This window comes from Roseateles sp. GW823-FHT07B05, from assembly GCF_058794515.1.
Genome location: NZ_JBXAGX010000010.1, coordinates 1 through 56385 on the forward strand (window position 1 = coordinate 1; position 56385 = coordinate 56385).

The following is a 56385-nucleotide window of genomic DNA, read 5'->3' on the forward strand; positions in this document are numbered from 1 at the left end:
GGCGGCGGTCCGCGCCTTGCCCCGCATCCGGCAAAGACCTCGCCGCGGCCCGCAGGGGTTTTGCAGACCCTCCCTAGGGCCCACCCACCCGAAGGAGGTAGCCCGCGACGCCACGCGCCGGCATGGTGGCAAGTTAACCTCGCGGGCCATGCCCGACGCCAACGCCCGCGACATCCTCGTCCTCGCTGCCCACCCCGACCTGGGCCGCTCCCACGCCACCCGCGCCCTGCTGGACGCGCTGCGCGCGTCACCTGCCGCAGACCGCGTGGAGCTGCGCGACCTCTACCGCCTCTACCCCGACTTCCACATCCACGTCGAGGCCGAACAGCGCGCGCTGCAAGCCGCCCGCCTCGTCGTCATGCTGCATCCCATCTACTGGTACAGCATGCCGGCGCTGCAGAAGCTGTGGTGGGACGAGGTGCCACGCCTGGGCTGGGCCTACGGCCCGGGCGGTACGGCGCTGCACGGCAAGGACTGCTGGCTGGTAGCCTCCACCGGCGGCGGCGCCGAGGCCTACGCGCCGGGTGGGCACAACCACCACCCCATCGGCGATTTCCTGCTGCCCTACCAGCAGTCGGCCCGGACCTGCGGCATGAACTGGCTGCACCCGCAGATCCTGCATGCCGCGCACCGGGCGAGCGACGTCGACATCCAGGCCCATGCCGAGCTGTTCGTGAAGCGGCTGCGGCACTTCCCGGACTGGTGCGACGCCGCCGTAGAACGCGGCGTCGGCGACGAGGAGACCGTGGCACTGGATGAACGCCCCGCGCTGTTCTCGACGCTGGGAGGTACCCAATGAGCCATGGCGCCTGGCTGCAGCTGCCTCTTGTCTTCCTCGCGGCCGCTGTGCTGGCCGTGCCGCTGGCCCGCTATCTGCGGCTGGGGTCCATCCTCGGCTACCTCGTCGCCGGGTTGCTCATCGGCCCGGCCGTGCTGGGTCTCATCCCCGAGTCCAGCGCCATCCCTGAGGTGGCCGAACTGGGCGTGGTGCTGATGCTGTTCCTCGTCGGCCTGGAGCTGGAGCCCAAGCGGCTGTGGGCGATGCGCCGGCCCATCTTCGGCTGGGGCAGCGTGCAGCTGCTCGGCTGCGCCGCGGCGCTGACGGCCGTGGGCCTGGCGCTGGGCACGCCGTGGCGGCTGGCGGTCGTTGTCAGCCTGGGCCTGGCGATGTCGTCCACCGCCGTCGCGCTGGCCGTGCTGGCCGAGCGCAACCTGGGGCGCACGACGGCGGGCGAGAGCATCCTGTCCGTCGCGCTGCTGCAGGACATCGCCGCCATCCCGGTGCTGGCACTGGTGCCCGTGCTGGCGCTCAGCGGCGCGCACGACGATGGCGACGGCAAGACCTGGCTGGCCGCAGCCAAGGCCATCGGCGCCATCGTCGTCATCGTGTTCGGCGGCCGCCTGCTGCTGCGCCCGGCGCTGCGCTGGATCGCCCACAGCAAGACGCCCGAGATCTTCACCGCCGCGGCGCTGCTGCTGGTGCTGGGCACCGCGGCGCTGATGCAGCTGGTGGGCCTGTCGATGGCGCTGGGCGCCTTCCTGGCCGGCGTGCTGCTGGCCGAGAGCGAGTACCGCCGCGAGCTGGAGACCGACCTGGAACCCTTCAAGGGCCTGCTGCTGGGCCTGTTCTTCATCGCCGTCGGCATGGGGCTGGATCTGAAGGCCGTCGCTGCCCAGCCGGGCTTCGTGGCCGCCCTGGTGCTGGCCCTGCTGGGCTGCAAGATCGTCGTGCTGGCACTGATGGCCAAGGCGATGAAGATCCCACTCGTCGAACGACCGGCCTTCGTCATCCTGCTGGCCCAGGGTGGCGAGTTCGGCTTCGTCGTGTTCCAGCTCGCGCAGAGCGAAGGGATGATCAATGCGGCGCAGAACTCGGCGCTGGTGGCAGCCGTGGCGCTGTCGCTGGCGCTGACGCCGCTGCTGCTGACGGGCGGGGACCGGCTGATGTCGCAGAAGCTCGCGCGGCGCGGCCTGAAGAAGCGCGCCGAGGCCGCACCGCCGCCGCCCTCGCCCATCATCATTGCAGGCAGCGGCCGCTACGGCCAGGTGGTGGCCCGCATGCTGCGCGCCAACGACATCGAAGCCACGGTGCTGGACCACGACTCCGAGGCCATCGAAAGCCTGCGCCGGTTCGGTTGGACCGTCTACTACGGCGACGCGACGCGGCTGGACATGCTCAAGACAGCCGGCGCAGCCACCGCCCGCATCCTCGTCATCGCCATTGACGACATCGCGCAGAGCGTAGAGATCGCCGAGCTGGCGCGCGAGCACTTCCCGCAGCTCACCGTCGTGGCCCGCGCACGCAACGTACAACACTACTACCAGCTGCACGAGGCCGGCGTGCGCCACATCGAGCGCGAGACCTTCGACGCCGCTCTGATGAGCGCCCGCAGCGTGCTGGAGCTGACCGGCATGGAACCGCACGCCGCGCGCCGCCAGGCCATGCGTTTCCGCCGCCACAACATCGAGGTGCTGAACCAGATGGTGCCGCTGCAGGGCGACGAGAACGCGCTGATCGCCGCCGCCAAGCTGGGCCGGCAGCAGTTCGAGCAGCAGATGGCTGCCGAGCGCGAGGCCGAGGAAGCCCACCGCCGCGCCCAGCGGGGTGGCTGGGATCGGCAGGACAGCTGAGGCCGCTGCCGCATGGCCGACCTGACCACTCTGCTGCAGGCTGCACGCGATGGCGACGCCACGGCGGCCGAGGCCGTCTGGCCGCTGATCTACCCCGAGCTTCGGCGCATCGCCCGTGCCCGGCTGCGCGGCCCGGGGGCGCCCAGCCTGGCCACCGAGGAGCTGCTGCACGAGGGTTTTTTGCGCCTCGCCCAGTCGCCAGCCGCACCGCTGGTGGACCGGCGCCACTTCTACGCGCTGGCCGCCAAGGCGATGCGCCACATCGTCATCGACCACCTGCGCCGCCGCCACGCCCAGGCGCGCGGCGGCGACTGGCAGGCGCTGAGCTGGGACACGGCGCTGGTGGATGCTGCCACGCCCGAGGCCGATGCCGAGCGGCTGCTGGCGCTGGACACCGCGCTGGACGCGCTGGCCGCGCTGGAGCCGCAGCTGGCCCACCTCGTGGAGCTGCGCTTCTACGGCGGTTACACCGAGGCCGAGACAGGCGAGGCGCTGGGCCTGGCCGAGCGGACAGTGCGCCGCCATTGGGCCAAGGCACGTGCCTTCCTGCTGGTGCAGCTGAATGGCAGCGCCGATTGACCCGGCCCTGTGGCCACGGCTGTCGGCTGCGTTCGACGCCGCGCTGGATATCGCGGCCGAACAGCGAGACGCCTGGCTGGCCGCCCAGCCTGAAGACATCGCCACGCCGCTGCGCGCGCTGCTGCGGGCCCATGACGGCGCGGCGGAGCTGCCGGCCATCGTGGCGCCCTCCCTGGCGCAGCCCGGCCAGCGCATCGGCCCCTACCGCCTCATCGAGCGCATCGGCGCGGGCGGCATGGCCGAAGTCTGGGGTGCGGCCCAGGTCATCGGGCCCATGGCCGGCCGGCATGTCGCGCTGAAGCTGCCCCACCCGGGCCAGCGGCTGGGCGAGCGGCTGCGCGACGAGCAGGCGCTGCTGCTGGGCATGGAGCACCCGCACATCGCGCGGCTGTACGACGCCGGCGAGGACGGCGGCCAGCCCTGGCTGGCGCTAGAGTGGATCAACGGCCGGCCCATCCACGAGGCGCTGGCAGGGCGGCCGCTGCGCGAGCGGCTGATCGCCTTCCTGCAGGTGCTGGACGCCGTGCGCCACGCCCACGCGCGACTGGTGCTGCATGCTGACCTCAAGCCCGCCAACATCCTGGTCGGCGACGACGGCCGCGTGAAGCTGCTGGACTTCGGCATCGCCCGCCTGCTGCACAGTGCCGGGCCGCGCGCGTTCACGCCCGGCGCCGCAGCGCCGGAGCAGCAGCGCGGCGAGGCGCTGACCGTGGCCACCGACGTCTGGGGCCTGGGCGGCGTGCTGGCCGCACTGGTGCCCGAGCGCCACCGGGCGCTGCATGCCGTCATCGCCCGCGCCCAGGCCGCCGACCCGGCCGACCGCCATGCCGACGTCGAGGCCCTCGCCGCCGACATCCACGGCGTGCTGGACCACCGCCCCGTCAGCGCGCTGCCGCGCTCACCCGGCTACCGGCTGGCCTGCTTCGTGCGCCGCCAGCGCTGGCCGCTGCTGGGTGCAGCGGCGCTTCTGCTGGGCACTGCTGCCGCGGTCTGGCAGGCCGACAGCGCACGCCGCGAGGCCCGCCGCGCGGAGGCCGCCAACAGCTATCTGCTGGACCTGTTCAAGACGCTGGATCGTCGCGCACCCGACGCCGTCCAGCCAGAAGCCGCACTGCGCCGCCTGCTGGACGAGCGAGCCCGCCGCATCGACGCACTGCTGCCCACCGACCCCGACACCGCCGACGAGCTGCTGCGCATCACCGCCACGCTGCACGACTACCTCGGCGACGCCCGCCGCAGCCGCGCGCTGGGCGAGCGCCGCTACAGCCTGCTGAAGAGCCGCCTGGGGCTGCGCGACGAGCGCACACAGGCCGCCGGCCTCAGCCTCGCATGGCCGCTGCTGGCTGCCAAGGACATACCTGCGGCGAGCGCACTGCTGGCCGACCTGGACGGTGCGCTGCCAGCGCGTGGGCTGCTGCGCGCCGAATGGTGGCTGGCCCGCCATGACCTGCGCGCGCTGCAGGGCGCCACGCCCGCCGAACGCGAACCGCTGCTGCGCCAGGCGCTGGCGCGCTACGCGGCCGATGCGCCGCGAGACAGCGGCCATGCCGCCACGTGGCTCGCGCTCAGCGAACTGCAGGCCGCGGGCGGTCGGCGCGACGACGCGCTGGCGTCGGTGGACCGCGCGCTGGCGCTGGTCGTCAACGCGCAGCCCTACATCGCCAGCGACCACGCCCGCCAACTGCTGCACCGCGCCAGCCTCGTTGACGCGCCCGCCGACGAGGCACAGGCACTGCAGCTGCTGCGCGGCAGCACCGGGCTGCGCGCGGCCTTCCTGCGGCAGCCGCTGCGGGCGCTGATCGCCCGGCGCTGCGCGGTGGATGCCACGGCCGCGCAGGCGCTGGCCAGCGAGGCCGGACTGCCCGGCTGTGCGGCGCCGCGCTAGCTGATCAGACCTTGGACCGCGCCGCGGTCGGCAGCTCGCCGGTCCAGCGCTTGAAGGCTCGCCGGAACGAGCGCGCGTCGGCATAGCCCACCGCCTGGGCCACCTCGGCGATGGTCAGGTCGGTGTTGGCCAGCAGGTCGCGGGCGCGGGCCAGGCGGGTGTTGTCGCGCAGTTCGCGGAAGCTGGTTTCGCGCTGCGCCAGCCGCCGCCGCAGCGTGCGATCGCTGACGTTGATCTGCCCGGCCATCTCACCCTGGCGCGGCGTCTCGTGCAGGCCGTGGCGCAGGCGGCTGGCCACCGACTCCAGCAGATCGTCCTGGCCGATGGGGATGGTCAGCAGCTGGTTGAGCTGCTGGCGCACCAGGTCGCTGGTGATGCGGTCGTAGCCGGGCAGCCGCACCTGCAGCCACCGGGTCTCGATGGTCAGCCGGTGCTCGTCGGCCTGGAAGCGCACCGGGCAGCGGAAGAAGCGCTCGTGCAGGCGCCGGTGCCCCTCGTCGACATAGGCTAGGTCCACCTGCACCGGCCGGAAGCTCGGGCCCACCATGGCGCGCACCACGGCCACCGCGCCGGCGAAGGTCTCCTCGACGAGGAAGGCCTCGGTTTCCAGGTCGAACACCTGCGGCGTCACCATCAGGTGGGCACGCGGGCCGTCGAAGACGAGCCGGTGCTCCAGCATCGTGCCGGCCTCCGTCTGCCGCTCCAGCCCGTAGTGCACCGCCTCGCCCAGCGTCTCGCAGGTGAGCATGGCCAGGCCGGCCAGGCCCCAGGAGATCGGGGTCTCGCGCGCGCCCACCGCCAGGCCCAGCGAGGGCTCATCCAGCATGCGCTGGGCGCGCAGGATGAGCGCGCGGGTCTGCTGGTGCGACACCAGCGTGTCCGGCTGGGTCAGGCCGTGGGCGCTCAGCCCCAGGCCCCGGCACAGGCGCTCGGCAGGCAGACCGCGGTCCTCGGCAAGCGCCAGCAGCGCGCGCGCGACGCTGGGCACCAGGTTGGCCTGGTGCCGGCGGTCAGGGGTGGCAGTGGGATCGTTCATGGGAGCGGTGTCGATGCGTGGCCAGTCCAGCCCCAGCGGTATTCCTCAGCGCCGGCAGTGATCCAGGACAGCACCACGGCGGGAGAGCCGGAGAGATGGGCGTCGCCAGTACATCACGGGTCATCCGCCTGTCACGCATTGCGAGCCGCAGGGCGTCCAGAAATGTACCCAAAGTGGCCGAATCTGTTCCCTCCTGAGGGAACCTCGGTCCCTAGAGTGCCGCTCCATCGCAACCCCGGCCGTCGCCCGGACCCGCCATGCCCACAAATCGCCCAACCTCCTTTGCCTGTCGTCCCGCCACCATCGCCCTCACCGTCGCCGTGCTCGGCACCGCCGTGTTGCTGGCGGCCTGCAGCCCTGCCGAGCCGCCGGCTACGGCTGCATCGCCCCGCCCCGTGCTGGTCGCCCACGTACAACAGGCGCCACTCGGGGGCCTGCCCTTCGCCGGTGAGGTGCGTGCCCGCGAGCGGGCCGAACTGGCCTTCGCGGTGCCCGGCGTGGTGCGCGAAGTGCTGGTGGACGTGGGCGCCACCGTGCGCCGCGGCGAACTGCTGGCACGCATCGACGCCGCCCCCCAACAGGCCCAGCTCGCCAGCATCGAAGCCGACGGCCGCCGCCTGCAGGCCCTGCTGGACGAAGCCCGCCGCCGCGAGCAGCGCCTGCAGGCCGCACGCGACAGCGGCGCGGCCACCGAGGCCGAATGGACGGCCGTGCAGGCTGAGGTCAAGGCCGCGCAGGAAGCACTCGCCGCCGCCCAGGCCCAGCGCACGGCCGCCGCATGGAACCAGGGCCAGACCGAGCTGCGCTCGCCCTTCGATGGCCGTGTCTCGCTGCGCCAGCTCGAAGTGGGCCAGGCGGTGGGCGCCGGCACGGTGGTGGTCGGGCTGGAGGGCCGCGGCCGCGAGCTCTGGCTGACCGTGCCGGGCTCGCTGCCGCTGTCGACCGGCCAGACGCTGGCCCTGCAGGGACCGTCCGGCAGCGCCGAGTCCCGCGTGCTGCAGTTGTCGTCACGGCTGGAAGCCGGTGGCAGCCGCCGCGTGCTGGTGAGCGCGCCCGAGACCTGGCCCACCGGTGAGGCGGTGTCGGTGCAGCTGTGGCCCCGCGACCCGGCGGCCCTGACCCTGCTGGTGCCGCTCCGCGCGGTGCAGATGGACGCGACCCGCCCCAGCCAAGGGCAGGTGCTGCGACTGCCGGCCAACAGCACCATGCCGGAGCGGGTCGCCGTGACGCTGGGCGCGCTGCAGGGCGATCAAGTCGAAGTGCGCAGCGGCCTGAAGGCGGGGGACCAGGTCGTGCTCGCCGGTGCCCAGTCGCTGGTGGCTGGCCAGGCGGTCAGGCCCGTGAGCCGTCTGCGCTGAAGGAGGCCCCATGAGCATCACCGTCTACGCCCTGAAGCGACCGCGCTTCGCCTTTCTCGCCGCCCTCTTGCTGGTGCTGTCCGGCCTGTGGCTGGTGCTGGACTTCCCGTCCACCGAAGAGCCCCAGATCACCATCCGCACCGCCACCGTTCTCACGCTGGTGCCGGGCGCCTCGGTCGAGCGCATGGAGCAACTCGTCGCCCGCCCGGCCGAAGAGGCCATCCAGACCCTGCCCGAGGTCAAGTGCGTCAAGACGACCGTGCGCCCCGGCTTCGCTTTCAGCTATGTGGAACTGGAGCCCACGGTCAGCCCGCAAGCCCTGCCTGCCGTGTGGCAACGCCTGCGCAACCGGCTGGCCGAGGTGCAACCGCGCCTGCCGCAAGGCGCCGTCGGCCCGCTGGTCGATGACGAGTTCGGCCGCGTGGCCGTGCTCACCGTGGGCCTGACCGGCACCGGCTACACGCCCGGCGAGCTGCGCGAGCAAGCCCGCCTGATGCGCGACCGCCTCTACCACGTGCCGGGGGTGGAGCGCGTGACCCTGCACGGCCTGCGTGACGAGCAGGTGCAGGTCAGCCTCGACCTGCCGGCGCTGGCCGCGCAAGGCCTGGCCCCCAGCGCCGTGGCCGACGCCCTGACCCGCCGCAACATCGTGGCGCCGGCCGGCTTCGTGCAGGCCGGCGGTGCCCAGCTCTCGCTGCAGGTCAGTGGTGATGCGGCCAGCCTCAAGGCCCTGGCGCAGACGCCCGTGGCCCTGCCCAAGGGCGGCTGGATGCCCCTGGGCCAACTCGCCCGCGTCGAACGTCTGCCGCTGGACCCGGCCAGCACGGGCGCCTTCGTCGACGGCCAGTCGGCCGCGGTGCTCGCGGTCTCGATGGATGCCGGGCTCAACGTCATCAGCTTCGCCGACCGGCTGCGCGACGAGATCACAAAGCTGGAAAGCCAGCTGCCGGCCGGCATGGCCCTGGTGCCCATCACCGACCAGGCCCAGGTCGTCGGCAAGCAGCTCAAGCAGGTGGGCCAGGTGTTCCTGGAGACCACCGTCATCGTGATGGGCATCGTGGTGCTGTTCCTGGGCCTGCGCACCGGCCTCATCGTCGGCGCCATCGTGCCCACCACGGTGCTCGGCAGTCTGGTGGTGATGAAGCTGCTGTCCATCGACCTGCACATCATCTCCATCGGCGCCATCATCATTGCGCTGGGCCTGTTCGTGGACAACGCCATCGTCGTGGCCGAGGACATGGAGCGCCGCCTGGCGCTGGGCGAACCGCGCGAGCAGGCAGCCGCCGAGGCCGGCCGCACGATGTTCGTGCCGCTGCTGGTGTCGTCGCTGGCCATCATCCTGACCTTCCTGCCGCTGGTGCTCAGCCAGACCGAGACCGGCGAGTACCTGCGCAGCATGGGCATCGTCATGGCGATTGCGCTGCTGCTGTCGCTGCTGCTGGCGGTCACCGTCACGCCGCTGCTGTGCCAGCGCTTTGCCCACCACCATGCCGAACTGAGCCGCACAGCCCGCGCCGTCGAGGCGCTGACCGGCTGGTACCGCGGCAAGGTGCGCTGGGTGCTGGGCCACAAGACGGTCTACATCGGCAGCATGGTGGCCTTGCTGGCGGCGGCCGGCTGGCTGTTCGGCCATGTGCCGTCGGAGCTGATGCCGGCCTCCGAGCGCCGCCAGCTGCAGATGGGCATCGAGCTCGCGCCCGACAGCAGCGGCAACACCACGCTGGCCACCGCCGGCCGCATCTCGGCCGCGCTGGCCGACAAGCAGCGCTTCCCCGAGATCCAGAGCCAGGCGGTCTATGTGGGCGACGGCGGCCCGCGCTTCATCCTGGCGCTCAACCCGCCCACGCCGGCGGCGCACCGCGCCTATGCCGTGCTCAGCCTGGCCCCTGGCGTCAGCCATGACGAGGCGCTCACCAAGCTGCGCACCGAGCTGCCGCGCCTGTTCCCGGAGGTGCGCTTCGAGCCCAAGCGCTTCTCGATGGGCTCGGCCGAGTCGGGCCTGGCGGTGTTCCGCCTGTCCAGCGCCGATGGCCAGTCGCACCACACCGCGGCGGCCAAGCTCACCGAGGCGCTGCGCCAGCTGCCCGACATCGTCGAGCTGAGCAGCGACGCCGAGCGAGCCATCCCGCAGCTGCTCGTGCAGGTGGACCCGTTCAAGGCTGCCGCGGCCGGGCTGTCCAGCGCCGACATCGCGGCCCAGCTGGACCTGCTGCTGGCGGGTCAGGCCGTCACCCAGTTCCGCGAGGGCGACACCCTGCTTCCGGTGGTGGTGCGCGGCGGTGCCGAGGCCCACGACCGCGTGGAGCGGCTGCGCGCCGCGACGCTGCAGCGCGCCGACGGCCGCGGCACGGTGCCCCTCGGCCAGGTGGCCGATGTGCAGCTCGCAGCCCAGCCCTCGGTGCTGCAGCGCTTCAACCAGGAGCGCACGGTCACCATCACCGCCAAGCACGCCCGCTGGACAGCCCAGACCCTGGCCGACGCCGTCGCCACCGAGACCTCGGCGCTGCAGCAAGGCGGCAAGGTGCGCATCGCGCTGGGCGGCGAGATCGAAGAGAACGCCAGCGCCAATGGCGCGATCTCGGCGCTGCTGCCGGCCTGCGTGGTGGCGATGCTCCTGCTGTTCGTGTGGCAGTTCGAGAGCCTGCGCAAGAGCCTCATCGTGCTGGCCAGCATTCCCTTCGTCAGCATCGGCGCGGCCATCGCGCTCAAGCTCACCGGCACCACGCTGACCTTCGTCGGCACGCTGGGCCTGCTGGCCCTGGCCGGCATCATCGTGAACAACGCGGTGCTGCTGCTGGACGCCATCGACGAGGCCAGGGCCAGCGGCATGCCGGCCCTGGACGCCATCGAAGACGCGGCGGCCAAGCGCCTGCGTCCCATCGTCATGACCAAGATGGTCTGCATCCTGGGCCTGGTGCCGCTGTACCTGTTCGGCGGTGCGGTCTGGACCAGCCTGGCCGTCGTGATGATGGGTGGCCTGGCCCTGGGCACGCTGATCACGCTGGGCCTCATCCCCGCCCTCTATGCCGTCGCCTACCGCGTGCCCGCGCCCGGCCGCACCAACCTCCCCACGACGGCCTGAACCCGGACACCCCTCATGAACGCAAGCCTTCACCGCCGCGTCTTCACGCTCTCCGCCCTCGCGCTGGCCCTCGCACTCAGCGGTTGCGCCGCCGTCACCCCCGGCACTCAACTGCCCACGCTGCAGGCCCGCCATGACGGTGCGCTGCCCGCCGCCGCGGGGCGCGCCCTCAGCCCCGACGCCGCCGGCCGCCCCTGGTGGCGCGACCTGCGCGACCCGGCGCTGGACGCCCTGGTCGCCCAGGCCGAGGCCCGCAACCTGGACCTGCAGGCCGCGCTGGCCACCGTGCGCGAAGCCCGCGCCCGCGCCGGCGCCGTGCAGGCCGAGGCCCGACCGCAGGGCAGCCTGGGTGTGCAAGCCCAGGCCACCCGGCCCGCGCTGACCGAAGTCGATCCCTATCGCCAGGGCGGGCCCCGCCCGCCGGAACAGCGCCTGGTCACGCTGGGCCAGGTGCTGAGCTGGGAGATCGACCTGTTCGGCCGCGCCGGCACTGCACAAGCTGCGGCCGAGCGTGACGCGGACGCCGCAGCCGCCGATGCCCGCGGCGCGCAGGCCCTGGTGCAGGCCGAGGTGGTGAGCCGCTACGTGGCGCTGCGCCACGCCCAGCAGGCCCGACAGCTCGCGGCCGAACAGCAGGCGGTGGCCGAACGGCGCCTGGCTCAACTGCAGGCCCGCGCCCGCGCCGGCCTGGCCGACCCGCGCGAGGCCGATGCCGCCTCCGCCGAACTGGCCCAGCTGCGGGCGGCACAGGCAGGTTGGGCTGCACAGGCCTCGGTGGATTGGGCCGCGCTGGCGGTGCTGGTGGGCGAGTCTCCCGCCAGGCCGGGCGCCGCGCTGCAGGCCTTGCAGGCCAGCGCCCCGCTGCCTGCCGTGCCGGACGACGCCACGCTGACCCTGCCCGCCGACCTGCTGGCCCGTCGGCCGGACGTGGCCCGCGCCGATGCCCTGCTGCGCGCCGGCCTCGGCCAGCAGGTGCTGGCCGAACGTGCCCACCTGCCGCGCCTGTCACTGGCCGCCACGCTCGGCCTGCAGCAGACCGCCGGCAACCTCGGCCGGGCCAACGCCCTGCGCTACGCCGCCGGGCCGATGCTGCAGTGGGACTGGCTGGACAGCGGCCGCCGCGCAGCCCAGACCGCCGCCGTGCAGGCCGGCAACGAACGCGCCTGGGCCCAGTTCGAGAAGACGGTACTGACCGCACTCGCCGAAGGCGAGACCGCCCTGCGCGGCTGGCAGGCGCAGTGGCAGACCTGGCAGCAGGCCCAGGCAGCGCTGCAGGCGGCGGACCAGGCGCTGCGCTACACCCAGCGGCGCGAAGCCGTCGGCCTGGAGCCTTCCACCACCGCCCTGGCCTCGCGCCGGCAACAGCTCACAGCCGCCCAGCAGCAGCTCGACCAGCAGGCCCGCACGCTGGGCGCCTATGCGCAGGTGCAGCTGGCGCTGGCAGCCTGGCAGCCGCCAGCGCCGTGATGCAGACATCACGCGCCCGACGACCGCAGAGGGCTTGTGTTGCCTGGCGTCACGTCGCCGCAGGGCCGAGCGTTGATGATGGCGGCAGGAACCGAGCGAAATGAGGACGTGATGGGGTCGTGGAAGAGCTGGGGCGCGAGTTGCGGGGGTGCGCTGGCGCTGGTGCTGTTGACGGGTTGTTCCAGCTACCGGCCGTGGGTCAATCCGCCGCTGCCGAGCGCCGCCCCCGGAGAGACCGAATTGCGGCCACTCACGCCGCCTGCGAGCCAGCCGGTGATGATGGCCGTCACGCTGTCCGGCGGCGGCGCTCGCGCAGCGGCCTTCGGCCTGGGCGTGCTGCGTGAACTGAAAGCCACCACGTTCACGCTGGACGGCCAGCCGACCACGCTGCTGGACCAGACAGCCATGATCAGCGGCGTGTCAGGCGGCAGCATCCTGGCCGCGCATTTCGCGGCCTTCGGTGACAAGACGCTCGACCGGTTCGAGCCCGACTTCCTGCTCGTGCCTTTCGAAAGCCGCCTCATTCGGGAAGCCCTGTGGCCCGAACGGCTCTACAAGCTCACGTCCCCCTGGTACGGGCGCAGCCAGATCCTCGCCCAACGTTTCGAGGAGCTGTTCGAGGGCCGCACCTTCGCCGACGTGCGCAGGCGCCCCGGCGCGCCCGAGCTGATGATCACCGCCACCGACCTCACCAGCGGCTCCGCCTTCGACTTCACGGCGGAGCAGTTCAGGCGCATCTGCTCCGATCTGGACGCCACACCGCTGAGCTTTGCCGTGGCCGCTTCATCGGCCGTGCCGCTGCTGCTGTCGCCGGTCACCGTGCACAACTACGCCGATGCCTGCACACACCCCGCGCCGACGACGCATCCGGTGGCCAACCCCGACGGGCAGGACTACCGCAGCCGCATGCTCCAGCGCAGCGCCGAGGCGTACCGCAACGCCAAGGACAAGCCTTTCATCCATCTCGTGGACGGCGGCGTGACCGACAACCTCGGCGTGCGGCTGATGCTGGACCGCATGGTGGCGCTGGGTTCGATGAGCGCAAACTTCGTCGACGCGAAGCCGGGCACCATCCGGCGGCTGGTGTTGGTGACGGTCAATTCCGAGCGTGGCCTGAACGAGCGCGTGGACAACAGCGACCGGGTGCCGACGACCGGCCAGGTACTGGAAACGCTGATCTTCGGCGCCGGCTCACGCGAGACCGAGGTGACACTGGCCCTGCTGAACGATGACACCCGGCGCTGGCGGGCCGAGATCGAACGCGCGCGCGGCCAGCCGGGCAGCCCGTTCGCGGCCGATGCGGAGATCCACGTGATCAGCGTCAGCCTGCACGACGTGCCGGACGACAAGATGCGCCACTCGCTGCTGCGCGTGCCCACCGCCTTCACCATCGAAGCCCGGGACGTGGTGGACCTGCAGGAGGCCGGCGCGCAGGCGCTGCGCGCGGCGCCCGCCTACCGCGCCCTGCAGGCGTCGCTGCAGCGGCTGGGCCCGGCGGCGGCGTCGACGCCGACCACCCCCTAACTTGAGATGGCCGGTTTCGCCGGCCGATTGCGTGTGTCCAGATGCGCTGCTGTTGGCGCTGATCCAGGACCCACCCATGCCTGCCCGACTTGCCCTGCTGCTTGCCAGCGCCCTCGCCGCGGCGTCCGCCACGGCCCAGACCGGTGCGGTGACCGGCCTTTTCAACACCGGGGTCGACGCCACCGGCGCACCGCTGGCCGGCTACGCGGCGGACCCGCACTACGCCATCGTCGGCAACACCGTGTTCTCGACCGCCTACGCCTCGCGCCTGGGGGACGGCTCTCCCATCGACACCAGCGCCTGGGTGCCGGACACGGCCGTCAGCAGCTGGATCAACCCGGTCATCGGCACCGGCTTCGTCGACCAGCCTGGCATCACCGACGCACTGCGCTACGAGACCCACTTCCAGGTGCAGGCCGGCTTCGAAGCCCAGATCCAGCTGCAAGGTCGCTGGGCGGCGGACGACGGCGGCCTGCGCATCTGGCTGAACGGCGTGCCCGTGGCGGCCGTGCCGGTGGCCCAGGCCGACACCTGGCACAGCTTCAGCATCGCCAGCGGCTTCGTGGCGGGCGACAACGTACTGGCCTTCGACACCCTCAGCACCCAGAGCCCCACCGGGCTGCGCGTGGAGGTGGCCGCCGTGCCCGAGCCCGGCAGCGTGGCGCTGATGCTGGGCGGCGGCCTGCTGCTGACGCTGCGCCTGCGGAGGCGCGCATGAGAGCCGCCGCCAGCGCGTTCTGCGCCGCCCTGCTGCTGGCCGTCGGCTTGCCCGCCCGGGCGATCGACAGCCAGCTCAACGCGAACTTGCTCGTCAACACGACCGCGTTCTATCCCGTGTCCGGCGTCGATAGCGACGCCCCCAACCTGGATCTGCGGGACGACCCGCGCCTGCGCCAGCTGCAGACGCTGGACACCAGCGCCGCCTTCGGAGGCGGCACCGCCAGCGCCCATTTCGCGGGCCGCATGGGCCTGCTGCGTGCGTCCGTCGAGTCCAGCTTCCCGTACTGCTGCGATGCGACCGGCCACCGCGTGGTGCAGGGCTATTCCAACGCCACCGTGCAGGGTCGCTTCTACGACAGCATCGCCGTCACCGGCGCCGGGCTCGCCGCAGGAACCCCGGTCAGCTACACGGTGAACTTCAGCATCACCGGCGAGCTGTCCAACCCCAGCTTCGAGTCCGGCGGCTTCCTGACGGCGTACGGTGTGGCCGAGGTGCGGCTGCGCGACATGAGCAGCTTCGCCGAGGTCAACAAGAACTGGGACGCCAGCCGCGACGCGACGGGCGTGTTCAGCCTGACGCTGGACACCTTCGTCGGCCGCACGATCTCGCTCAGCGGCATGCTGGCCGTGGGCGCCTCGGTCAGCGACTACGCCCGGCTGGGCCGCACCGCCTGGGCCGACTTCGGGCACTCGGCCGGCTACCAGCTGCTGCCGTCGGTGGCGGGGCTCAACACCACGGGAGCCAGCGGCTACGACTTCTCCGCCGCCCCGGTGCCCGAGCCCGGCACATGGCTGTTGCTGGCCGCCGGCCTGGCCCTGCTGGCCTGGCGGCGACAATCGCGGCCATGTTTGCCCCGTCCCAGCTCGAAGTCCGGCGCTTCTTCTGCGCCACCTACCGCAAATGGCGTGATGGCGCCCCGCTGATCCCGATGGAGGCGCTGGCCGCCGACTGGATCGCCGAGCACCCGGAGTACCACGCCGACCTGGCCGACGAGGCCGCGGCGCTGGAGAAGGTCTACACGGTGGAGGAAGGGCGCACCAACCCCTTCCTGCACCTGTCCATGCACCTGACGATCACGGAGCAGCACGCCATCGACCAGCCGTCCGGCATCCGCCAGGCGGTGGACCTGCTGAGCGCGAAGCGCAACTCGCGCCACGAGGCCCACCATGTGGCAATGGACGCGCTGGGCGAGATGATCTGGGCCTCGCAGCGCAGCGGCCTGCCGCCGGACGGGCACGCCTACCTCGACAAGGTGCGCCAGGCGGCGACGCGCTGAGGCGAACGCCAGAAAGCAAAAAAGCCACCCGCGGGTGGCTTTTTCTATCCAGAAGGCGGTTCAGGCCGTGAAGCTGCCGCCGCCCAGGCTGCGCCGCTCGGCCTTGCCACCGGCGCCGTACAGGCCGGTGGGCTCGCTGGGGATCAGCACGTCCAGCGCACGGTCCAGCGACGCGTTGCCGCGCGCCAGCGTCTCGCGCTGCGCGGCCAGCAGCCCACCGGCGCGCACCAGCCGGTTGCGCAGCGCTGCGGGCACACCTCCGCTGCGGGCGGCCTCACCGAAGCTCTGCACGGCGCGGGCCAGGTGCTGGTGGAGTTCGGCGGCATGCTGCTCGATGGCCGCGGCATCGCGGCGGGTCAGCGCGTCGCCCAGCTGGTTCAGCGCCGCTTCGACGGCCAGCAGCGGCGTTTCCAGCTCGGCGCTGAGGACTTGGGGCGAAACGGTGGCGGTCATGGCTTAGTGTTTGTTGGCGCGCGCGCTCAGCAATTCTTGCGCATTTGCAACCAGCTTGTCCGCGATGGCATTGGCGTTGACCGTGAACTTGCCCTCGCTGATGGCCTTGGAGATGCGGTCGACCTTGGCGGCGTCGAAGCTGCCGTCGTCACCACCGGCGCTGGCCGCCAGCTTGGCGGCGCTGGAGATGGCCACCTGAGCGCTGGGCGCCGGCGCTGCAGCGGCCGGACGGGCGGCATCGGTCGTGGCCGTGCTCTCCGGCTTTCGCGCGGCGGGGCGCTGCTCGGCTTTCGCCGGGGCGCCACTGTCAGGGCTGTTACCGATCTTCATGGGCTTCTCCAGGGTGCGGGGTCAGGCCCCGCCGGGGCATTGCAGGGGAGTTTCCCCTTGTATCGGCCCCGGGCCTAGAAACTTGAGCGGGAATTGGCGGGTTTTTCCGGCCAGTTCGGGCCTTCACCCCGGGGATGTGTGGCGCATTGCTCACAACAGCAGCTCCACGCGGCGCTCGCCGACGGCGCGACCGGCGGCGATGCGACCGCTGTCGAAGCGCACGCGCACGTCCTGCCCCTCGATGCCGGCGGACAGCGCCTGCGCCTCGGACGCCACCGAAAAACCGGGGCCGACGGCCAGCACCTGCACCGTCTCACCCGCGGCAAACCACTGCCGCGACTTCAACGCCGGCGCGCGCAGCGCCTCGGCCGCGCCGAGCGGGCGGGCCAGCGTGCGGCCGATGAGCTGGGCGGGGTCGGTGAACACGGCGCCGGGTTCGGCAGCAATGTCGATATCGGCCAGCGCCAGATGTTCTTGAGACAAATTCACGCCGGCCGGCAGTGGGCCGCTGGCGACGACGGCCCGACCGAACACGGCCACGCGCACCGGCAGCGTCACGTTCCAGCGCGCCACGCCGTCGGTGCAGCGCAGCCCGATGCGGCTCCTGCCCCAGGCGGCCATGCCGGGCGGCAGATAGGGTTGCACCTGGCGGCACGGCGCCAGGCGCAGGCGCGGGTCCAGCTGGCCGGTCTCCACGGCCACGCGGGTGCCGGGCGGCGCGGTGGCGCGGGCGGCCGTCTCGGCCAGCTGGCGCACGCGCTCGACGAGCGCCGGGTCCAGCACGGCCTGCGCCTGCGCGGCCAGCGCGGCGGTCAGCAGACAAAACAGGGACGCGGTTCGACGCAGCATGGCCGCCACTCTAGAGAGGCTGTCGGCGCTCCCTAGGCCGGAATTGGCCGGCTTTGGCCTTGCTAATCCCGCTCATGTTTTCGGGGCTGGTTCAGACAATTTGCGCAAGGAGCTTGTCCCGCTTCGTTTCCTCGAAAGAGGGCCCCAGATGTTGAACCGACTCACCGACTCGCTGAACTTCCAGACCCAGGCGCTCTCGCTGCGGGCGGAGCGCCAGCGCCTGCTCGCCAGCAACATCGCCAACGCCGACACGCCGGGCTACCAGGCCCGCGACATCAATTTCGCCAAGGCGCTGCGCGAAGCCACCGGCGAGATCGGCACGCCGGGCGCCATGGCCACGACGCAGCGCGGCCACATCGCACCGCTGGCCGGTGCGCGCGGCGAGAGCGGCAAGGACTACGCGCTGCAAAGCCAGACCAGCCTGGACAGCAACGGCGTGGACATGGACCGCGAACGCGCCAGCTTCGCCGACAACACGGTGAAGTACGAGGCCACGCTGCGCTTCATCAACGGCTCCGTGCGCACGACGCTGGACGCGATGAAGTCGCACAACCAGGGCTGAGGAGCTGAACCATGTCGATGTTCCAGATCTTCAATGTCTCCGGCAGCGCGGTCAGCGCGCAGAGCCAGCGGCTCAACGTGGTGGCCAGCAACCTGGCCAACGCCGACACGGTGGCCGGCCCGGACGGACAGGCCTACAAGGCGCGGCAGGTCGTGTTCCAGACGGCACTGATGGGCGCGGGCAACGACAGCGGCAACGCCGGCGTGCGCGTGACCAACATCACCGAGGACCAGACGCCCGGCCGCCGCGTGCACGACCCCAAGCACCCGCAGGCCGACGCCGACGGCTACGTGACCTACTCCAACGTGAACCCGGTGGAGGAGATGGTCAACATGATCTCGGCGTCGCGCTCATACCAGAACAACATCGAAGTCATGAGCACGGCCAAGAGCCTGCTGCTCAAGACGCTGCAACTCGGTCAGTCCTGACCGCTGAGGAACCGCCATGGACGTCACCGCGCTGAACAACAGCACCACCAAGACGCCGACGACCTCGGCCAAGAACGCGGCCGAGACGCAGGACCGCTTCCTGAAGCTGCTCGTCGCGCAGATGAACAACCAGGACCCGCTGAACCCGATGGACAACGCGCAGGTGACGAGCCAGATGGCGCAGATCCAGCAGGTCACCAGCCTGTCGACGCTGGACACCAGCATCAAGAGCCTGGGCGGCCAGCTGGGGCAGATGCAGGCGCTGCAGTCCATCTCGCTGGTGGGCCGCGAGGTCAGCGTGCCCAGCGACAAGATCCAGGTGGTCAAGGGCGAGGACGGCAGCCTCGCCGCCGAAGGCAGCTACGAGCTGGACGGCGCGGCCAAGAACGTGAAGCTGGAGATCCTCAACGGCGCCGGCGCCGTCATCGACACGGTCCAACTGGGCGCCCAGGGCTCGGGCCGCCAGACCTTCTCCTGGGACGCCGGCACCAAGGCCGCCGAAGGGATGGAGGTCAAGTACCGCATCACCGCCACCAACGGCACTGCCGCCGTCCCGTCGACGACCTATGCCTACGACAAGGTCAATGCCGTCTACAGCGAGAACGGCAGCCTCAAGCTGAACCTCGACCGGCTTGGCCCGGTGGACTACACGGCCGTCTCGTCCGTCAACTGAACCCTTACCGCACGACTGCAAGGACTCCCCCATGGCATTCCAGCAAGGCCTCTCCGGGCTCAACGCCGCGTCCAAGAACCTGGACGTCATCGGCAACAACATCGCCAACTCTGGCACCTACGGGGCGAAGGGTTCGCGTGCGGAGTTCGCCGACGTGTACGCCGCCGCGCTGAACGGCGCCGGCCAGAGCCAGATCGGCATCGGCACCACGCTGCAGTCGGTGGCGCAGCAGTTCACGCAGGGCAACATCACGACGACCGAGAACCCCATGGACCTCGCCATCAACGGCGGCGGCTTCTTCCAGGTCAGCGACGGCGTGAACCCGACGCGCTACACGCGCAACGGCCAGTTCAAGGTCAGCAAGGACGGCTTCGTCGTCAACAACGACGGCCTGAAGCTGATGGGCTACCCGGCCAACGGCTCCGGCGTCATCCAGCCCGGCACGGCGACGCCGTTGCAGCTGCCCACCAGCGGCATCCCGCCGGCGGTGACGTCCGAGGTCTCGATGGAGTTCAACCTCGACTCCCGGCTGAAGACCACCGCGCCCGGCGGCGGCCTGGGCACCACCATCGACCTCAAGGACAGCACGACGTACAACAACGCGACGTCCATGACCGTGTACGACGCCAAGGGCCAGGACGTGGCCGTGACGTTCTACTTCCAGCGCGCGGCCGACCCCAGCGGCGCCACGCCGCCCAACGATGTCTGGAACGTCTACGTGACGGCGAACGGTTCCCCGGTGACCGTGGACGCCACCAACGCCGCCATCACGCTGGACGCGAACAACAACCCCACCACGCCCTACACGACGATCACCTTCCCGCCCACGGGCGGCAACCCCGCCACCATCCTGGGCAGCACGCCGGTGCCGCCGGCCACCACCAGCCCGATCAACCTGATCATCCCGGCCGGTACCAGCTCGCGCGGCAACGCCACGCTGCCGATCGGCGACTCGACGACGACGCCGCCCACGGGCATCCAGATCGACCTGACCAAGATCAGCGAGAACGGCAGCAGCTTCGCCGTGACCGACATCAAGCAGGACGGCTACGCACCCGGCCAACTGACCGGCATTACCGTGGCCAGCAACGGCATCGTGCAGGCCCGCTACTCCAACGGCCAGAGCAAGCCCGCCGGCCAGGTCGAGCTGGCGACGTTCCGCAACCCGCAGGGCCTGCAGACCATGGGCGGCAACGTGTGGATCCGCACCGTCGCCTCGGGCGACGCCGTGGTGGGCGTGCCCGGCGACGGCAACATGGGCGCGCTGCAGGCCGGCGCACTGGAGGAAAGCAACGTCGACCTGACCGCCGAGCTCGTCAACATGGTGACGGCCCAGCGCGCCTACCAGGCCAACGCGCAGACGATCAAGACGCAGGACCAGGTCCTGCAGACCATCGTGAATCTGCGCTGATCTCGACACAGGCTGAGGGCGCGCGATGGACCGCATGATCTACCTCTCGATGGCCGGCGCCAAGGCGGCCATGCAGCGGCAGGACGTGCTCTCGCACAACCTCGCCAACGTCACGACCAACGGCTTCCGCGCGGAGCTGCAGGCGTTTCGTGCCGTGCCGGTGCGCGGCGACGGCGCGTCCACGCGTGCGTTCGCGCTGGAAACCACCATCGGCTACAACGATGCGCCCGGCACGCTGACCCCCACCGGCCGCAACATGGACGTGGCCATGCAAGGCAAGGCCTGGCTGGCCGTGCAGGCCAATGACGGCACCGAGGCTTACACCCGCGCCGGCTCGCTGGACGTCAACGCCGAAGGCCTGCTGGTCATGCGCAACGGCATGCCGGTGTTGGGCGACGGCGGTCCGATCAACATCCCGCAGAACAGCGAGGTGTCCATCGGCAGCGACGGCACCATCAGCGCCAAGTCGCCGAATCAGAAGCCGACGACGGTGGGCCGGCTCAAGCTCGTGACGCCCGAGGCCACGGCGCAGCTGACGCGCGGCGACGATGGCCTGTTCCGCGCCGCTGACGGCGACCTGCCCGCCGACCCGGCCGCCCGGCTGCAGGACGGCGCGCTGGAAGGCTCCAACGTCAGCGCCGTCGAGACCATGGTGGCCATGATCGCCGCCGGCCGCCAGTTCGAGCAGCAGATGAAGCTGATGCAGATCGCCCAGACCCAGGGCCAACAGTCCGCCAAGCTGCTTGGCAGTACCTGAGCAGTAGGAAGGAACCCCCACCATGATGCGCTCGCTCTGGATCGCCAAGACCGGCATGGAAGCCCAGCAGACCCAGCTGGACAACATCTCGCACAACCTCGCCAACGTGGCCACCAACGGCTACAAGCGCTCGCACGCGGTGTTCGAGGACCTGATTTACCAGAACATGCGCCAGGCCGGCGCCAACAGCACCGAGCAGACGACGCTGCCCACCGGCCTGCAGGTGGGCCTGGGCGTGCGCCCGGTGGCCACCGCCCGCATCTACACGCAGGGCAACCTGCAGCAAACCAGCAACAACCTGGATCTGGCCATCAAGGGCGACGGCTTCTTCCAGATCCAGATGCCCGACGGCACGACCAACTACACCCGCGACGGCAGCTTCCAGCTCAACGCCAACGGCCAGATGGTCACGAGCAACGGCTACACGGTGCTGCCCGGCATCACGATCCCTCAGAACGCGCAGACGCTAACCATCGGCAACGACGGCACCGTCAGCGTCACGCTGCCCGGCCAGGCCGCTGCACAGACGGTGGGCCAGATCCAGCTGGCCAACTTCGTGAACCCGGCCGGCCTGGACCCCAAGGGTCAGAACCTGTTCGCCGAAACCGCCTCCAGCGGCACACCCAACACCGGCGCGCCCAGCAACAACGGCATGGGTGCGCTGCAGCAGGGTTTCGTGGAGACGTCCAACGTCAACGTCGTCGAGGAACTGGTGCAGATGATCCAGACGCAGCGCGCCTACGAGCTGAACTCCAAGGCCGTGCAGACGTCCGACCAGATGCTGCAGAAGCTCGCCCAGATCTAGCTCCCCCCGTAGCGCTCACGCGCTCCCCCCAGGGGGCGCAGCCGATGGCCCGGCAAAGCCGGCTCCATGGCTGCCGCTGGAGAAGCGGCCAGCTGCGCGGCCTGATGAATGGAGAAATCGTCATGAAGTTTGTTTGCTCCACCACTGTCGTCATCGCTGCGGCATTGCTTGCCGGCTGCGCCACGCCCTACCCCGAGCCGCGCGTGGAGCTGGCGTCCACGCCGGTCGTCAACCTGCCGCAGGTGCAGCCCGTCGCGGCCAGCAACGGCGCCATCTACCAAGGCGCCAGCTACCGGCCGCTGTTCGAGGACCACCGCGCGCGCCTCGTCGGCGACACGCTGACGATCAACATCACCGAGCGCGTGTCGGCGTCGCAGACCAGCACCAGCGAGCTGAGCAAGTCCGGCAGCCTGTCTGCGGGCGTCAGCGCGCTGCCGCTGGTCTCGGGCAACTCCTTCGGCCGCGCCAGCGCCGGCGCCACGTCCGCCAACGACAACAAGGGCAAGGGCAGCAACCAGAACACCAACGAGTTCACCGGCGCCATCACGGCGGTCGTGACCGGCGTGCTGCCCAACGGCCACCTGATGATCAGCGGCGAGAAGCAGATCGGCGTGAACCGCAATGTGGACGTGCTGCGCTTCTCCGGCCAGGTGGACCCACGGTCCATCGGCCAGGGCAACGCGGTGGCGTCCACGGCGGTGGCCAACGTCCGCATCGAGCAACGCGGCCGCGGCGCGACGTCCGACGCTCACGCGGTGGGCTGGCTGTCGCGCTTCTTCCTGAACATCGCGCCGAGCTGATCCGACATTGCTAGCGCTTTCAAGAGCGCGGGCAATGCAGATGCCGACTTCGGCACTGCAGCGGCTGCTGTCGATCGCTTCTTCGAATTCGACGCCCCAAAGCGGGCGTTCAACGTTGGCGCTCAGCGTACGGCGAAGCCGTCCGCTGCGGCAACCGGTTAAGCGGAACTGGTGCTAACTGCATAAGTTGTATGTGTTGACTTGCTTGGCAGCCAACGAGCACTCAAACACGATGGTGACACCCTCTGCGTCGCCGCCGCGGCCCCAGAGTGTGAAGCCCAGTCCATGCGGTGGGGGAACCAGAATGACAAGTTCGCTAGGTTGCTCGGCGGGAAGGTTTGGTGCGTGACGCGAAAAAGACTCCCAGTCCTCCTGCACTGTAGATTGCACGTCAAGGGGATAGTACGGAAGTAGTTCCGGGAAGCCTGCGTATGGCCATGAGTCCGAAGCCTCATTCGGCTCAATGTGCTGAATCACGATTGACTCGCGTGAGAACTCGTACTGAAGCGAGCCACCGGAGTAACGCATTGGGTGCAGGAGCGGAAGATCCCAAATGTAGCGAGGGGGCGCCAAGCACTTGAGGTTGTTGTGGTTGAGCCATGCAATTTGATGCAACGGTCTCGGCAGGCTCAAACCCTTCACCGGCAATTCAAGTGGCCCGCCAAACGTAGAAAACCCGTGCTCAATCGCACGGCCGAATGCGAACGTTTCACCGTGATGGTGGGCGAGGAGGAGGTGAGCTGCCATGCTTCACGTGCCGCTTAATGTTCAAGGTCAGCGGACGGCGAAGCCGTCCGCTGCAGTGACGGGTTGGCCGGCATGAACCACCCGGTGGCTACCCCGTTCCGGGCGACGACAACTACGCCGCTGAACTCACGGTCGGCGATTCGGATATCGCCTTCACCAATGTGTGCAACAGCGAACGCCACGGCTTCTTGAACCGGCAGCAACGCACCCAGCTTGCGATGGACCTCCACCAATACTTCCGGCGAACGGATGTATGCAGCCACGAGGGCTTCCAGCTGAAGGCTGTTGGCCACGACCGCCCACTCCCGCGTCGCATGTTCGATCGGCGGAAAGCGCTGCGTCATGAGTTCGTGGATGCGGCGCGTATTCATGCAGGCCACCGTGCAAGCTCAGCGGACGGCGAAGCCGTCCGATGCAGCAAAAGGTTAAAGCGCAGAGCCGTAAGCACTGCCACTGCTACCAAAGCACAGGAGGTTTGCCTGCTGCACTGTAGCCAGCGAGAAGGAAGCCGAGCGGTACCAACAGCAACCAGAGGAGCCCCGCCCCGAGCGCCATCGCGATAGCGCCGACGGTCGCGCCGAGACCCGCCCCGAGAAGCGCGCGCCGCCAACCGAAAGGATGCCCGTTCCGCGGGAGCACGGCTATGGAGGGAAGCTCTTCAGGCGGAAAGAACCTATGACGGGAATTCCGTGCCATTGCGCTTTAACGTTCGACGTAAGGGGCTGGCCGCAGGCCAGCCCCCTTGACGGAGGGGTTAGACCCCAGGGCGGGTGAAGAAGGCATCGAAGGCTTTTGGCAGTTGCTGCAACGTGACGGCCGCCTTTGCCGCAGAACTGGGGGCTTTGACTTCAATGAATCCAACACGCGTCTCGACATCGTATTCGCCCAGGGCTTGATCGAGGAGGAGGTAGGCGACAGCCATGTAAGTCTTGCGTTGCGCTTCAGTACAGCCTGGGATGAGTACCGTCAGGCCTGCCTTTGCACCGTCTGCCTGGATGAGGACGGTTACGGCATTGGCCTTTACGGAAATGCCCCCGTACTCAAGATCGAACGGATCGCGCCGTGGACGGAACTTGATGACTGTCCACTTAGGAAGAGGTGGTGCTGCCGCAAAGAGGCCTTCGACCTTCGGAAATGCTTCCCGAATGCCGTCGGCGCTGATGATGAACTCCCTCTTGCCGCCCTGGATGGGGCCAAACTCAAATGTGAGGCTCGGATGAACCTTCTGCATTTGCACGGCCAACAGATCAAATGTTCTTTCCTGATCCGCTTCGAAGTTGAAGAGCATCTGCTGGTTCTGCTGGAACCACTTCCAGAAGTCAGATTCAGGCGTCGCTTGTGCCCTCCCGCCGAAAAGACCAAGGATCGCGGTCAGCACTGCTAGCGTTGCGTGTCTGAATTTCATGGGGTCTAACGTGTTGTAGACCGCAGGTCGGCGCGGCCTATCACGGCGACCCGCGCAGTAACAGGTCGCCTTGCAAGCGATCCAAGTGCTTGTCGGGCCTGGCCTTTCATTTCATTTGACTGTTCATTCATACAGTACTAAATTCCCCATCAAAAGCCGCGTCCGTTACAAACTTGCTTGGCCGGTTTGCGGCCCCGCCAAGCGGAGGCTGCCATGTTGCCTGCCGTCGTGCGTCCAGCCATTCCTCGCGCGGCCTTGCGCCCGAGCACGTCTGTCAATTTACCGCCGTTGCGCGCCGTTAGGCTGCTCGACCAATTGCGTTAGCGCGTGCGGATGTTGCACTACAGCAGGCGCACCGAGCAGGCGTACTTGTACTGGTCGCGCGCATTCATCCGGTTCCACGGCCTGCGCCATCCGGCAGAGATGGGTGGCCCCGAGGTCGAGGCTTACCTGACCTATTCGGCATCAGACCGCGGGCTGTCTCCGTCCAGCCATCGTCAGGCCTTGTCTGCACTCCTGTTTCTCTACGGCAAGGTGCTGGGCCTCCAGTTGCCCTGGATGCAGGAGATCGGTCGTCCGGTGCCCAAGCGGCGCTTGCCCGTTGTGCTCAGTGTCGATGAGGTGTTGTCGGTGCTGGCCAGGTTGCAGGGTGAGCATCAACTGCTCGCGCGACTGCTGTACGGCACCGGGTTGCGCATCACCGAGGCCATAAGCCTGCGGGTCAAGGACATCGACTTTGCGCAACGCGCGATCTACGTGCGTCAAGGCAAGGGAGGCAAGGACCGCGTGGTGATGCTGCCGCAATCCTTGGTCTCCCCACTGCGAGAGCAGCTGGGTCGGGTTCGCCAGATTTGGGTGGCCGACGTGGAGTCAGGGCATGCCGGGGTGGAGCTGCCGCATGCGCTGGAGCGCAAGTACCCGCGGGCCGGTGTCAGCTGGGGATGGTTCTGGGTCTTCCCTCAGGACCATCATTCCACTGATCCCCGCAGCGGCGTCTTTCGCCGGCACCATCTCTACGACGAGACCTTTCAGCGCGCGTTCAAGCGCGCGGTTCACGCTGCCGCCATCGACAAACCGGCGACGCCGCACACGCTGCGGCACTGTTTTGCGACCCATCTGCTTCAGGCAGGAAGCGACATCCGCACCGTGCAGGAGTTGCTCGGGCATGCCGACGTGGCGACGACCATGATCTACACCCATGTGCTCAAGATGGGCGGCGGCGCCGTGCGCAGCCCGCTGGATTGCCTGCCAACTACCGAACTGCCGCAAGGCGGACCTTGGTGAACTTCCGCAATCAGCCTATTGAGGCCACTCAGCCCTTGATCGATCCCAGGTAATCCACCGCTAGGTTGGCCAGCGCCCGCACCCCCACCTCCAGCCCGCGCTCGTCGACGACGAAGCGCGGCGAATGGTTGGAGTAGGCCTTGCTCGGCTCGATCTCGGGCGGCGTCACGCCGACGAAGAAGAACAGGCCCGGGATCAGGCGCTGGAAGAACGAGAAGTCCTCCGCGCCGGTGGCCTTGGGCACGACTTCGATGCCCATGGGCCGCGGGCCAGTGGATGCCACGCGCGTCAACGTGGGCACCATGGCTTCGGTCAGCACCGGGTCATTGCGCGTGACGGGGTAGTTCTTCGTGATGCAGACCTGGCAGGTCGCCCGCGACGCGGTGGAGATGCCCTCGGCCAGCGTCGTGATGCGCTCGTGGATGGCGTCGCGCATGCCCTCGTCGAAGCTGCGGATGGTGCCGCGCATCTCCACCGAGTCCGGGATGATGTTCTCGCGCACGCCGCCCTTGATGGCGCCGATGGTGACGACCGCCGGCTCGCGGTTCAGGTCCAGCGTGCGGCTGACGATGGTCTGCAGGCCCAGCACGATCTGCGCCGACGTGACGATGGGGTCCACCCCCAGCCACGGCGCCGCGCCGTGCGTCTGCTTGCCGCGCACGGTGATCTTGAGCTTGTCGCTGCTGGCCATCGTCGGGCCGGGCCGGTAGCCGATGACGCCGGCAGGCTGGCGCGACGTGACATGCAGGCCGAAGATCGCGCCGGGCGTGGGGCGCTCCAGCACGCCCTCCTTGATCATCAGCGCCGCGCCGCCCTCCTCGCCCTCGGGCGGCATTTCCTCGGCGGGCTGGAAGATGAACTTCACGCTGCCGGGGATGTCGTCGCGCAGCCCGGCCAGGATGCTGGCCACGCCCATCAGGATGGCCACATGGCAGTCGTGCCCGCAGGCATGCATGACGCCCACCTCCTCGCCGTTCCACACCGCGCGGGCCTTGGATGCAAACGGCAGCTCCACCTCCTCGGTGACGGGCAGCGCGTCCATGTCGGCCCGCAGCGCTACCACGCCCCCTGGCTTGCCGCCCTTGAGCAGCCCGACGACGCCGGTGTGCGCCACGCCGGTCTTGACGTCGTCGAAGCCCAGCGCGCGCAGGTGCTCGGCGACGAGGGCGGCGGTGCGGAACTCGCGGTTGCCCAGCTCGGGGTGGGCATGCAGGTCTCGCCGCCAGGCGATGACCTGGGCTTCCAGGGCCGCGGAGGCGGCGTCGATGCGGTCAGCAAGGGTCATGCGAGGGCTCGGGCGCAATGCACTGCGGCCAGTATGGCGTCAGGCGCGCGGCACGAGGCGGTTCAGGTCTTGCCTGGCCCAGGCGCGTTGCGCGGCCACCGCAAAAACCAGCGCCAGGGCCAGCTCGGCCACCAGCAGGACCGCCCCGCGCTGCAGCGCCAGGCCCAACACCCGCGCCAGCCCCGCCAGCAGCACGGCGGCCACGCCGAGGCTCAGGCTGCCCAGCCCCTGGCGCCAGCTGCTGTTGCGCTCGCCACGCAACCAAAGCGACCACGCCATGGCCAGCAGCACGTCGCCCATCACCGGAGCCCAGGCGCTGAGCTGCACGGCGCGCAGATCCGGCTTGCTGACGGCCATGCTGATCGCCAGCGCGACGGAAACGCAGACCGCCGCGTTGAGCAGCGAGCCCACCACCATGCGCCGCGCCCAGCGGCCGGCCGACAGCCCGCCCGGCGCCAACCGCGCCCGCCAATGCAGCGGCGGACCGATGACCGCTGTGTGGACGAACACGCCCAGCACCAGAATCCACAGGCCGGCAAAGGCGATGTCCCAGCCACTCGCGTAGGCCGCTCCCCACGCATGGAAACGCCAGTGTGCGGCCTGCACCAGCGCCTGCGGCACCAGCAGGCAGGCCACCCACAGGGCGCCGCTGGGGTGGCGCAGGTCGACTTGCTGCCAGGTCGGCACCGAGCGCCAGCGCCACCACCCGCCGTGCCAGCGCCAGGTCGGCCTGGCCCGCACCCGGGTGCCTGCCGGCGAGGCCCACCTGCGATGCAGCCGCTCACCCAGCACCGCCCCCGCCAGCACGGTGGCGGCCACGGCCAGCAGCACGCCAGCGGCCATCGCCAGCAGGTCCCACCCCGGCTGCAGCCACGCCAGCCCGATCAGCATCAGCAGCGGTCCCACGATGCCGCGGGCAGCCAGTTGCCCCAGCAGCCGGTTGGACGCCCGGCGCACCCGCTGCAGCGCCGCCGACGGCGCCACACGCCGCCGCCAACGCGCCGACGCCGCGGCATGCACGCCGCTGATGACGGCCGCGCCCGACAGCATCAACAGCGCCTGCAGCACCATGACGATGCCCAGCAACACCACGCTGCGCACGCCGGCCCAGGCCAGTGCCCAGCCCAGCAGAGCCGCCAGGAACGACAGCAGGCTGGGCAGCAGCAGCGTGGCGCCGAGCCGGACTTCCTCGACCTGCGCGAGCCGGTGGGTGGCGGCGGTCATGAGTTCAGCAGCTCCAGCAGGTCTTCCATGCCCAGCGCCGGCGAGGCCGCCGCAGCTGGGTGCTGGCGGGCATCCACCAGCAGCTGCCCGCTGGCCCAGTGCAGCTCGCCCGGCTGCAACTGCGCCGGGCGCTCGGGGCTGGGCAGGCAGCGCAGGTGCTCGACCGCCTCGTCCCACTCGACGAACAGCTGCAGCCGGCCCTCGCGCAGGAACATCACGTGGCTGACGACGCGCTCCAGGTCGCTCAGCAGGTGGCTGGACACCAGCACCGTGCGCGGCGCGGGCTTGTGGCGCATCGCGAACAGCGCGCGCATGAAGTCGCGGCGCGAGATCGGGTCCAGGCTGGCCACCGGCTCGTCCAGCAGCAGCAGGTCGGGGTCGTGCGCCAGCGCCAGCACGACGGCCAGCTTCTGCTGGTCGCCCAGCGACAGCGACGCGGCGCGCTGGCCCAGGCTCAGGTCCAGCCGCGCGGCCAGCGTGGCGGCGTCGCGCAGGTTCATGCCGGGGTAGACGGCGGCCATCTCGTCCAGGTGCTCCAGGCCCGTCAGGCGCGGGAACAGGTCCGGCGTCTGCGCCGCGTAGCCGAGACGTTCGAGCAGGGCGTCGGGCAGCGCGCGGCTGGGCGCGCCGAGCAGCCAGGACTCGCCCGCGCTGGGCGTCGTCAGGCCCAGCAGGCAGCGCATCAGCGTGCTCTTGCCGGCGCCGTTGCGGCCCACCAGGCCCACGACGGCGCCCTCGGGGATGGCGAAGCTGATACCGTCCAGCAGCCGGGGCCGCGCCGCGCTCCAGGCGCCGTCGTCGCAGTCCAGGCCGAGCTGGCGGGCTTCCAGGGCATGGCTCATGGGTTGTTCTCCTCGGGAATGTCTTGCAACGCGCGCTCGAAAGCCGCCAGCGCCACCGCCGGCGTGATGCCCAGCTGGGCCGCCTGCCGCGCCGCGTTAGCCAGTGCCGGCGCGAGCAGCGCCATGCGGTCGGCCGACGCGCCGGCGGCCTGCACGCCGGCCGCCACCACCATGCCGACGCCACGGCGGCGCTCCAGCAGGCCCTCGGCCTCCAGCAGGCTGTAGGCCTTGCTGACAGTCATGGGGTTGATGGCATGGCGCTCGGCAACGGCGCGTACGCTGGGCAGCTCGTCGCCCGGCCCCAACTGCCCGCCGGCCACGAGGCGCTGCACCTGCTCCACCACCTGCCGGTAGATTGGCGTGGCGAGCTGCGGCTGGATGTCGAAGAAGGCCGAGGGGCTGGGCATGCGTATCAGTGTATTACTTACACAATACACATGACAAGCCTATCGCGCGCTACCCGCCGGTGAGTCGCCTCAGCCGGCGCTTGAAGTCCAGCCACTGCTTGCCGCGGGAGCGGTCGATGCGCTTCACGTCGATGAGCGTGAAGGCGCCGCAGCCCGTCAGCGTGTGCAGGCCGGCGGTGTGCGTGGTGCTGGCGAGGTCGCCGGTCAGGCGCTCGGCGCCCGCCTCGATGACGACGCGCTCGGGTGTCAGCTGCAGCAGGCGCAGCAGCCGGGTGGCGCTGCCATAGCCGGCGGCACAGTCCTGCACGGGCAACGTCAGCACGCCGTCGCGCGCGATGAACGGCCGGCCGGCCGGCCGCGCGCCGTCGCGGGCCACGCGCACCGGGTTGCCGGCCAGCGGCGTCCACGGGCCGGTGATCGCGGGCGCATGCGCCACGTGCAACTCGCGCTGGTCGCGCGCCTGCGGGCCCACCAGCGTGTAGAACATCCACCAGCGGCCGTCGTGCTCGACGAGCGACGCATCGGCGATGGGCCCGGCCAGCAGCTGGCCGTGGCGCTCCCAGCGGTCCAGCGACGCGTCGGTGGCGCGGTACAGCGCCACCTCACCAGCCTGGAAGCTCTCCGGCACCATCCAGGTCTCGCCGCCATGCTCGAAGACCTGCGGGTAGGACAGGTGGAACGGCAGGTCCAGCACCGTCGAGCGGCCGCGCCAGTGCAGGTCGGCCAGCGCGAACTCGTGGCGCTCGATGTGGGCACGCTTGATGCGGTAATCGAACGCCTCGACGAACACATGCAGCGCGTCGCCGCGCGCCAGGCCGAAGGGGTCGGCCAGGTAGCGCCAGCGGCCGGCGTCGGGCAGCCAGGTGATGCGGTCACGCACGGCGCTCAGCGCGCGGGCGTCGATGTCTTCAACGGGGATGGGAACGATGCCGACCTGCCAGAAGTCGGTGCGGGGTCGTTTGAACATCAAACGATGATCGCTTCTTCTTCGTCCTCGAAGTGTTGAGCCTGGGCGGCACGGTGGGCGATGACGTCACGGTAGAAGCCCAACGTGCGGTTCACCGCATTGCCGCGGTCATAGGCCGCCGTGGCGTAGCTGACGCCGCGCGACGCGATCGGTAGGTTGCGCAGCACCCGCAGTTCTTCGGCGATGGCGATGCCGAGCAGGTCGGCGTTGCCCACCGGCACGAGGCGGGCCGGCTGTCCGGCCAGCATCTCCTGCGGGCCCTGCGTGGCCGTGGACAGCACCGGACGGCCGGCGCGCATGGCTTCGAGAATGGCCAGCGGGAAAGCTTCCTCCCGCGACGGCGACACGAACAGGTCGAAGGACTTGAGTGCCTGGTCGACATCGCTGCGGTAGCCCAGCAGGCGGATGCGCTCGTCGCCGGCGGCCAGCGCCTTCAGCTGCGCCACGTCCGGGCCCTCGCCCAGGATGGCCAGCACGGCGTCGACGGGCGCGTGGGCCCTGAAACCCTGGATCAGGAGGTCCATGCCCTTGCTGACATGCAGGCGGCCGACGCTACCCACCAGCAATTGCTGGGGCACCAGGCCCAGTTCGGCGCGCAGGTCGGTGCGGCGGGCGGCGGGCGCAGCATCGCGCTCAGGCGCCCAGTTGTAGATGACGCTCGCCAGTGCCGCACCCTTGGGCAGACTTTCGTGCTGGGCACGGTTCACGCAGACGAGGCCATCAAGCCGCGCATGGTGGTGGGCCTTGTAGCCCACGTGCAGCGTGCCGATGCGGGCCGACCGGCGGGCATGAGCGGCGGCCTTGCAGGCCGGGCCCAGGTGGCCGTGGACGACATCGGCGCCCAACCGGTGCGCCAGCGCGGCGACGCGCCAGCCGCGCAACAGCGGCAGCTTCAGCCCGTGGAAGGTCACGCCCCGGGCCAGTGCGCCGGCGACGGCGGAGCCCGCCGAACCGATGACGTGGACACGGTGGCCCAGCGCCGCCTGGGCGTTGGCAAGGTCGATGCAATGGCGCTCACCACCCGCGATACGGGACGAGAACACGACATGAACCAGGGTCAGCGGTTCGGGAAACGGGGGCATGGCAGGTCTTGCGCGGATGCAACGGAAGTCGGTACGCAAAACTTTACCGATCTACACATTCAGAAACCTGTCCCGCCATCCCCCCTACTTCGGCGGGCATATGAGAGGAAACCCGCCCAAATCGCGCGATATCACCGTGATCAATCAAAATCGATCACCGCGCGATCACCGATCGGCGGCGGACGGACGGGCCATGAGCCGGCGCTGCCCTGTGGCGGATGTGCCGTGTAGGGGTTGACAGAATGTCACGCGACCTTGCCGCCAACCTGAACCCAAGCTTGCGCGGCGCTGAGCGTCAGCCCATCCCGGGCGCCGGCCCGGCTGGGAAATGCGGGGCGGTCCACGCCCTTTTCCGCGGCTTCGCGGGCTCAAGCCTCCGCAGAATCGGTCGAGTGAAGTTCCTGCAAGCCCTCCTCCTCAGCCTGGCCCTCGTGCTGGCGCCCTTCTCCCATGCCGCGCGCATCAAGGAAGTCGCCTCCGTGGCCGGGGTCCGCTCCAACCCGTTGACGGGCTACGGTCTGGTCGTCGGCCTGGACGGCACGGGCGACCAGACCACGCAGGCGCCGTTCACCGGCCAGAGCCTGACGGCCATGCTGCAGCAGTTCGGCGTGCTGCTGCCCCAGGGCATCACCATGCAGCCGCGCAACATCGCCGCCGTCATGGTGACGGCCTCGCTGCCGCCGTTCGCGCAGCCGGGCCAGCAGCTGGACATCAACGTCTCCTCCATCGGCAATGCCAAGAGCCTGCGCGGCGGCACGCTGATCGCGACGCCGCTGCGTGGCGCGGACGGCCAGATCTACGCCATCGCGCAGGGCAACCTGGTGGTCGGCGGCGCCGGCGCGTCGGCCGGCGGCTCCAAGGTGCAGATCAACCACCTCAGCGCCGGCCGCATCCCGGCGGGCGCCCTCGTCGAGCGCTCGGTGCCCACGCCGCTGGCCAACGGCGACGCCATCCAGCTCGACCTGAACAGCAGCGATTACGCCACCGCCCGCGCCGTCGCGCAGGCCATCAACAAGCTCAAGGGCGCCGGCACCGCGCAGGCGCTGGACGGCCGCGTCGTGCGCGTGAAGGCGCCCACCGCGCCAGACGACCGCGTCGCCTTCCTGGCCGACGTCGAGAACCTGCCCGTCGACCTCGCGCCGGCCGCCGCGCGCGTGGTCATCAACGCCCGCACCGGCTCCATCGTCATGAACCAGGCCGTCACGCTGTCGTCCTGCGCCGTGGCGCACGGCAGCCTGTCGGTCACGATCAGTTCCACACCCATCATCAGCCAGCCCAACGCGCTGTCCGGCGGGCAGACGACGGTGGCCGAGAAGGCCGACATCGCCATCCGCCAGGAGCCGGGCAGCCTCATCCAGCTGCCGGCCGGTGCGCGGTTGTCAGACGTCGTCAAGGCGCTGAACTCGCTCGGCGCCACGCCCCAGGACTTGCTCGCCATCCTGCAGGCCATGAAGAGCGCGGGCGCCCTCAACGCGGAACTTGAGGTGATCTGATGTCCTCGTCCTTCCAGTCCATCTCCGGCCAAAGCCTCGGTGGCGTCGACGCCCTGAACGGGCTGAAGGCGCAGGCCTCGCGCGACCCCAAGGCGAGCATCCGCGAGACGGCCAAGCAGTTCGAGTCGCTGTTCATGCAGGAAGTCATGAAGAGCATGCGCGCATCCACGCTGTCCAGCGGCATGCTGGACAACAGCGCCACGCAGCTGGGCACCGAGATGCTGGACACCCAGTTCGCCGGCAAGATGTCTGGCCTGCCCGGCGGCCTGTCCGACGCCATCCAGAAGCAGCTGCAGCGCCAGATGGGCGTGCAGGACCTGTCGCCCGAGAACATCCAGAAGAACAGCCAGACGACGCTGGCCCAGGCCCTGCCGGCGCTGGTCACCAAGGGCATTCCGAACCACGTGCAGAGCTTCATCCAGAAGCACGACGCCTCGGCCAAGGCAGCGTCGGCCGCCACTGGCATCCCGGCCAGCTTCATGGTGGCGCAGGCCGCCCACGAGAGCGGCTGGGGCAAGCGCGAGATCACCGGCGCCGACGGCAGCAAGAGCCACAACATCTTCGGCATCAAGGCCACGCCGGGCTGGACGGGCAAGACCGTGGACGTCAAGACCACCGAGGTCATCAACGGCCAGGCCGTCAAGGTGACGGCGAAGTTCCGCGCCTACGGCAGCTACGACGAGGCGTTCAAGGACTACGCGCGGCTGATCAGCAGCAACGACCGCTACGCCAAGGTCGTCGCCCAGGCCCAGAGCGGCAACGCCGCCGGCTTCGCGCGCGGCCTGCAGCAGGCCGGCTACGCGACCGACCCGGCCTACGCCGAGAAGATCGCCCGGACGATTCAAACCACCCAGCGTGTGCAAAGCACGCTGACGGCGTGAGGAACTGAGCCATGGCAGGCCTGCTGACGCTCGGCGCCCGCGCAATGTTCGCCAACCAGGCGGCATTGCAGACCATCGGCCAGAACATCGCCAACGCAAACACCCCGGGCTACTCGCGCCAGTCCGTGGTGCTGACGACCTCGCCGGGGCAATTCACCGGCGCCGGCTTCTTCGGCAAGGGTGTGGACGTGGAAACCGTCGTGCGCTCGCACAACGCGTTCCTGACCAAGGAAGCAGCCACCAGCAAGGCCGCCGCGTCGGCCGACGCGACGCGCGCCGAGCAGCTGTCGCGCATGGAGAAACTGTTCCCGCCCGGCACCGACGGCCTGGGCTACGCGGCCAGCCAGTTCCTGAACGCGATGGTGGACGTCACCAGCCGGCCCAGCGACCCGTCGGCCCGCCAGGTGGCGCTGGGCCGCGCCAACGAGCTGGCCGTGCGCTTCGCCAATGCCGGCCAGCAGCTGACCGACCTGCAGTCCGGCGTCGTCAGCGACCTGAGGGCCTCGGTCACCACGGTCAACCAGCTGGCGCAGCAGATCGCCAATGTGAACGAGCAGATTGCCAAGGTGCGCGGCAGCGGCCACACCCCCAACGACCTGCTGGACCAGCGCGAGCGCCTGATCTCCAACCTCAGCGATTACGTCGCGGTCACGACGCTGCCCGCCGATGACGACACCGTGGGCGTGTTCATCGGCGGCGGCCAGCGGCTGGTGCTGGGCAGTACCGCGTCGACGCTGCAGGTGACCGCCGACCCGTACGACCCCCAACGCGCCCAGCTCTCGCTCGCCGAGGGCGGCCTCACCCGCGCACTGGATGAAAGCGTGCTGACGGGCGGCTCGATGACCGCGCTGCTGGGCTTCCAGAACCGCGACCTGCAGGACGCCCGCAACATGCTCGGCCAGCTGGCGGCAGCCTTCGGCACGCGCATCAACGAGCAGAACGCGCTGGGGCTGGACCTGTCCAACCCGCCGGGCGCGGGCGGCAAGATCTTCAACGTCGCTGCGCCCCGCGTGCTGGCCGCCGGCACAAACGCGCGCGACGCGACGGGCGCCTTCACCAGCGGCGTGGCGGCCACCATCAGCGACGCCTCACAGCTGCAGGCCAGCACCTACACGCTGACCTCGCGCACTGCCGGCAGCTACCAGCTGACGCGGCTCTCCGACGGCCTCGTGCGCGACATCGCCGACGGCGACGTGGTCGACGGTGTGAAGTTCAGCTTCACGCCGGCGCCGCCGCAGCCGGGCGAGAGCTTCCGCATCGAGCCCGTCGGCTCGGCCGCGGTCGAGATGCGCCGCGTGATGGACGACCCCAACGGCATCGCCGCCGCCTCGCCGGTGACGGCCACGGCGGCCATCACCAACAACGGCACGCTGAGCATCGGCAGCATCTACGCCGTGGACCAGGCCCGCATCACCGGCCTGCTGACCCCGGACCCGGCGGACCCGAAGCTGCAGCTCAAGCTGCCCATGGACATCGTCTTCGGTGCCCAGGAGCTCGACGGGGCCGGGCAGCCCACCGGCGGCGTGCTCTACACCATGACGCAGCGGGACGGCACCGCCCTGAACGGCGTCTGGAAGCAGGGGCAGCCCCTCGGCAACGACACCGGCGTCGAGCTCGGCTTCGAGCTGCGCACCAACGGCGTGCCGCGCGCCGGCGACAAGGTCACGGTCGGCAAGACTGTCTACACGGCCACCAACAACGGCAACGCCAAGGCCTACCTCAACATCCAGACGGAGCCCATCGTCGGCGCCCGGACGATCACGAACGCGGACGGCAGCACCACCGACGTTCCCGGCGTCACGATCAACGACGCCTATGCCGCCACGATCAGCGACGTCGGCGCCCGCGTGCAGAGCGCCAGGTACCTGTCGGGCGTGTCCACCTCGGTCGCCAGCGACGCCGAGGCCAACCGCTCGGGCGAGTCGGGCGTCAACCTGGACGAGGAAGCCTCGCGGCTCATGCAATACCAGCAGGCCTACCAGGCCGCCGCCAAGGTGCTGCAGACGGCCCAGTCGCTGTTCGACGAACTGATGCAACTCGCGCGATGACCGCACCACTGACTGAACCCGCGCCCACCGTACGAGGCCACCCATGAGACTCGCCACCGCCAACCTCTTCGATGCCTCCATCGCCAACCTGCAGCGCCGCCAGAACGCCCTCCAGCAGCAGCAGCAGCAACTGACGTCCGGCAAGCGCGTGGCCATGGCCAGCGACGACCCCACCGGCGCCGCGCGCGCCGAGCGCGCGCTGGTGTCCATCGGCCGCGTCGAGGCCAACCAGCGGGCGCTGGAGGCCAGCCGCAACAGCATGACGCTGGCCGAGTCCGCGTTGGGCGACGCCAACGAGCTGCTGCAGCAGGCACGCGAAACCATGGTCGCCGCCGGCAACGCCAGCTATTCCGACGCGGAGCGCGCCGGCCTGGCCACCAAGCTCAAGGGCCTGCGCGACCAGTTGCTGTCCATCGCCAACCGGCCCGACGGCGCGGGCGGCTACCTGTTCTCGGGCCAGGGCGCGTCCACCCCGCCGTTCCTGGACCAGCCGGCCGGCGTCAGCTACATCGGCGTGTCCGGCACCATCCAGACCGGCAACCTCGACGACTTCCAGCTCACCGTGGACGGGCGCAGCGCCTGGGAACAGGCCGGCAGCGGCAACGGCAGCTTCGTCACCGCGCCCAGCGCCATCGTGTCGGACCCCGTCACGGGCAAGACGTCGGTGCAGCTCATCGACCCGGGCGCCACGGCGGCCAACGGCGGCGTGCCCGTCGCCCTGGTCAATGCGACCACCGGCAAGCCGGCCTCGGGCTGGATCGACAACGGTCGCGTCGTCGACCCCGCACAGCTCACCGGTCACAACTACCGCATCGACATCGCCGGCGCCGCGCCCAGCCAGACCTACACGCTGACCGACCAGGACGCCGGCACCGCCGTCAGCGGCACCTTCGAGCCCGGCAAGGCCATCACGGCGGACGGCATGTCGTTCACCATCTCCGGCGCCCCCATCGACGGCGACGCCTTCGCCATCGCCGGGTCCACGACCAACCTCAAGCTCTTCGACACCCTGGACAAGGCCATCGTCGACCTCAACACGCCGCTGCGCAGCCGCAACCAGGTCACGCAGGGCAACGCGCTGGCCGTGCGCGACCTCGACGCCGTCATTGGCAACCTGCAGAGCGCGCGCAGCCAGGTCGGCGAGCGCCTCAACAACCTGGACGGCACCGAAGGCCGCCTCGCCGCGCTCAAGCAGTACAGCGAGCAGGAGCGCAGCGCCGCCGAGGACCTGGACATGGTGCAGGGCATCTCCGACTTCCAGAACCAGCAGACCGGCTACGACACGGCGCTGAAGACCTACGCGATGGTCCAGCGCATGTCGCTGTTCCAGTACCTGCAGGGCTGATTTCGACGCCGCCTGCGGCGGCGCGTGCACCTGTCACGATTTGACGGCACGTCCCCTGGATGGCCGTGGCAGACTGCCGCATCCCACGCCCCCCGCGCCGCGCCATGTCCGACAACACCCCCGCCGCCCTCGACCACGCCATCCTGCCCGGCGTCGCGCTGGGCTACTCACCGGTCATCGATCGCCAGCATGCCGTCGCCGGCACGCGGCTGACACTGGTGCCGCTGCGCCCCGACGCCAAGGTCGACCACGCCGAACTGCTGGCCGCGCTGTCCGCCACCTTCCCCAAGGGCGGCGTCGTCGTCAGCGCGCAGGGCGAGGCGCTGCTCGGCGCGCTGCTGGCCCAGCCGCCGGCCGAGGCCAGCACCATCGAGGTGCCGGCCTTCATCGCCTCCGATGCGGCGCACGCCGACGCCATCGCCGCGCTCAAGGGCGCCGGCCACCGTGGCCTGCTCAAGGGCCTGCCCAGCGCGCCGCTGCCCACCGGCGTCGCCGCCGTCTTCAAGCAGGTGGCGCTGGAGCCCGGCCAGGCCGCGCCGGCCGGCACCGAGCTCGTCTGCAGCGGACTGCGCGGCGCCGAGGCCGTCGAAGACGCCTTCAAGGGTGGCGCCACCGCCGTCATCGGCTGGCCCATGGACGGCCCCTACGAAGCCCAGCCCGGCGCCAAGACCGAGATCGCCGCCGACCTGCAGGTCATCATGGAGCTGATGTCGCGCGTCGACGAGGGCGAGGATGTCGAGCGCCTGGAGCAGACGCTCAAGCGCGACCCGAGCCTGGCCTTCAAGCTGCTGCGCTACATGAACTCCGCCGCCTTCGGCCTGCCGGTGGAGGTGTCCAGCTTCCGTCACGCCATCATGCTGCTGGGCTATGCGCGCCTGAAGCGCTGGCTGGCGCTGCTGCTGACGACCGCCAGCAAGGACCACAGCATGCGCCCCATCATGTATGGCGCCGTGCGCCGCGGGCTCATCATGGAAGAGCTGGCCGCCGGCATGGACGACCGCGAGCAGCGCGACGAGATGTTCATCTGCGGCCTGTTCTCGCTGCTGGACCACATGCTCAAGGCACCGTTCGACAAGCTGCTGCAGAGCATCCCCGTGCCCGAGCGCGTGCGCCAGGCGCTGGTGGAGAACACCGGCCCTTTCCTGCCCTATCTGCAGCTGGTGCAGGCCATCGAGGCCGAGAGCGTGTTCGACTACCGCGAACGCGCCGACGCGCTGATGATCGGCGCCGGCGAGGTCAACGCCTGCATGCTGCGCGCGCTGCACAAGGCTGCTCAACTCGAATGAGATGGAACCCCTCGCCCAATCTCGCGCCGCTGAACGCGGGCGAGCCTGGTCGGTCTTGCAGACCGCGCTGCGGCTCGCGCCGCAGCTCTTCGGCAGGCACATCACGCCCACTGGGCGCGATGTGTCCGGCCTCAGCCCCCGAGGGGACGAGGCTGCCCGCGGCATCGAGCCGCGTGCCGCCTCGAGCGGGCCGGCTTGGGGCGGCCCGGCGCTCGGCCCGGAATCCTGCGCCACCTGGGTTGGCTGACGTGCTCCACGCCGCAGGCTGAACGATGTTCAGCCCGCCCGCCTCCGCCGCGCTGCTGGAACTCATCGGCGACCCGGTGCTGACGTTGCGCGCCGACCTGTCCGCGCTGCGCGCCAACCCGGCCGCACGCGAGTGGCTGGGGGGGGACGCCATCCAGGGCTGGCGGCTGCTGCGCCAGGCCGCCGGCAGCCGGCTGGAGACCTGGCTGCGCGACGCGACCCATGCCGTGGACACAGGCCGCCAGCCGCCACCGGCGCCGCCGCTGAAGCTGGCCGATGGCCAGCGCGTCTCGCTGCACCTGCTGCGCGACCGCCCCAACTGGCTGCTGCACGCGCGGCTCAGCACCTCGGACGTCGGCGAGCCGCCGCTGGTGGAGTGGCTGGCGCTGTCACCGCAGCCCGCCGCGCTGGCCGACGCCGGCAGCGGCGCACTGCTGCGCCGCAACGCCGCGTTCGACGCGCTGTGCCCGGGCTCGCCGCGCCACCTCAACGATCTGCCCGACCTGCTGCAGGCACTGCTGGGCTGGCACCGCGGCGCGCCGCTGCCGGCGCTGGCCGCGCAGCGGCTGCAGGACCCGCCGCTGCTGACCGAGGCCGAGTTCGTCGACCCGCTGGGCCGCCACCGCTGGCTGCAGGCGCGGCTGCGGCTGTGGCGGCACGACGGACGCGCGCTGCTGCTGGTGCTGCTGGAAGACCACAGCATCGAGCACGAGCGCGACCTCGCCCACCACCAGCTCGACGCGCTGATGGACACCGCCGCCGTCGGCCTGGCCACCTTCCAGCCGGAGGCCGGCTGGCTCAAGACCCACGCGCGCAAGGGCTCGCCGTTCAAGGCAGGGCCGAAGCAGCCGGTCGCGTCGCTGCAGGGCATCAGCCGCGACATCGTCGAGCCCGCGTCGCTGCCCGAGTTCGAGCGCCTGCAGCGCGCGCTGAAGAAAGGCGACGTCGTCGAGGTGCGCTACGCCGTGCGCCACCCCGAGCTGGGCAGGCGCTGGCTGCTGACGCGCGTGGCGCCGGGGCTGCTGGCCGGCGGGCGGCGCTCGACGTCGGTCGTCACGCTGGACGTCACCGCCCAGGCCCAGGCCGAGAACGCGCTGCTGCTGCGCGCCGAGAGCGAACGCGCCGTGCTCGACTCGGTGCTGGTGGGCATCGTCACCGTAGGGCCGGACGGAATCGAGTGGATGAACCGCTCGGCGCGGCGCATGTTCGGCTGCGAGCTGGAGGACGTGCTGGGCCGGCCCATGGGCGTGCTGGCGCCGGACGATGACGATCACGCCTTCCACGCCGAACCCGGCAGCGACGTCTTCGAATGCCGGCTGCGCGGGCGCGACGGGCGCGAGTTCTGGGTCATCGGCAACGCCGTGCAGACGCCGCGCGAGGACGGTCCGGGCGTCACGAACTGGCAGACGACCTACGCGCTGCTGGACATCGACCGCCGCCGCCAGGCTGAGGCGCAGAGCCGGCTGGCGCAGGCTTCGCTGGCGCGCATCATCGAAGGCGCGCCGCTGGCCATCACCCTGCATGAGGCGCAGAGCCTGCGCATCGTCAAGCTCAACCAGGCCGCCACCGCGCTGGCCGGCCGGCCCGAGAACGCGCTGCTGGGCGGCACGCCATCCCAGCTGTTCGGTGACGAGCAGGGCGCGCGCGTCGTGGCCGACATGCGCGAGGCGCTGGAATCGCAGGCCGTCGTGCAGCGCGAGTACCACGTGCCGGCCGGCGGCACCACGCGCATCTGGGACACCCGGCTGCTGCACCTCGCCGGCGTCGGCGGCGACGACACACCAGAACTGCTGCTGCTGGTCGCCAGCGACGTCACCGAGCAGCGCGCCGCAGAGCAGGCGCGGCTGCAGGCCGCCATCTCGCAGCGCGAGCTGCTGGTGCGCGAGGTGCACCACCGCATCAAGAACAACCTGCAGGGCGTGGCCGGGCTGCTGCAGCAGATCGCCGTGCGCCGGCCCGAGGTCGCGCCGGTACTCAAGGAGGCCGTGGGCCAGGTGCAGGCCATCGCGCAGGTCTACGGCCTGCAGGTGGGCGCGACCGGCCCGCTGGTGCTCAAGCGCGTGTTCGACGCAATCGTCGGCTCCGTGCAACGCATGCAGGGCCGCGTCATCACGACGGCTGCCGAGGGCGGTGCGCTGCTGGAGGACTGGTGCCTGCCCGAGGCCGAGGCCATCCCCATAGCGTTGAGCCTGAACGAGCTGCTGGGCAACGCGCTGCGCCACAGCCACGACGCGCAGGTGCGCTGCCAGCTCATCTGCGACACCGCCGGCGTGACGGTGGAGATCGTCAACCCCGGGCAGCTGCCGGATGGCTTCCTGCTGCAGAGCGTGAAGAGCGGCGTGTCGGGCCTGGGCTTGGTGCGCGCGCTGCTGCCGCGGCGCAGCGCCATCCTCAGCCTGGAGCAGCAGGGCGGCGACGTCGTTTGCCGTCTGGAATTGATTCCGCCAAGCGTGGTTCACAATCCGGCCATAAAACCAAGTTCTTAATGGTCGAACGAGGGGCGCGGTGAGCAAGGGCAAGATCCTGGTCGTCGATGACGACCGACTGGTATTGGCGACGCTGAGCTACGGGCTCACGCAGGCCGGCTTTGAGGTCATCGACGCCGACAACGGCGACGACGCCATCCTGCTGGCCCGGGAACACCGGCCCGAGCTCGCGCTGCTGGACATCCGCATGGAAGGCCTGACCGGCTTCGACGTGGCGGCCTACCTGCGCGAATACCTGCAGACGCCGTTCATGTTCCTGTCCGCGTTCGCCGACGAGGCGACGGTAGCCAAGGTCAAGGAGCTCGGCGCCGTCGCCTACCTCGTCAAGCCGCTGGACATCTCGCAGATCGTGCCAGCCGTGGAGGCCGCATTTGCACGGGCCGGCGCCACCGCGCCGGTGCCCGCGCCGGCGCCGGCCGCCGCCGCGCCTTCCGAGCTGCCGCACGCGCTGGACCCGACCGCACTGGCCGTGGGCGTGCTGATGCACCGCTACTCGCTGCCGCGCGATGAGGCGCTGACGCGGCTGATGAGCCTGGCCGCCGCCGACGGCCACAGCCTGCCGGAGCAGGCGCGGCGCATCGTCGACGCCGTGGAGTTGCTGGCTCGCCCCGGCGCCAGATAGGCCCCTCGCCCAGTCCTGCGCCGCTGAACGCGGGCAGGCCTGGTCGGCCCCCCGAGGGGACGGCGATGCTTGCGGCATCGAGCCGCAAGCACATCGCCATGGCGGGCCGGCTTGGGAGCGGCCCGGCGCTCGGCCCGCGACTCAGGCGTCAGCCCAAGGTGAAATAGAAGCGGGAACCCTCGCCGACCGCGGACTCGGCCCAGATGTCGCCACCGTGGCGACGCACGATGCGGCGCACCAGCGCCAGGCCGACGCCGGTGCCCTGGAAGTCGCTGGCGCTGTGCAGGCGCTGGAACACGCCGAACAGCCGCTCGGCAAAGCGCATGTCGAAGCCGGCGCCGTTGTCCGACACGACGAAGGCACGCCGCCCTCCCTGCTCGCAGCTCGCGAAGCGGATGCGCGCGCAGTCGACCTTGGCGCTGTACTTCCACGCATTGCCCAGCAGGTTCTCCAGCACCATGCGCAGCAGCGTCGGGTCGCCCTGCACCACCAGGTCGGGCTCGATGTCCAGTTCCAGCTCTCGCTGCGGCATACCGCGGCGCAGTTCTTCCATCACATAGCCCGCCTGCTGAGACAGGTTGACCGGCTGGCAGGCCAGCGGTCGCGTGGACAGCTGGCTCAGCGACAGCAGCGCGTCGATCATGCTGTTCATGCGCGCCGCGGCACTCATGACGCGGTCCAGGTGGTCGTTGCCGACGCGGTCCAGCCGCGCGCCGTAGTCTTCCTTCAGGATGCGGGCGAAACCCTCGACGACGCGCAGCGGGGCACGCAGGTCGTGCGACACCGTGTAGCTGAAGGACTCCTGCTCGACCGCCAGATCCTGCGGCGCCGGAGCCGCTGCCGGTGCAGCCACCTCATCAGGCCGCGCGGTACCGACATAGCCGGCGAAATGCCCCTGCGAATCGATGCAAGGCAGCCCGCGCAGCCGCCAGCGCGTGGTGCCGTCGACGGCGGGGACGAGCAATTCGGTGAACGGCTGTTGGGCCTGCACGCGCTCGCGCAGCTCCTGCCCCGGCTCGGTCGGCGCAAAACGCTCCCACAGCAGCTGCGTGTTCAGGCTGGCGCCCACCCAGCTGGACGCCGGCCCGCCCTGCGGCGCCTGCCAGCGCACCAGGCGGTGCGTCGCGTCGGTGGCCCATTGCCAGTCGCGCTGCAGCTGCGCCTGCATCAGCAGTTGCTGGCGCGCCTCGCGCAGCGGTTCGGCCAGGCGCTGGCGAGTCAGCCGCACGCCGGCATGCCAGCCAAGCGCCGCCGCCACGAGCACCATGACACCGGTGAAGAATGCCGTCAGCACGAGAGCCGCATGCACGAGGCCGACCTCGCCGCCCCACACCCGCATCAGCGCCAGCACCACCAGCGCGCCGAGCACCAGCATCAGCAGCGCGGCACCGGCCAGCCCCGCCACCACCAGCCGCATCGACGGTCGCCTCTCCAGGCGGCGCGATAGCGCGCTGTGGTCGCTCAGGCTGTTCATGCGAGAGATTGTAGGCAGCGGCCCGCCACGCCCGTGTGCATATGCACCACGGTGTTTGCCCCGCCGAATCTGTGCATTCCTTCGCGTCGCCCCCCCCACCTGCCCGCGATACATTTGCGGGATACCCCGTGTCCAGTTCCCCATGACCGCCCAACCACCCGCAGCCCTGCTCGATCCCGAGGCGATACGACGCCTTCGCGAGCTCGACCCGAGCGGCGGCAACAAGCTGCTGGAACGCGTCGTGGCCGCCTTCGGCAGCTCGCTGGAACGGCTGCTGCCCGACCTGGCCCGGGCGCGCGAGGGCGACGTGCTGGATCTCGTCGCCATCCGCCACGTCAGCCACACCCTGAAGTCGTCGTCCGCCAGCCTCGGCGCGATGGCACTGTCGGCGCGTTGCGCTGACATTGAAACCCTGGCCCGCGAAGGCCGCAGCGAGGGCATGCAGGAACAGTTGGACGCTATGCTCCAGGACATCCAACAGGTACGTGCGGCCCTCGCCGCGCTGCTTTGACACCCAGCCTCATGCTGCCCACCGGTCAAGCCCTCGACGATCTGCCGTCAAGCCCGCGCGTGCTGCTGGTGGATGACGACGAGGTCAACCTGCTGCTGACAGCTGCCGCGCTGCGCGAGCGCGGTTTCGAAGTGACCGAGGCAGCGAGCGGCAGCGCGGCACTGGCCCAGCTGTCCGTGCGTGCGCCCGACGTCGTCGTGCTGGACGCGCTGATGCCCGAGCTGGACGGCTTCGAGACCTGCTCGCTGCTGCGCGCCACGCCCGGCTTCGAATCCCTGCCCGTGCTGATGCTGACCGGCCTGGACGACGAGGCCTCCATCAACCGTGCCTACCAGGCCGGTGCCACGGACTTCTTCGTCAAGTCGTCGCAATGGAGCCTGCTGGACGGACGGCTGCGCTACCTGCTGCGCAGCTCGCGCACCCGTCACGAGCTGGAGCGCAGCAAGGCCAAGCTGGCCCGTGCGCAGGATCTGGCGCGCATGGGCAGCTTCGAATGGCGCCGCGACGTGCCCGGCAGCTTCGCAATCTCCGCCGAGGGCCTGCGCGTGTTCGGCCGCGGCCCGCAGGACCGGCTGGACTTCCTCAGCGTGCTGCGCATGGTGCCGTCGGACGACCGCCATGTGTTCCTGCGCCTGCTGCGCGACGTCATCGCCCACACCTCGGTCCTCATCACCGACCTGCCGCTGACGCTGCCCGATGGCCGCCAGCGCGTCGTGCACATCGAGGCCGAGCCCGAGTTCAGCGATCAGGGCGTCGTCAGCGGCTACACCGGCATCCTGCAGGACGTGACCGACCGCCGCCAGGCCGAGGACCGCATCCGCCAGCTGGCGCACTTCGACGCCCTCACCGGCCTGCCCAACCGCCGCCAGCTGATCTGGCGCGTCGAGCGCGCCATCGAGAGCGCGCGCCGCGGCGGCCACGAGGTGGGGCTGCTGCTGATCGACCTGGACCGCTTCAAGGTCATCAACGACACGCTGGGCCATGCGGCCGGCGACGAGCTGCTGATCGAGGTCGGCCGGCGCCTGCGCAGCTGCGTGCGCCACTCCGACCAGATCATGGAAGGCGTGCTCGAAGGCCTGGGCAACCGCAGCCACCGCGGCCTGGAGGCCGTCGGCCGGCTGGGCGGCGACGAGTTCGTCGCGCTGCTGCCCGAAGTGACCGACGAGCGCGATGCCGAGCGCGTCGCCCAGCGCGTGCTGGATGCCCTGCGCGAACCCATCTTCGTCGGCGGCCAGGAATGCTTCGTCACGGCCAGCGTCGGCATCGCCATCTACCCGCGCGACGGCCAGACCATGGCCGACCTGCTGCGCAACTCCGACGTGGCGATGTACGCGGTCAAGAGCCAGGGCCGCAATGCCTCTGCCGTCTACTCGCCGCAGCTTGCCGGCCACGGCAAGCAGAAGCTGGAGCTGGAGTCGGCGCTGCACAAGGCGCTGGAACGCAACGAGATCGTGCTGCACTACCAGCCCAAGATCGACGTGCGCGCCGCCCGCATGGTGGGCGCCGAGGCACTGATGCGCTGGCAGCGCGGCAACGTGCTGGTGCCGCCGGCCGACTTCATCCCGCTGGCGGAAGAGACCGGCCTCATCGTGCCGCTGTCCGAATGGGCACTGAAGGAAGCCGCGCGCCAGGCCAAGCTGTGGTCGCTGCAGTTCGGCTTTGCCGACTCCATCGCCGTCAACCTGCCCAGCCGGCTGTTCGAGCGCACCGATCTCGTCGAGCACATCCACCAGTGCGTCAGCGCCTACGGCGTGCCGCACCGGTCCATCCAGCTCGAGATCACCGAGAACAACCTGATGAAAGACCTGCAGAACGTCATCCCGTCTCTGCACCGCCTGAACGAAGTGGGTGTCGAGATCTCCATCGACGACTTCGGCACCGGCTATTCATCGCTGGCCTACCTGACCACGCTGCCCATCTCCGAGGTCAAGGTGGACCGCACCTTCGTGCGCGACCTGGGCATCACGCCGCAGAGTTCGGCCGTCGTCACGGCCATCATCGCGCTGGCACGGGCTCTGGGGCTGCGCGTCATCGCCGAGGGCGTGGAGACGCTGCGCCAGATGGAAGTGCTGCACCGCCTGGGCTGCTCGCTGATGCAGGGCTTCCTGTTCAGCAAGGCCCTGCCCGCCGACGAGCTGGAGCGCTGGATCGCCCAGACCGTGCTGCCACGCAAGGCACCCTGGATCACACAGGCCGACGGCACCGCGGACATCGCCCGCGGCCAACGCTAACAAAACCCCGACTCACCGATGCGCTCTACCCTTGCGCCAGCCCAGCTCGCCAAGGCGGCGCTGCAACGCCTGGCCCAGGCCCGGCTGGAACCCACGCCCGAGAACTACGCCCGCGCCTACGCCATCGAGGCCGGCGGCGAACCCGCCGCGCCCACCAACGGCGCGGTGCCAGAGAAGCTGCAGCAGCTGATGTTCCGGCTCATCAGCCTGGCGCTGCCGTCCGGCGCCACGCGCCAGGAACTGCAGACGGCGCTGCGCGAGCAGCGGCTGGACGAGCTGCAACGCCAGGTCGACCGGCTGCTGGACACGGCGGGCCCCGGCGCGCAGGCGGAGGCGCTGGCGCAGGCCATCGAACGCCTCGTGCGCGGGCTGGAGCGCGGCGGCCGGCACTGGACGCTGGCGCGCAAGAAGGACGGCATCAACCGCGTGCTGGAGCTCAGCCGCGCCGACAGCAGCAAGCTCGTCAAGCGCCTGTCGCAGCTCATCGCCAGCTGGGACAAGGACGGCGACGGCAGCGAGGTCGAGACCGATGACGACGGCGGCACGCCCAGCCAGCTGTTCGCCGACAGCGCGTTCATGGACTCGGACTTCCGCGACAGCGGCGGCCTGAGCGAGCCCGGCCGCCCCGCCACGCCTGACATGCCTGCCGCCGACTTCGGCCCCTGGCGCGAGGTCAGCGGGGAGCTCAACGGCACCGTGCGGCATGCGCTGCGCTCGGCGCAGACCGAGGCCACGCCGGCCGACACGCTGATGCGCGACCTGGAGGCCGCGCAGGAGGAAATCCGGCGCGACGGCGCCAGCCCCGAGCGCGCCGCGCAGATGGCCGCGCTGTGCCTGCGCGCCCGCCACCTGCTGGACCATCGCCGCCACCTGTTCGACGAGCTGGGTGGCCTGTGCCGCGAGCTGTCGTCCAGCCTCGTGGACCTGGCCGAGGACGACTCCTGGGCACGCGGCCAGGCCGAGGCCATGAACAACACGCTGACCCAGGGCCTGTCGGGCCGCGGCGTGCGCACCGTGTCCGAACTGCTGGCCGGCACGCGCGACCGCCAGCGCACCCTGCGCGACGAGCGCTCCAAGGCGCGCGATGCGCTCAAGGGCCTGATCCAGCGCATGCTGTCCGAGCTGGGCGAGCTGGGCCAGCACACCGACCGCTTCCAGAACAGCGTGGGCCGCTACGCCGACGCCATCGAGCGGGCGGACTCGCTGGAGAGCCTGGCCGGCACCGTGCGCGAAATGGTGGAAGAAAGCCGCAGCGTGCAGGGCCTCGTCGCCCAGACGCAGCAGCGGCTGACGCTGGAGCATGACCGCGCCACTGCGCTAACGCAGCGCGTCGAAGAGCTGGAAGGCGAGCTGCGCCGGCTGTCCAACGAGGTGCACACCGACCAGCTCACGCAGGTGGCCAACCGCCGCGGCCTGATCCAGGCCTTCGGCATCGTGCAGGCCAAGGCCGAGCGCGAGGCCACGCGCGTGGCGCTGGCGCTGCTGGACATCGACAACTTCAAGAAGCTCAACGACAGCCTGGGCCACCACGCCGGCGACATCGCGCTGAAGTCGCTGGCCGAGCGCACCCAGGCCTCGCTGCGCCCCGGCGACATGGTGGCGCGCTACGGCGGCGAGGAGTTCGTGCTGATGCTGCCCAACACGCCGCTGGACGAAGCGCAGGCAGTGCTGGTGCGGCTGCAGCGCTCGCTGTCGTCGGCGCTGTTCAACCACGACGGCAAGGACGTGTTCGTGACCTTCTCGGCCGGCGTCACGCTGTACCGGCCCGGCGAGACGCTGGAAGCCGCGCTGGACCGCGCCGACGCGGCGCTGTACGAAGCCAAGCACACGGGCAAGAACCGGGCTTGCATCGCCGAATGACACGCGGCGGGCCAGGCTGGCTGCAGCCCGCCGGCCTGCTGGCCGCGCTGCTGACGATGCCGGGCGCCGCGCACGCCCAGGCCGCCGCGGCCACGGTGCCACTGTGCTTCACCGATTTCCCGCCCTACGTCAGCGCCGACCTGCCGGACGGCGGCAGCCTGGGCGCGCTGGCGCGGCGCGCCTTCACGGCCGCGGGGCTGGCGGTACAGGCCATCAAGGCGCCCTGGGCGCGCGCCTACACGATGGCTCGCAACGGCGAATGCCTGCTGATGGCCGTGTGGCGCAATGACGAGCGGGATGCGCTGCTGCGCTACTCGCTGCCGGTGGCGCGCATGCAGCTGGGCTTCTTCGTGCGCGCCGATCGCGGCACCGAGCCGCTGGCCGCGGACGCGCAGGTCGCCGTGGAACGAGGCTCCTACCTGCCGCCCGAGCTGACCACCGGCAGCTACCGGCTCAACCCCGTCGTCGACCGGCGTCCGGCACTGCAGATGCTGAAGCTGGGCCGCGTCGACGCCGTGTTCTCCGAGCGCGCGTCCTTCGAGTACCTGCTGGCAGGCGACGCCGTGACCGAGGTGCGCTGGCTGGCGCCGGCGGTGGAGCTGAAGACGACCTACATGGCCCTCAGCAAGGCCCATCCGCAGGCGGATGCGTGGCTGGAACTGTTGAACCGCGAGATCAGGCTGTCGGTGAAGAACTGAGCGTCAGAAGTTGAACGCCAGCCGCAGCCCGCCCCAATGCCGGCCATTGACCAGGATGGGTGCCGTCGCCTCCTTGAGCACGACGAAGCGGCCGCCGCCCATGTCGCGGCGATAGGTCTGCAGCAGGAAGGGCCGGGTGTTGCGCGCCGAGGCCAGGCCGGTGCGGTCGTTGAAGATGCGGCGGTAGCGGCTGTTGGCCGTGTTCCACACCGTGTCGCCCGGGCGCTGGGGCTGGCAGTACTTGCGGTTGTGGGTGGCGATGTAGCCGTTGCGGTCGGCCGCGATGCAGAAAACGATCTTGTCGCTGAAGCCCAGCGCCTTCTCCTGCACGGCCGGGAACAGCTTGTCACCGAGCTGGCAGAAGCGCGTCGTGTGCTGCTGCGGGTTGGTGCCTTCTATGGGGCGGTATTGCTCGTCGAAGAGGTCGGCCTCGCTGATCTGGCCGCCGCGCAGCGCGTCTTCCAGCAGCGCGCCGATCTCGGCCGCAGCCGACTGCGCGGTGCGGATGAAGGGCATGTCGTCGACCTCGACGCCGCTCTCGGCGATCTGCTCGATGAGCTCCTCGGACATGCGCAGGAAGCGGTCGCTGCCGTCGAACGCGACCTTGAGGCCATGGGTGGCTTCGGACACCTCGCGCTCCAGTTCGTGTGCGCGCTCGTTGAGCAGGCCCATCTGCTGGCCGCTTTCGGCGGCGGACGCCGAAATGCGCTGCACGTCCTGCTCCACCTCGCTGAACGCGGCGTGGATCTGGCTGGGCTTGGCCGCGTTCTCGGTCAGCTCGGTGCTGAAACGGTCGATGCGGTCCTGCAGCGTCGCGATGGCGGTGACGATGGCCTTGGACGACGACTCCACCTGACCAGCCAGCGCCTTGACGGCCTCGGCGACGACGGCGAAGCCGCGGCCGGCATCGCCCGCATGCTTGGCCTCGACGGCCGCGTTGAACGCGACAAGGCGCGTCTGCAAGGAAATCTTGGTGATCTCGGCCGCGGCGTCCGACACCTGCACCAGCGTGGCCGACATGCCCACCACCTCGCCGCCAACGACGCCCAGCGCACCGCGCGCGCGCTGCACAGCCGCCGCGCTCTGGGCGGTGGCGGTGGCGATGGAGCGTTGCGCTTCGCCGATCTGGTTGAGCTGCAGGGCCAGCGCCTGCATGGCCTGGCTCTGGGCCTGCACAACACGCTGTGTGTCTTCGAGCGCACCGCGCACCTCGGCGGCATCCTTGCCCACCGTGGAGATTGACCGGGCCAGGCGCTTGACGACGTTCAGCGCGGCACCATCCTCGCGCCGGGTCGGCTCTTCACGCGACGCGGCGGCAGTCGCAGCGGTCGCCACCGTCGGATACCCGGCCTTCTTCCATCCGAACATGCGCTTGTCCCCTGCTTATGAGCTGGGGCAGCTGCCGTCGGCGTGCCCCGCGATTTACCAGTCGCGCAGCTTAACGCGCAACCTTGCGATGGACTGACTGTGCAGTTGACAGACGCGCGACTCCGTGACCTTGAGCACGGCCGCAATCTCCTTGAGATTCATGTCGTGCTCGTAGTACATGCTCATCACAAACTGCTCGCGCTCGGGCAGGTTCTTGATGGCGGCCACCAGCGCCTCGCGCATGCGGTGGTCCTGCAGCAGCGCGACGGGGTTGCTGGCCTCGTCGGCCACATGGCGGTCGAGGTAGTCCTCGTCGCCCTCGTCGCCGGACATGTCTTCCAGGTAGACCAGCTGCGTGCCACGCACCTTGCCCAGCAGCTCCTGGTACTCGGCCAACGGCAGGCCCATCTCGGCAGCGATCTCGGCCTCGTGGGGCGCTCGGCCCAGGCGCTGCTCGACCTTGTGCACCGCCGCCTCGATCTCGCGCTGCTGGCGGCGCGTGCCGCGGCTCATCCAGTCGCCGCCGCGCAGCTCGTCGAGCATGGCGCCGCGGATGCGCTGCGTCGCGAAGGTCTCGAACTGCACGCCCTGCCCTGCGTCAAAGCGCGACAGCGCGTCGGTCAGGCCGATGAGGCCAACCTGGATGAGGTCATCCACCTCGACGTTGGCCGGCAGCTTGGCAATCATCTGGTGCGCCAGGCGTCGCACCAGCGGGCTGTACTGCTTGATCAGCGTGCTGTTGTCGAGGCGGCCTTTGGGCGTGTACATGGTGAACTCCGGCGAGATCAATGCGCGTGGACCTGAGAAAAGGCTCCCTTGCGCGCCGGGCGCAGCGGGGTCGCGTCGGAGGCGGCGTCCAGCGCCGCGCCGGGCGGCGCGGCCAGCAGCAGCTCGCGCGCCAGGTGACGCAGCTCTGGGGTCAGCGGCGCATGCTGGGAGGCGCGGGGGTCGAGGCAGGCCCAGTCGCGCAGCACCGCGCCGAGGAAGCCGTCGGCGCAGGAATGAAGCTGTTGCGCGATGCGAGTGGCCACGCGCAGCTGGGGGTGGCAGGCCATCAGCAGACTGTAGACCATCAGCCCGGCGCGTTGCGTGAGCCATTTCATGCCCGCATACGCTTCGGTGACGCTCAGCGGGTCGGTGTCGGCCAGCAGCAGAGGCCGCACCTCGCGCGACGCGACGACGCGGGCCAGTTCGGATGCCGGCGCATGCAGCAGGATGACGTCGGCCTCGGGCGCCGCGGCGGCCACCGCTTCCAGGAAGGCCGCTGCCGAGCCCTGCGCATTGATGTGACGCAGCGGCAGGCCGCGCGCCGCCAGGTACGAGACCCGAGGAGACAGCCGCTCGATGCAGTTGGACAAGTCCACCTGCGCCAGCTCCGAAGGCGTCGGCGAATGCTCGCCCGCGTCGACCACCAGCGTTTGCAGATTGAGCTCGGCGAAGGCTGCGCACAGGCCTTCCAGCAGCACGCCGGCGCCCATCACGCGCGGGTTGCTGACAACCGGCACGAAGCGCGTCTTGGAGGCCGCGAACAGGCGGCGCAAACCGTGGGCTTGGTCTTGCAGCATCAGTGGATGGCCCTCATGCCGTCGGTCAGCGGTGCGCCGGCGAAGATCAGGTTGACGTCGGTGTTGTCCATGCGCCAGGCGCCGGAAGCCGCGCCCTTCAGCGCGCGCTGCACGAGGGCGACGCTGGGCAGGCGGTGCCAGTCTTCCGGCACGCGCTGGCCGTTGGCCACGCCCAGCACCTTGAGCTTGTGGCGGATCAGCGTGTCCAGCGCCGGGGCCAGTTTGACGGCCTCGTCGATCTTGCTGAGCACGACGCCCTCGCAGGCCGCGCCCTTCCAGGCGCCGACGACGTCCTCGATGGTCTCGCCCTGCTGCGCGGCGTTGATCACCAGCAGCTTCTTGATGCTGGGGTGGGCCAGCATCTCCAGTAGCTCCTGGGTGCGGCTATCGCGCTGGGCCATGCCGGCGGTGTCGATCAGCACCAGCTTCTTGCTGGACAGCAGGTCCAGCAGGTCGTCCAGCGACGCGCGGTCGTGCGCGGTGTGCACCGGCACGCCGAGGATGCGGCCGTAGGCGCGCAGCTGTTCGTGGGCGCCGACGCGGTAGGCGTCCAGCGTGATCAGGCCCAACTGGCTGGCACCGTACTTGGTGGCGAAGTGGGCGGCCAGCTTGGCGGTGGTGGTGGTCTTGCCGACGCCGGTGGAGCCGATCAGCGCGAACACGCCGCCGCGGTCCTCGATGGCCGGGGCGGCCTCGTCAGTCTGCAGGTTGCGCGACAGCACGTGGGCGGCCCAGGCTGTCTCGTCGGCGGGGTCATGAGGCGAGCCGGCCTTGAAGTCGGACGGGCAGCTCTCGGCAAGCTTGCGCACCAGCGCAGGCGAAAAGCCCAGCTCCAGAAGCTTCTGCGTCAGCCGCGCCTGCACGGGCTGGCGCTGCAGCTTCTCCATGAAGGCCAGCGAAGAGAAGCGCTCCTCGATGAGGCCGCGCATCTGGCGCAGCTCGGCGGCCATGTCCATCTGGTTGCGCTGCGAGGCGCTGGGCTGGCCCGGCAGCGGCAGGGGGTCCGTGCCGACGCTGTTGCCGATGTCGCCGAGCTGGGGCACGGCGCGCTGCGTCGCGGGCATGGCGGCGGTGGGAATGCGGATCTCGTCGCGCAGCACCGGCGGCATCGGACGGGGCTGGGCCGGCGCGGGCCGGCGCGGGGCCAGCGCGGCCATGGCTTCGGCGGCACGGCGCTCACGCTGAGCACGCGCGGCGTCCAGCGACACCGCCGGCGGCTGCTGCGGCGCGGGGGCCGGCCGCGCCAGCACGGGATCGGGCTGGCCGGCCATCTCGGCCTGACGGCGGCGCAACACGCGCTCGCGCACGTAGTCCTGGAAGCTCAGCGTGCTCATGGCGAGTTGCTCGACGTCGTTGCGCACCTCGGGCGCACCGAAGCTGGGCTCCTGGCGCGAGCGCTCGGCGAAGCTGGCACGCTGCGGCGGCTGGCCGGCCGGCGGCTGCGCGGCCGGGCGGGTTGCGGCGCGCGGGGCGGTCTGGGCCATCTGCTCGATCTGGCCCATGCCTTCCGGCGCCATCGCCAGCACCTCGACGCCTTCCGGCACCGTTTTGTTGGAAAGCACCACCGCGTCTGCGCCGAAGGCTTGCTTAACCAGCGCGAGTGCTTCGCGCGAGGTTCTTGCCGTGAATTTGCGAACGTTCATGCTGTGCCTCCGATGATGGAGCCGATGCGGATGGTGTGGGTCTCAGGGATCTCGCTGTGGCCCAGCACCTTGAGCCGCGGCGCGGCGCGCTTGAGCAGGCGGGCCATGGGCGCGCGGATCAGGTCGGGCACCAGCAGCGTGGCGGGCACGCCGCGGTCTTCCTGCTTCTGAGCCGTCTCGGCGGCGCTGCGGGCCAGCGTGTCGGCCACACCGGGGTCCAGTGCGGCGCCGTGCGGCGAATTGAGAGCCTGCGTGACGAGGCGCTCCAGCTCGGGCTCCAGCGCGATGACGTCCAGCTCTTTGGTGCTGCCGTAGATCTGCTGCACGATGGCCGGCGCGATGTGGGTGCGGATGCGACGGGCCAGTTCCTGCGGGTCGGTGACCGCGGCGGCGTTCTCGGCCAAGCATTCGACGATGGAGCGCATGTCGCGCACATGCACGCCCTCTTCCAGCAGCAGCTGGAGGACTCGTTGCAGGGTGGCGATGCTGACCATCTTGGGAATCACGTCTTCAATCAATTGCGGCGCCTGCTTGGTGAGGTGTTCCACCAGGGCCTGCGTCTCCACGCGGCCCAACAGCTTGGCCGCGTGCACTTGCATCAAGTGTGAAAGGTGGGTGGCCACGACAGTCGAGCAATCAACGACCGTAAACCCGCTCATTTGGGCCATCTCCTTCTGCCGCTCGTCGATCCACACGGCCGGCAGGCCGAAGGCGGGGTCGGTCGTGGCGGTGCCGATGAGCTTCTGCGTGGCGTGGCCCGGGTTGATGGCCAGCCACATGCCGGGGAAGGCTTCGGCCTCGCCGACGACGGCGCCGCGCAGCGAGATGCGGTACTGGCTGGGCCGCAGCTCCAGGTTGTCGCGGATGTGCACCGGCGGCGGCAGGAAGCCGACCTCCTGCGCGAACTTGCGGCGCACGCCCTTGATGCGGCTGAGCAGGTCGCCCTCGCGGGTCTTGTCCACCAGCGTGATGAGGCGGTAGCCCACCTCCAGGCCCAGCGTGTCCACCGGCACCAGGTCTTCCCAACTGGCCTCGCCGCTACCCTCGCTGGGCGGCATGATGGGCTTCACGGCCTTGGCCGCCTCGGCCGCCTGCTCCGTGCTGCGCAGCCACCAGGCGAGATACCCGAGGCCGGCGGCGATCAGCAGGAAGACGACGTGCGGCATGCCCGGGATCAGGCCCAACGCGCCGATGACACCGGCCGTGATGGCGATGCTCTTGGCCGAGCCGAACACCTGCTTGCCGATCTGGCTGCCGATGTCCTTGTCCGTGCCCACACGCGACACCACCATGGCTGCCGCCACCGAGATCAGCAGCGCCGGCACCTGCGCCACCAGCGCGTCGCCCACCGCCAGCAGGATGTAGCTGTTGGCGGCGTCGCTGGCGCTCAGCCCGTGCTGGGCGATGCCGATGATGAAGCCGCCGACGATGTTGATCGCCAGGATCAGCATGCCGGCCACGGCGTCGCCACGCACGAACTTGCTGGCACCGTCCATGGAACCGAAGAAGTCCGCCTCGTCGCCCAGCTCGGCACGGCGGCGCTTGGCCTCGGCCTCGTTGATGAGGCCGGCGTTCAGGTCGGCGTCCACGGCCATCTGCTTGCCGGGCATCGCGTCCAGCGTGAAGCGCGCGCCGACCTCGGCGATGCGCTCGGCACCCTTGGTCACCACGATGAAGTTGATGACGACGAGGATGGCGAACACGATCAGGCCGACCGCGAAGTTGCCGCCGATCAAGAAGTGGCCGAAGGCCTCGATGACCTTGCCGGCCGCGCCGGTGCCGGTGTGGCCCTCCAGCAGCACGACGCGGGTGGACGCAACGTTCAGCGACAGCCGCATCAGCGTCGTCAGCAACAGCACGGTCGGGAAGGCCGCAAAGTCCAGCGGCCTGACCATGTGCGCCGCCACCATCATCACCATCACGGCCATCGCGATGTTGAAAGTGAACAGCAGGTCCAGCGCGAACGGCGGCAGCGGCAGCACCATCATCGACAGCACCAGCAGCACGGCGATCGGTGCGCCCAAAGCGGCGATGACGCCGGAGCGCGGGCCGAGCAGGGTCTGGAGTTTGGCGGTGAGCTGGTTCATGCGGCGCGTCGGGTCTCGGCCACATTCTTCGCCGCGAGGCGCAAAACTTGAGGCGGAGTAGCGGCAGGAAAGCCGCCCTGTTCCGGCGCCACGGGGTGTGGCTTATTCCGCGAAGTCCTCGTCCGGCTCGGGCTGCCAGCCCGGCTTGTTGTGCGGGTCCAACTCAGGCGGCACATGCGGCTTGGGCATGTCCGGCCGGGCGACGTTGCGCGAGGCCAGTGCGGCGCGCAGCTGGTACACATAGGCCAGCACCTGCGCCACGGCGCCGAACAGCGCGGCGGGAATCTCGTGGTCGACCTTGGCGTGGGCGTACAGCGCACGGGCCAGTACCGGCTGCTGCAGCACCGGCACCTTGCTCTCCTTGGCCAGGTCGCGGATCTTCATGGCCAGCAGGTCGGCACCCTTGGCCACCACCTTGGGCGCGGCCATGCGGCCTTCCTCGTACTTCAGCGCGACGGCGTAGTGGGTCGGGTTCATGACCACCAGGTCAGCCTGCGGCACCGCGGACAGCATGCGGCGCTTGGCCATCTCGCGCATGAGGGCGCGCATCTTGGCCTTGACCTCGACGTTGCCCTCGACTTCCTTCATCTCCTGCTTCGCCTCCTCGCGCGTCATGCGAAGGCGGCGCATCCACAGCTGGCGCTGCAGCGGCACGTCGATGGCGGCGAACA

The 56385-nt window shown here is 70.3% G+C and carries 49 protein-coding genes (1 of these 49 only partly in view); 30 read left to right on the forward strand and 19 right to left on the reverse strand.

The window, feature by feature from the left end; translation table 11 throughout:
* The first annotated feature begins 148 nt into the window (after positions 1–148).
* Genes kefF through AC1Q7O_RS19725 form a run of 4 tightly spaced genes read left to right on the forward strand, consistent with a single transcriptional unit; the run spans position 149 to position 5095 of the window.
* Positions 149–799, forward strand: a complete 651-nt coding sequence (kefF, locus tag AC1Q7O_RS19710) for a glutathione-regulated potassium-efflux system oxidoreductase KefF (RefSeq protein ID WP_492657598.1) — start codon at positions 149–151, stop codon at positions 797–799.
* On the forward strand, positions 796–2631 hold the full coding sequence (gene kefC, locus AC1Q7O_RS19715) for a glutathione-regulated potassium-efflux system protein KefC (RefSeq protein ID WP_492657599.1): 1836 nt from the start codon (positions 796–798) through the stop codon (positions 2629–2631). Before kefF ends, kefC begins: the two co-directional genes overlap by 4 nt.
* Positions 2632–2643: 12 nt before the next feature.
* Positions 2644–3210 (forward strand): ECF-type sigma factor, encoded by a 567-nt coding sequence (locus tag AC1Q7O_RS19720; RefSeq protein WP_492657600.1) that lies wholly within the window; start codon positions 2644–2646, stop codon positions 3208–3210.
* On the forward strand, positions 3194–5095 hold the full coding sequence (locus tag AC1Q7O_RS19725; RefSeq protein ID WP_492657601.1) for a protein kinase domain-containing protein: 1902 nt from the start codon (positions 3194–3196) through the stop codon (positions 5093–5095). The genes AC1Q7O_RS19720 and AC1Q7O_RS19725 overlap by 17 nt, the downstream gene beginning before the upstream one ends.
* Positions 5096–5099: 4 nt before the next feature.
* Here the strand turns inward: AC1Q7O_RS19725 and AC1Q7O_RS19730 are convergent, their stop codons facing one another.
* Positions 5100–6131: an AraC family transcriptional regulator gene (locus AC1Q7O_RS19730; RefSeq protein ID WP_492657602.1), complete on the reverse strand. Its 1032-nt coding sequence runs from the start codon at positions 6129–6131 to the stop codon at positions 5100–5102.
* 257 nt (positions 6132–6388) lie between these two features.
* On the opposite strand from AC1Q7O_RS19730, the gene AC1Q7O_RS19735 reads away from it, so the two are divergent.
* The 7 genes from AC1Q7O_RS19735 to AC1Q7O_RS19765 all read left to right on the forward strand — a co-directional run bounded on the left by AC1Q7O_RS19735 (position 6389) and on the right by AC1Q7O_RS19765 (position 15559).
* Positions 6389–7489, forward strand: a complete 1101-nt coding sequence (locus AC1Q7O_RS19735; protein ID WP_492657603.1) for an efflux RND transporter periplasmic adaptor subunit — start codon at positions 6389–6391, stop codon at positions 7487–7489.
* 10 nt (positions 7490–7499) lie between these two features.
* Complete coding sequence (locus AC1Q7O_RS19740) at positions 7500–10571, forward strand: efflux RND transporter permease subunit (RefSeq protein ID WP_492657604.1); 3072 nt, start codon at positions 7500–7502, stop codon at positions 10569–10571.
* A gap of 15 nt (positions 10572–10586) precedes the next feature.
* Entirely contained in the window at positions 10587–12038 is a 1452-nt protein-coding gene (locus AC1Q7O_RS19745) for a TolC family protein (protein WP_492657605.1), read from the forward strand.
* Between the two features lie 240 nt (positions 12039–12278).
* Complete coding sequence (locus tag AC1Q7O_RS19750; RefSeq protein ID WP_492657606.1) at positions 12279–13562, forward strand: patatin-like phospholipase family protein; 1284 nt, start codon at positions 12279–12281, stop codon at positions 13560–13562.
* Positions 13563–13638: 76 nt separating this feature from the next.
* Positions 13639–14280, forward strand: a complete 642-nt coding sequence (locus tag AC1Q7O_RS19755; RefSeq protein ID WP_492657607.1) for a PEP-CTERM sorting domain-containing protein — start codon at positions 13639–13641, stop codon at positions 14278–14280.
* On the forward strand, positions 14277–15206 hold the full coding sequence (locus tag AC1Q7O_RS19760) for a PEP-CTERM sorting domain-containing protein (RefSeq protein ID WP_492657608.1): 930 nt from the start codon (positions 14277–14279) through the stop codon (positions 15204–15206). The genes AC1Q7O_RS19755 and AC1Q7O_RS19760 overlap by 4 nt, the downstream gene beginning before the upstream one ends.
* Positions 15128–15559: a DUF1841 family protein gene (locus tag AC1Q7O_RS19765; RefSeq protein ID WP_492657609.1), complete on the forward strand. Its 432-nt coding sequence runs from the start codon at positions 15128–15130 to the stop codon at positions 15557–15559. The genes AC1Q7O_RS19760 and AC1Q7O_RS19765 overlap by 79 nt, the downstream gene beginning before the upstream one ends.
* Positions 15560–15619: 60 nt before the next feature.
* Here the strand turns inward: AC1Q7O_RS19765 and AC1Q7O_RS19770 are convergent, their stop codons facing one another.
* The 3 genes from AC1Q7O_RS19770 to flgA form a co-directional block, all read right to left on the reverse strand.
* Positions 15620–16012: a hypothetical protein gene (locus tag AC1Q7O_RS19770; RefSeq protein WP_492657610.1), complete on the reverse strand. Its 393-nt coding sequence runs from the start codon at positions 16010–16012 to the stop codon at positions 15620–15622.
* A gap of 3 nt (positions 16013–16015) precedes the next feature.
* Positions 16016–16342, reverse strand: a complete 327-nt coding sequence (flgM, locus tag AC1Q7O_RS19775; protein WP_492657611.1) for a flagellar biosynthesis anti-sigma factor FlgM — start codon at positions 16340–16342, stop codon at positions 16016–16018.
* A gap of 150 nt (positions 16343–16492) precedes the next feature.
* Positions 16493–17191 (reverse strand): flagellar basal body P-ring formation chaperone FlgA, encoded by a 699-nt coding sequence (flgA, locus tag AC1Q7O_RS19780; RefSeq protein WP_492657612.1) that lies wholly within the window; start codon positions 17189–17191, stop codon positions 16493–16495.
* Positions 17192–17339: 148 nt separating this feature from the next.
* Here flgA and flgB point away from each other — a divergent pair, with 148 nt between their 5' ends.
* The 7 genes from flgB to AC1Q7O_RS19815 all read left to right on the forward strand — a co-directional run bounded on the left by flgB (position 17340) and on the right by AC1Q7O_RS19815 (position 22627).
* Positions 17340–17753, forward strand: a complete 414-nt coding sequence (gene flgB / locus AC1Q7O_RS19785; RefSeq protein WP_492657613.1) for a flagellar basal body rod protein FlgB — start codon at positions 17340–17342, stop codon at positions 17751–17753.
* 11 nt (positions 17754–17764) lie between these two features.
* Positions 17765–18181, forward strand: coding sequence for a flagellar basal body rod protein FlgC (flgC, locus tag AC1Q7O_RS19790; protein ID WP_394510742.1), 417 nt, complete (start codon positions 17765–17767; stop codon positions 18179–18181).
* A gap of 16 nt (positions 18182–18197) precedes the next feature.
* The gene (locus tag AC1Q7O_RS19795) at positions 18198–18854 is read left to right on the forward strand and encodes a flagellar hook assembly protein FlgD (protein WP_492657614.1); all 657 of its coding nucleotides are present in this window, start codon (positions 18198–18200) and stop codon (positions 18852–18854) included.
* A gap of 31 nt (positions 18855–18885) precedes the next feature.
* Positions 18886–20265 (forward strand): flagellar hook protein FlgE, encoded by a 1380-nt coding sequence (gene flgE / locus AC1Q7O_RS19800; RefSeq protein ID WP_492657615.1) that lies wholly within the window; start codon positions 18886–18888, stop codon positions 20263–20265.
* Between the two features lie 25 nt (positions 20266–20290).
* Complete coding sequence (gene flgF / locus AC1Q7O_RS19805) at positions 20291–21022, forward strand: flagellar basal-body rod protein FlgF (protein ID WP_492657616.1); 732 nt, start codon at positions 20291–20293, stop codon at positions 21020–21022.
* Positions 21023–21044: 22 nt separating this feature from the next.
* On the forward strand, positions 21045–21827 hold the full coding sequence (flgG, locus tag AC1Q7O_RS19810; RefSeq protein ID WP_394510737.1) for a flagellar basal-body rod protein FlgG: 783 nt from the start codon (positions 21045–21047) through the stop codon (positions 21825–21827).
* A gap of 122 nt (positions 21828–21949) precedes the next feature.
* Positions 21950–22627, forward strand: a complete 678-nt coding sequence (locus tag AC1Q7O_RS19815) for a flagellar basal body L-ring protein FlgH (protein ID WP_492657617.1) — start codon at positions 21950–21952, stop codon at positions 22625–22627.
* A 761-nt stretch (positions 22628–23388) separates the two neighbouring features.
* On the opposite strand, the gene AC1Q7O_RS19820 is transcribed toward AC1Q7O_RS19815, so the two are convergent.
* Positions 23389–23745 (reverse strand): hypothetical protein, encoded by a 357-nt coding sequence (locus AC1Q7O_RS19820; protein ID WP_492657618.1) that lies wholly within the window; start codon positions 23743–23745, stop codon positions 23389–23391.
* Positions 23746–24128: 383 nt separating this feature from the next.
* Positions 24129–24779, reverse strand: coding sequence for a hypothetical protein (locus AC1Q7O_RS19825; protein ID WP_492657619.1), 651 nt, complete (start codon positions 24777–24779; stop codon positions 24129–24131).
* 333 nt (positions 24780–25112) lie between these two features.
* Between AC1Q7O_RS19825 and AC1Q7O_RS19830 the strand changes: the two genes are divergently transcribed.
* Positions 25113–26063: an integron integrase gene (locus AC1Q7O_RS19830; protein WP_492657620.1), complete on the forward strand. Its 951-nt coding sequence runs from the start codon at positions 25113–25115 to the stop codon at positions 26061–26063.
* A 28-nt stretch (positions 26064–26091) separates the two neighbouring features.
* Here the strand turns inward: AC1Q7O_RS19830 and AC1Q7O_RS19835 are convergent, their stop codons facing one another.
* The 6 genes from AC1Q7O_RS19835 to AC1Q7O_RS19860 are packed head-to-tail and all read right to left on the reverse strand — an operon-like array spanning position 26092 to position 31870.
* Positions 26092–27348: an amidohydrolase gene (locus AC1Q7O_RS19835; protein WP_492657621.1), complete on the reverse strand. Its 1257-nt coding sequence runs from the start codon at positions 27346–27348 to the stop codon at positions 26092–26094.
* Positions 27349–27387: 39 nt separating this feature from the next.
* A complete protein-coding gene (locus tag AC1Q7O_RS19840) occupies positions 27388–28572 on the reverse strand; it encodes a hypothetical protein (protein ID WP_492657622.1) in 1185 nt (394 codons plus the stop codon).
* The gene (locus AC1Q7O_RS19845) at positions 28569–29414 is read right to left on the reverse strand and encodes an ABC transporter ATP-binding protein (protein ID WP_492657623.1); all 846 of its coding nucleotides are present in this window, start codon (positions 29412–29414) and stop codon (positions 28569–28571) included. Before AC1Q7O_RS19845 ends, AC1Q7O_RS19840 begins: the two co-directional genes overlap by 4 nt.
* Entirely contained in the window at positions 29411–29821 is a 411-nt protein-coding gene (locus AC1Q7O_RS19850; RefSeq protein ID WP_492657624.1) for a GntR family transcriptional regulator, read from the reverse strand. Before AC1Q7O_RS19850 ends, AC1Q7O_RS19845 begins: the two co-directional genes overlap by 4 nt.
* Positions 29822–29870: 49 nt before the next feature.
* Entirely contained in the window at positions 29871–30788 is a 918-nt protein-coding gene (locus tag AC1Q7O_RS19855) for a glucosamine inositolphosphorylceramide transferase family protein (RefSeq protein ID WP_492657625.1), read from the reverse strand.
* Positions 30788–31870 (reverse strand): glycosyltransferase, encoded by a 1083-nt coding sequence (locus AC1Q7O_RS19860; protein WP_492657626.1) that lies wholly within the window; start codon positions 31868–31870, stop codon positions 30788–30790. Before AC1Q7O_RS19860 ends, AC1Q7O_RS19855 begins: the two co-directional genes overlap by 1 nt.
* A gap of 401 nt (positions 31871–32271) precedes the next feature.
* On the opposite strand from AC1Q7O_RS19860, the gene AC1Q7O_RS19865 reads away from it, so the two are divergent.
* From AC1Q7O_RS19865 to AC1Q7O_RS19895, 7 genes are all read left to right on the forward strand, one after another.
* Positions 32272–33363, forward strand: coding sequence for a flagellar basal body P-ring protein FlgI (locus tag AC1Q7O_RS19865; RefSeq protein WP_492657778.1), 1092 nt, complete (start codon positions 32272–32274; stop codon positions 33361–33363).
* Positions 33363–34244 (forward strand): flagellar assembly peptidoglycan hydrolase FlgJ, encoded by an 882-nt coding sequence (gene flgJ / locus AC1Q7O_RS19870; protein ID WP_492657627.1) that lies wholly within the window; start codon positions 33363–33365, stop codon positions 34242–34244. Before AC1Q7O_RS19865 ends, flgJ begins: the two co-directional genes overlap by 1 nt.
* 11 nt (positions 34245–34255) lie before the next feature.
* Positions 34256–36292 (forward strand): flagellar hook-associated protein FlgK, encoded by a 2037-nt coding sequence (flgK, locus tag AC1Q7O_RS19875; protein ID WP_492657628.1) that lies wholly within the window; start codon positions 34256–34258, stop codon positions 36290–36292.
* Between the two features lie 43 nt (positions 36293–36335).
* A complete protein-coding gene (flgL, locus tag AC1Q7O_RS19880) occupies positions 36336–37637 on the forward strand; it encodes a flagellar hook-associated protein FlgL (RefSeq protein ID WP_492657629.1) in 1302 nt (433 codons plus the stop codon).
* A 104-nt stretch (positions 37638–37741) separates the two neighbouring features.
* Positions 37742–38923 (forward strand): EAL and HDOD domain-containing protein, encoded by a 1182-nt coding sequence (locus AC1Q7O_RS19885; RefSeq protein WP_492657630.1) that lies wholly within the window; start codon positions 37742–37744, stop codon positions 38921–38923.
* 272 nt (positions 38924–39195) lie between these two features.
* Positions 39196–41655 (forward strand): sensor histidine kinase, encoded by a 2460-nt coding sequence (locus AC1Q7O_RS19890; RefSeq protein ID WP_492657631.1) that lies wholly within the window; start codon positions 39196–39198, stop codon positions 41653–41655.
* A 19-nt stretch (positions 41656–41674) separates the two neighbouring features.
* Positions 41675–42277, forward strand: coding sequence for a response regulator (locus AC1Q7O_RS19895; protein ID WP_492657632.1), 603 nt, complete (start codon positions 41675–41677; stop codon positions 42275–42277).
* 148 nt (positions 42278–42425) lie between these two features.
* Here the strand turns inward: AC1Q7O_RS19895 and AC1Q7O_RS19900 are convergent, their stop codons facing one another.
* Positions 42426–43751, reverse strand: coding sequence for a sensor histidine kinase (locus AC1Q7O_RS19900; RefSeq protein WP_492657633.1), 1326 nt, complete (start codon positions 43749–43751; stop codon positions 42426–42428).
* Positions 43752–43893: 142 nt separating this feature from the next.
* On the opposite strand from AC1Q7O_RS19900, the gene AC1Q7O_RS19905 reads away from it, so the two are divergent.
* The 4 genes from AC1Q7O_RS19905 to AC1Q7O_RS19920 are packed head-to-tail and all read left to right on the forward strand — an operon-like array spanning position 43894 to position 49051.
* Positions 43894–44262: an Hpt domain-containing protein gene (locus AC1Q7O_RS19905; RefSeq protein WP_492657634.1), complete on the forward strand. Its 369-nt coding sequence runs from the start codon at positions 43894–43896 to the stop codon at positions 44260–44262.
* A gap of 11 nt (positions 44263–44273) precedes the next feature.
* Positions 44274–46493, forward strand: a complete 2220-nt coding sequence (locus AC1Q7O_RS19910) for a putative bifunctional diguanylate cyclase/phosphodiesterase (RefSeq protein WP_492657635.1) — start codon at positions 44274–44276, stop codon at positions 46491–46493.
* 18 nt (positions 46494–46511) lie between these two features.
* Positions 46512–48353, forward strand: a complete 1842-nt coding sequence (locus AC1Q7O_RS19915; RefSeq protein WP_492657636.1) for a GGDEF domain-containing protein — start codon at positions 46512–46514, stop codon at positions 48351–48353.
* Positions 48350–49051, forward strand: a complete 702-nt coding sequence (locus AC1Q7O_RS19920) for a substrate-binding periplasmic protein (RefSeq protein ID WP_492657637.1) — start codon at positions 48350–48352, stop codon at positions 49049–49051. The genes AC1Q7O_RS19915 and AC1Q7O_RS19920 overlap by 4 nt, the downstream gene beginning before the upstream one ends.
* 3 nt (positions 49052–49054) lie before the next feature.
* On the opposite strand, the gene AC1Q7O_RS19925 is transcribed toward AC1Q7O_RS19920, so the two are convergent.
* From AC1Q7O_RS19925 to flhB, 6 genes are all read right to left on the reverse strand, one after another.
* Positions 49055–50419: a methyl-accepting chemotaxis protein gene (locus tag AC1Q7O_RS19925; RefSeq protein WP_492657638.1), complete on the reverse strand. Its 1365-nt coding sequence runs from the start codon at positions 50417–50419 to the stop codon at positions 49055–49057.
* 54 nt (positions 50420–50473) lie between these two features.
* On the reverse strand, positions 50474–51187 hold the full coding sequence (locus AC1Q7O_RS19930; protein WP_492657639.1) for an RNA polymerase sigma factor FliA: 714 nt from the start codon (positions 51185–51187) through the stop codon (positions 50474–50476).
* Between the two features lie 17 nt (positions 51188–51204).
* Entirely contained in the window at positions 51205–51984 is a 780-nt protein-coding gene (locus AC1Q7O_RS19935) for a MinD/ParA family ATP-binding protein (protein ID WP_492657640.1), read from the reverse strand.
* Positions 51984–53627, reverse strand: a complete 1644-nt coding sequence (flhF, locus tag AC1Q7O_RS19940; protein ID WP_492657641.1) for a flagellar biosynthesis GTPase FlhF — start codon at positions 53625–53627, stop codon at positions 51984–51986. Before flhF ends, AC1Q7O_RS19935 begins: the two co-directional genes overlap by 1 nt.
* On the reverse strand, positions 53624–55714 hold the full coding sequence (gene flhA / locus AC1Q7O_RS19945; protein ID WP_492657642.1) for a flagellar biosynthesis protein FlhA: 2091 nt from the start codon (positions 55712–55714) through the stop codon (positions 53624–53626). Before flhA ends, flhF begins: the two co-directional genes overlap by 4 nt.
* A gap of 102 nt (positions 55715–55816) precedes the next feature.
* Positions 55817–56385 carry the end of a flagellar biosynthesis protein FlhB gene (gene flhB / locus AC1Q7O_RS19950; RefSeq protein ID WP_492657643.1) on the reverse strand. It continues 607 nt past the right edge of the window, so only the last 569 of its 1176 coding nucleotides appear in the window; its start codon lies off the right edge, out of view — the gene reads right to left on this strand; the stop codon is at positions 55817–55819.

Bases quoted from the DNA above. Each gene is read 5' to 3' on its own strand.
- AC1Q7O_RS19935 (WP_492657640.1), bottom strand. From the start codon at position 51,984: ATGCTGCAAGACCAAGCCCACGGTTTGCGCCGCCTGTTCGCGGCCTCC.
- AC1Q7O_RS19855 (WP_492657625.1), bottom strand. From the start codon at position 30,788: ATGTTCAAACGACCCCGCACCGACTTCTGGCAGGTCGGCATCGTTCCC.
- flgB (WP_492657613.1), top strand. From the start codon at position 17,340: ATGTTGAACCGACTCACCGACTCGCTGAACTTCCAGACCCAGGCGCTC.
- AC1Q7O_RS19725 (WP_492657601.1), top strand. From the start codon at position 3,194: ATGGCAGCGCCGATTGACCCGGCCCTGTGGCCACGGCTGTCGGCTGCG.
- AC1Q7O_RS19905 (WP_492657634.1), top strand. From the start codon at position 43,894: ATGACCGCCCAACCACCCGCAGCCCTGCTCGATCCCGAGGCGATACGA.
- AC1Q7O_RS19730 (WP_492657602.1), bottom strand. From the start codon at position 6,131: ATGAACGATCCCACTGCCACCCCTGACCGCCGGCACCAGGCCAACCTG.
- flgL (WP_492657629.1), top strand. From the start codon at position 36,336: ATGAGACTCGCCACCGCCAACCTCTTCGATGCCTCCATCGCCAACCTG.
- AC1Q7O_RS19740 (WP_492657604.1), top strand. From the start codon at position 7,500: ATGAGCATCACCGTCTACGCCCTGAAGCGACCGCGCTTCGCCTTTCTC.
- AC1Q7O_RS19850 (WP_492657624.1), bottom strand. From the start codon at position 29,821: ATGCCCAGCCCCTCGGCCTTCTTCGACATCCAGCCGCAGCTCGCCACG.
- AC1Q7O_RS19885 (WP_492657630.1), top strand. From the start codon at position 37,742: ATGTCCGACAACACCCCCGCCGCCCTCGACCACGCCATCCTGCCCGGC.
- AC1Q7O_RS19835 (WP_492657621.1), bottom strand. From the start codon at position 27,348: ATGACCCTTGCTGACCGCATCGACGCCGCCTCCGCGGCCCTGGAAGCC.
- AC1Q7O_RS19760 (WP_492657608.1), top strand. From the start codon at position 14,277: ATGAGAGCCGCCGCCAGCGCGTTCTGCGCCGCCCTGCTGCTGGCCGTC.
- AC1Q7O_RS19930 (WP_492657639.1), bottom strand. From the start codon at position 51,187: ATGTACACGCCCAAAGGCCGCCTCGACAACAGCACGCTGATCAAGCAG.
- AC1Q7O_RS19910 (WP_492657635.1), top strand. From the start codon at position 44,274: ATGCTGCCCACCGGTCAAGCCCTCGACGATCTGCCGTCAAGCCCGCGC.
- flhA (WP_492657642.1), bottom strand. From the start codon at position 55,714: ATGAACCAGCTCACCGCCAAACTCCAGACCCTGCTCGGCCCGCGCTCC.
- AC1Q7O_RS19920 (WP_492657637.1), top strand. From the start codon at position 48,350: ATGACACGCGGCGGGCCAGGCTGGCTGCAGCCCGCCGGCCTGCTGGCC.
- flgF (WP_492657616.1), top strand. From the start codon at position 20,291: ATGGACCGCATGATCTACCTCTCGATGGCCGGCGCCAAGGCGGCCATG.
- AC1Q7O_RS19860 (WP_492657626.1), bottom strand. From the start codon at position 31,870: ATGCCCCCGTTTCCCGAACCGCTGACCCTGGTTCATGTCGTGTTCTCG.
- AC1Q7O_RS19770 (WP_492657610.1), bottom strand. From the start codon at position 16,012: ATGACCGCCACCGTTTCGCCCCAAGTCCTCAGCGCCGAGCTGGAAACG.
- flgK (WP_492657628.1), top strand. From the start codon at position 34,256: ATGGCAGGCCTGCTGACGCTCGGCGCCCGCGCAATGTTCGCCAACCAG.
- AC1Q7O_RS19915 (WP_492657636.1), top strand. From the start codon at position 46,512: ATGCGCTCTACCCTTGCGCCAGCCCAGCTCGCCAAGGCGGCGCTGCAA.
- AC1Q7O_RS19825 (WP_492657619.1), bottom strand. From the start codon at position 24,779: ATGAAATTCAGACACGCAACGCTAGCAGTGCTGACCGCGATCCTTGGT.
- flgJ (WP_492657627.1), top strand. From the start codon at position 33,363: ATGTCCTCGTCCTTCCAGTCCATCTCCGGCCAAAGCCTCGGTGGCGTC.
- AC1Q7O_RS19795 (WP_492657614.1), top strand. From the start codon at position 18,198: ATGGACGTCACCGCGCTGAACAACAGCACCACCAAGACGCCGACGACC.
- AC1Q7O_RS19815 (WP_492657617.1), top strand. From the start codon at position 21,950: ATGAAGTTTGTTTGCTCCACCACTGTCGTCATCGCTGCGGCATTGCTT.
- AC1Q7O_RS19735 (WP_492657603.1), top strand. From the start codon at position 6,389: ATGCCCACAAATCGCCCAACCTCCTTTGCCTGTCGTCCCGCCACCATC.
- flgM (WP_492657611.1), bottom strand. From the start codon at position 16,342: ATGAAGATCGGTAACAGCCCTGACAGTGGCGCCCCGGCGAAAGCCGAG.
- kefC (WP_492657599.1), top strand. From the start codon at position 796: ATGAGCCATGGCGCCTGGCTGCAGCTGCCTCTTGTCTTCCTCGCGGCC.
- kefF (WP_492657598.1), top strand. From the start codon at position 149: ATGCCCGACGCCAACGCCCGCGACATCCTCGTCCTCGCTGCCCACCCC.
- AC1Q7O_RS19720 (WP_492657600.1), top strand. From the start codon at position 2,644: ATGGCCGACCTGACCACTCTGCTGCAGGCTGCACGCGATGGCGACGCC.
- AC1Q7O_RS19890 (WP_492657631.1), top strand. From the start codon at position 39,196: ATGTTCAGCCCGCCCGCCTCCGCCGCGCTGCTGGAACTCATCGGCGAC.
- AC1Q7O_RS19745 (WP_492657605.1), top strand. From the start codon at position 10,587: ATGAACGCAAGCCTTCACCGCCGCGTCTTCACGCTCTCCGCCCTCGCG.
- flgG (WP_394510737.1), top strand. From the start codon at position 21,045: ATGATGCGCTCGCTCTGGATCGCCAAGACCGGCATGGAAGCCCAGCAG.
- AC1Q7O_RS19765 (WP_492657609.1), top strand. From the start codon at position 15,128: ATGTTTGCCCCGTCCCAGCTCGAAGTCCGGCGCTTCTTCTGCGCCACC.
- flgA (WP_492657612.1), bottom strand. From the start codon at position 17,191: ATGCTGCGTCGAACCGCGTCCCTGTTTTGTCTGCTGACCGCCGCGCTG.
- AC1Q7O_RS19900 (WP_492657633.1), bottom strand. From the start codon at position 43,751: ATGAACAGCCTGAGCGACCACAGCGCGCTATCGCGCCGCCTGGAGAGG.
- AC1Q7O_RS19820 (WP_492657618.1), bottom strand. From the start codon at position 23,745: ATGAATACGCGCCGCATCCACGAACTCATGACGCAGCGCTTTCCGCCG.
- AC1Q7O_RS19830 (WP_492657620.1), top strand. From the start codon at position 25,113: ATGTTGCACTACAGCAGGCGCACCGAGCAGGCGTACTTGTACTGGTCG.
- AC1Q7O_RS19845 (WP_492657623.1), bottom strand. From the start codon at position 29,414: ATGAGCCATGCCCTGGAAGCCCGCCAGCTCGGCCTGGACTGCGACGAC.
- flgE (WP_492657615.1), top strand. From the start codon at position 18,886: ATGGCATTCCAGCAAGGCCTCTCCGGGCTCAACGCCGCGTCCAAGAAC.
- flhF (WP_492657641.1), bottom strand. From the start codon at position 53,627: ATGAACGTTCGCAAATTCACGGCAAGAACCTCGCGCGAAGCACTCGCG.
- AC1Q7O_RS19755 (WP_492657607.1), top strand. From the start codon at position 13,639: ATGCCTGCCCGACTTGCCCTGCTGCTTGCCAGCGCCCTCGCCGCGGCG.
- flgC (WP_394510742.1), top strand. From the start codon at position 17,765: ATGTCGATGTTCCAGATCTTCAATGTCTCCGGCAGCGCGGTCAGCGCG.
- AC1Q7O_RS19925 (WP_492657638.1), bottom strand. From the start codon at position 50,419: ATGTTCGGATGGAAGAAGGCCGGGTATCCGACGGTGGCGACCGCTGCG.
- AC1Q7O_RS19840 (WP_492657622.1), bottom strand. From the start codon at position 28,572: ATGACCGCCGCCACCCACCGGCTCGCGCAGGTCGAGGAAGTCCGGCTC.